Annotated in this window: 53 protein-coding genes, 3 pseudogenes and 1 riboswitch (1 of these 57 running past the window's edge); of the genes and pseudogenes, 15 read left to right on the top strand and 41 right to left on the bottom strand. The window is 37.3% G+C overall.

Features of this window, described 5'->3' with window-relative positions:
• From AA980_RS07590 to AA980_RS07570, 5 genes are all read right to left on the bottom strand, one after another.
• Positions 1 to 1,192, bottom strand: partial view of an ABC transporter substrate-binding protein gene (locus tag AA980_RS07590; RefSeq protein WP_024029065.1) — the 5' portion only. The gene continues 125 nt to the left of window position 1, outside the view; only the first 1,192 of its 1,317 coding nucleotides appear in the window; its start codon is at positions 1,190 to 1,192; its stop codon lies beyond the left edge, outside the window.
• A 98-nt stretch (positions 1,193 to 1,290) separates the two neighbouring features.
• Positions 1,291 to 2,115 carry a carbohydrate ABC transporter permease gene (locus AA980_RS07585; protein WP_024029064.1) on the bottom strand — a complete coding sequence of 275 codons (825 nt, stop codon included), beginning with the start codon at positions 2,113 to 2,115 and terminating at the stop codon, positions 1,291 to 1,293.
• 17 nt (positions 2,116 to 2,132) lie between these two features.
• Positions 2,133 to 3,023 carry a carbohydrate ABC transporter permease gene (locus tag AA980_RS07580; protein ID WP_024029063.1) on the bottom strand — a complete coding sequence of 297 codons (891 nt, stop codon included), beginning with the start codon at positions 3,021 to 3,023 and terminating at the stop codon, positions 2,133 to 2,135.
• A gap of 21 nt (positions 3,024 to 3,044) precedes the next feature.
• A complete protein-coding gene (locus AA980_RS07575; RefSeq protein WP_024029062.1) occupies positions 3,045 to 4,127 on the bottom strand; it encodes an ABC transporter ATP-binding protein in 1,083 nt (360 codons plus the stop codon).
• A gap of 467 nt (positions 4,128 to 4,594) precedes the next feature.
• The gene (locus AA980_RS07570; protein ID WP_024029061.1) at positions 4,595 to 6,538 is read right to left on the bottom strand and encodes an FUSC family protein; all 1,944 of its coding nucleotides are present in this window, start codon (positions 6,536 to 6,538) and stop codon (positions 4,595 to 4,597) included.
• 254 nt (positions 6,539 to 6,792) lie between these two features.
• Here AA980_RS07570 and AA980_RS07565 point away from each other — a divergent pair, with 254 nt between their 5' ends.
• Positions 6,793 to 7,686, top strand: a complete 894-nt coding sequence (locus AA980_RS07565; RefSeq protein ID WP_024029060.1) for a LysR family transcriptional regulator — start codon at positions 6,793 to 6,795, stop codon at positions 7,684 to 7,686.
• A gap of 119 nt (positions 7,687 to 7,805) precedes the next feature.
• Here the strand turns inward: AA980_RS07565 and AA980_RS07560 are convergent, their stop codons facing one another.
• Entirely contained in the window at positions 7,806 to 8,747 is a 942-nt protein-coding gene (locus AA980_RS07560) for an aldo/keto reductase (RefSeq protein ID WP_024029059.1), read from the bottom strand.
• A 153-nt stretch (positions 8,748 to 8,900) separates the two neighbouring features.
• Between AA980_RS07560 and AA980_RS07555 the strand changes: the two genes are divergently transcribed.
• The 3 genes from AA980_RS07555 (at position 8,901) to AA980_RS07545 (ending at position 11,827) form a co-directional block, all read left to right on the top strand.
• Positions 8,901 to 9,656: an IclR family transcriptional regulator gene (locus tag AA980_RS07555; RefSeq protein WP_024029058.1), complete on the top strand. Its 756-nt coding sequence runs from the start codon at positions 8,901 to 8,903 to the stop codon at positions 9,654 to 9,656.
• Positions 9,657 to 9,725: 69 nt separating this feature from the next.
• Positions 9,726 to 10,649: a ketopantoate reductase family protein gene (locus AA980_RS07550; protein ID WP_034724304.1), complete on the top strand. Its 924-nt coding sequence runs from the start codon at positions 9,726 to 9,728 to the stop codon at positions 10,647 to 10,649.
• 47 nt (positions 10,650 to 10,696) lie between these two features.
• Positions 10,697 to 11,827, top strand: coding sequence for an NADH-dependent flavin oxidoreductase (locus tag AA980_RS07545; protein ID WP_024029056.1), 1,131 nt, complete (start codon positions 10,697 to 10,699; stop codon positions 11,825 to 11,827).
• Positions 11,828 to 11,882: 55 nt separating this feature from the next.
• Here the strand turns inward: AA980_RS07545 and pssA are convergent, their stop codons facing one another.
• The 5 genes from pssA to AA980_RS07520 all read right to left on the bottom strand — a co-directional run bounded on the left by pssA (position 11,883) and on the right by AA980_RS07520 (position 18,692).
• Positions 11,883 to 12,374, bottom strand: a complete 492-nt coding sequence (gene pssA, locus AA980_RS07540; protein ID WP_024029055.1) for a CDP-diacylglycerol--serine O-phosphatidyltransferase — start codon at positions 12,372 to 12,374, stop codon at positions 11,883 to 11,885.
• 1,337 nt (positions 12,375 to 13,711) lie between these two features.
• A complete protein-coding gene (locus AA980_RS07535; protein ID WP_024027234.1) occupies positions 13,712 to 14,671 on the bottom strand; it encodes an ABC transporter permease in 960 nt (319 codons plus the stop codon).
• Positions 14,671 to 15,822 (bottom strand): ABC transporter permease, encoded by a 1,152-nt coding sequence (locus tag AA980_RS07530; RefSeq protein WP_024027235.1) that lies wholly within the window; start codon positions 15,820 to 15,822, stop codon positions 14,671 to 14,673. The genes AA980_RS07535 and AA980_RS07530 overlap by 1 nt, the downstream gene beginning before the upstream one ends.
• A complete protein-coding gene (locus tag AA980_RS07525; RefSeq protein WP_235815115.1) occupies positions 15,815 to 17,350 on the bottom strand; it encodes an ABC transporter ATP-binding protein in 1,536 nt (511 codons plus the stop codon). The genes AA980_RS07530 and AA980_RS07525 overlap by 8 nt, the downstream gene beginning before the upstream one ends.
• Before the next feature lie 190 nt (positions 17,351 to 17,540).
• Positions 17,541 to 18,692, bottom strand: coding sequence for a BMP family lipoprotein (locus AA980_RS07520; RefSeq protein WP_024027237.1), 1,152 nt, complete (start codon positions 18,690 to 18,692; stop codon positions 17,541 to 17,543).
• Positions 18,693 to 18,811: 119 nt separating this feature from the next.
• Positions 18,812 to 18,913, bottom strand: a riboswitch (purine riboswitch).
• 262 nt (positions 18,914 to 19,175) lie between these two features.
• Here AA980_RS07520 and AA980_RS07515 point away from each other — a divergent pair.
• A complete protein-coding gene (locus AA980_RS07515; protein WP_024027238.1) occupies positions 19,176 to 19,937 on the top strand; it encodes a DeoR/GlpR family DNA-binding transcription regulator in 762 nt (253 codons plus the stop codon).
• 21 nt (positions 19,938 to 19,958) lie between these two features.
• Positions 19,959 to 21,353, top strand: coding sequence for a M24 family metallopeptidase (locus AA980_RS07510; RefSeq protein ID WP_024027239.1), 1,395 nt, complete (start codon positions 19,959 to 19,961; stop codon positions 21,351 to 21,353).
• 51 nt (positions 21,354 to 21,404) lie between these two features.
• Here the strand turns inward: AA980_RS07510 and AA980_RS07505 are convergent, their stop codons facing one another.
• From AA980_RS07505 to AA980_RS07485, 5 genes are all read right to left on the bottom strand, one after another.
• On the bottom strand, positions 21,405 to 22,421 hold the full coding sequence (locus AA980_RS07505) for an oxidoreductase (protein ID WP_024027240.1): 1,017 nt from the start codon (positions 22,419 to 22,421) through the stop codon (positions 21,405 to 21,407).
• A 141-nt stretch (positions 22,422 to 22,562) separates the two neighbouring features.
• Positions 22,563 to 23,474, bottom strand: a complete 912-nt coding sequence (locus AA980_RS07500; RefSeq protein ID WP_024027241.1) for a PTS system mannose/fructose/sorbose family transporter subunit IID — start codon at positions 23,472 to 23,474, stop codon at positions 22,563 to 22,565.
• Between the two features lie 19 nt (positions 23,475 to 23,493).
• Complete coding sequence (locus AA980_RS07495) at positions 23,494 to 24,300, bottom strand: PTS mannose/fructose/sorbose transporter subunit IIC (protein WP_034723404.1); 807 nt, start codon at positions 24,298 to 24,300, stop codon at positions 23,494 to 23,496.
• A gap of 28 nt (positions 24,301 to 24,328) precedes the next feature.
• Entirely contained in the window at positions 24,329 to 25,303 is a 975-nt protein-coding gene (locus AA980_RS07490) for a mannose/fructose/sorbose PTS transporter subunit IIA (protein WP_024027243.1), read from the bottom strand.
• 489 nt (positions 25,304 to 25,792) lie between these two features.
• Positions 25,793 to 26,164 (bottom strand): DUF956 family protein, encoded by a 372-nt coding sequence (locus tag AA980_RS07485; protein ID WP_024027244.1) that lies wholly within the window; start codon positions 26,162 to 26,164, stop codon positions 25,793 to 25,795.
• Between the two features lie 288 nt (positions 26,165 to 26,452).
• On the opposite strand from AA980_RS07485, the gene AA980_RS07480 reads away from it, so the two are divergent.
• Positions 26,453 to 27,619: an MFS transporter gene (locus AA980_RS07480; RefSeq protein ID WP_024027245.1), complete on the top strand. Its 1,167-nt coding sequence runs from the start codon at positions 26,453 to 26,455 to the stop codon at positions 27,617 to 27,619.
• Positions 27,620 to 27,681: 62 nt separating this feature from the next.
• Here the strand turns inward: AA980_RS07480 and AA980_RS07475 are convergent, their stop codons facing one another.
• The 6 genes from AA980_RS07475 to AA980_RS07450 form a co-directional block, all read right to left on the bottom strand.
• On the bottom strand, positions 27,682 to 28,236 hold the full coding sequence (locus AA980_RS07475; protein ID WP_024027246.1) for an NADPH-dependent FMN reductase: 555 nt from the start codon (positions 28,234 to 28,236) through the stop codon (positions 27,682 to 27,684).
• 24 nt (positions 28,237 to 28,260) lie between these two features.
• Positions 28,261 to 28,632, bottom strand: a complete 372-nt coding sequence (locus AA980_RS07470; RefSeq protein WP_024027247.1) for a winged helix-turn-helix transcriptional regulator — start codon at positions 28,630 to 28,632, stop codon at positions 28,261 to 28,263.
• 81 nt (positions 28,633 to 28,713) lie between these two features.
• Entirely contained in the window at positions 28,714 to 29,556 is an 843-nt protein-coding gene (locus tag AA980_RS07465; RefSeq protein WP_024027248.1) for a pirin family protein, read from the bottom strand.
• Between the two features lie 419 nt (positions 29,557 to 29,975).
• Positions 29,976 to 30,563 carry a 50S ribosomal protein L25 gene (locus AA980_RS07460; RefSeq protein WP_024027249.1) on the bottom strand — a complete coding sequence of 196 codons (588 nt, stop codon included), beginning with the start codon at positions 30,561 to 30,563 and terminating at the stop codon, positions 29,976 to 29,978.
• Positions 30,564 to 30,813: 250 nt separating this feature from the next.
• Entirely contained in the window at positions 30,814 to 32,205 is a 1,392-nt protein-coding gene (locus AA980_RS07455) for a VanZ family protein (protein WP_024027250.1), read from the bottom strand.
• A 156-nt stretch (positions 32,206 to 32,361) separates the two neighbouring features.
• Positions 32,362 to 33,498 carry an SEC-C metal-binding domain-containing protein gene (locus AA980_RS07450; protein ID WP_024027251.1) on the bottom strand — a complete coding sequence of 379 codons (1,137 nt, stop codon included), beginning with the start codon at positions 33,496 to 33,498 and terminating at the stop codon, positions 32,362 to 32,364.
• Between the two features lie 616 nt (positions 33,499 to 34,114).
• Here AA980_RS07450 and AA980_RS07445 point away from each other — a divergent pair.
• From AA980_RS07445 to AA980_RS07435, 4 genes and pseudogenes are all read left to right on the top strand, one after another.
• Entirely contained in the window at positions 34,115 to 35,476 is a 1,362-nt protein-coding gene (locus tag AA980_RS07445; protein ID WP_024027252.1) for a cytochrome ubiquinol oxidase subunit I, read from the top strand.
• A gap of 12 nt (positions 35,477 to 35,488) precedes the next feature.
• A complete protein-coding gene (locus AA980_RS07440; protein ID WP_024027253.1) occupies positions 35,489 to 36,526 on the top strand; it encodes a cytochrome d ubiquinol oxidase subunit II in 1,038 nt (345 codons plus the stop codon).
• A 19-nt stretch (positions 36,527 to 36,545) separates the two neighbouring features.
• Positions 36,546 to 36,655 (top strand): annotated as a pseudogene (locus AA980_RS27750) (spore photoproduct lyase family protein); the annotation flags it as partial.
• A 99-nt stretch (positions 36,656 to 36,754) separates the two neighbouring features.
• Positions 36,755 to 36,994 (top strand): YusG family protein, encoded by a 240-nt coding sequence (locus AA980_RS07435; protein WP_024027254.1) that lies wholly within the window; start codon positions 36,755 to 36,757, stop codon positions 36,992 to 36,994.
• 331 nt (positions 36,995 to 37,325) lie between these two features.
• Here AA980_RS07435 and AA980_RS07430 read toward each other — a convergent pair whose 3' ends face one another.
• Positions 37,326 to 38,597, bottom strand: a complete 1,272-nt coding sequence (locus tag AA980_RS07430) for a RidA family protein (RefSeq protein WP_024027255.1) — start codon at positions 38,595 to 38,597, stop codon at positions 37,326 to 37,328.
• A gap of 633 nt (positions 38,598 to 39,230) precedes the next feature.
• Here AA980_RS07430 and AA980_RS07425 point away from each other — a divergent pair.
• Positions 39,231 to 39,722, top strand: a pseudogene (locus tag AA980_RS07425) (LysR family transcriptional regulator); the annotation flags it as partial.
• Here the strand turns inward: AA980_RS07425 and AA980_RS07420 are convergent.
• The 8 genes and pseudogenes from AA980_RS07420 to AA980_RS07385 form a co-directional block, all read right to left on the bottom strand.
• Positions 39,706 to 40,437: pseudogene (locus AA980_RS07420) on the bottom strand (BCCT family transporter); the annotation flags it as partial. The pseudogenes AA980_RS07425 and AA980_RS07420 overlap by 17 nt on opposite strands.
• A gap of 376 nt (positions 40,438 to 40,813) precedes the next feature.
• Positions 40,814 to 41,173 carry a monovalent cation/H(+) antiporter subunit G gene (mnhG, locus tag AA980_RS07415; RefSeq protein ID WP_024027258.1) on the bottom strand — a complete coding sequence of 120 codons (360 nt, stop codon included), beginning with the start codon at positions 41,171 to 41,173 and terminating at the stop codon, positions 40,814 to 40,816.
• On the bottom strand, positions 41,157 to 41,393 hold the full coding sequence (locus AA980_RS07410) for a Na(+)/H(+) antiporter subunit F1 (protein ID WP_407937456.1): 237 nt from the start codon (positions 41,391 to 41,393) through the stop codon (positions 41,157 to 41,159). Before AA980_RS07410 ends, mnhG begins: the two co-directional genes overlap by 17 nt.
• A gap of 47 nt (positions 41,394 to 41,440) precedes the next feature.
• Positions 41,441 to 41,917, bottom strand: a complete 477-nt coding sequence (locus AA980_RS07405) for a Na+/H+ antiporter subunit E (protein ID WP_024027260.1) — start codon at positions 41,915 to 41,917, stop codon at positions 41,441 to 41,443.
• A 2-nt stretch (positions 41,918 to 41,919) separates the two neighbouring features.
• Positions 41,920 to 43,404, bottom strand: coding sequence for a Na+/H+ antiporter subunit D (locus AA980_RS07400; protein ID WP_024027261.1), 1,485 nt, complete (start codon positions 43,402 to 43,404; stop codon positions 41,920 to 41,922).
• Positions 43,397 to 43,738, bottom strand: coding sequence for a Na(+)/H(+) antiporter subunit C (locus AA980_RS07395; protein ID WP_024027262.1), 342 nt, complete (start codon positions 43,736 to 43,738; stop codon positions 43,397 to 43,399). Before AA980_RS07395 ends, AA980_RS07400 begins: the two co-directional genes overlap by 8 nt.
• Positions 43,738 to 44,160, bottom strand: coding sequence for a Na(+)/H(+) antiporter subunit B (locus AA980_RS07390; RefSeq protein ID WP_024027263.1), 423 nt, complete (start codon positions 44,158 to 44,160; stop codon positions 43,738 to 43,740). Before AA980_RS07390 ends, AA980_RS07395 begins: the two co-directional genes overlap by 1 nt.
• On the bottom strand, positions 44,147 to 46,546 hold the full coding sequence (locus tag AA980_RS07385) for a Na+/H+ antiporter subunit A (protein WP_024027264.1): 2,400 nt from the start codon (positions 46,544 to 46,546) through the stop codon (positions 44,147 to 44,149). Before AA980_RS07385 ends, AA980_RS07390 begins: the two co-directional genes overlap by 14 nt.
• A gap of 203 nt (positions 46,547 to 46,749) precedes the next feature.
• On the opposite strand from AA980_RS07385, the gene AA980_RS27165 reads away from it, so the two are divergent.
• Positions 46,750 to 46,920: a hypothetical protein gene (locus tag AA980_RS27165; protein WP_156351163.1), complete on the top strand. Its 171-nt coding sequence runs from the start codon at positions 46,750 to 46,752 to the stop codon at positions 46,918 to 46,920.
• Positions 46,921 to 47,325: 405 nt separating this feature from the next.
• Here the strand turns inward: AA980_RS27165 and AA980_RS07375 are convergent, their stop codons facing one another.
• The 9 genes from AA980_RS07375 to groES all read right to left on the bottom strand — a co-directional run bounded on the left by AA980_RS07375 (position 47,326) and on the right by groES (position 55,530).
• On the bottom strand, positions 47,326 to 47,580 hold the full coding sequence (locus tag AA980_RS07375; protein WP_024027265.1) for a hypothetical protein: 255 nt from the start codon (positions 47,578 to 47,580) through the stop codon (positions 47,326 to 47,328).
• 246 nt (positions 47,581 to 47,826) lie between these two features.
• Entirely contained in the window at positions 47,827 to 48,654 is an 828-nt protein-coding gene (locus tag AA980_RS07365; RefSeq protein ID WP_024027267.1) for an alpha/beta fold hydrolase, read from the bottom strand.
• Positions 48,655 to 49,010: 356 nt separating this feature from the next.
• Positions 49,011 to 49,859: an ABC transporter permease subunit gene (locus AA980_RS07360; protein ID WP_024027268.1), complete on the bottom strand. Its 849-nt coding sequence runs from the start codon at positions 49,857 to 49,859 to the stop codon at positions 49,011 to 49,013.
• Positions 49,856 to 50,713, bottom strand: a complete 858-nt coding sequence (locus tag AA980_RS07355; RefSeq protein WP_024027269.1) for an ABC transporter permease subunit — start codon at positions 50,711 to 50,713, stop codon at positions 49,856 to 49,858. The genes AA980_RS07360 and AA980_RS07355 overlap by 4 nt, the downstream gene beginning before the upstream one ends.
• Before the next feature lie 136 nt (positions 50,714 to 50,849).
• Positions 50,850 to 51,374 carry a hypothetical protein gene (locus tag AA980_RS07350; protein WP_024027270.1) on the bottom strand — a complete coding sequence of 175 codons (525 nt, stop codon included), beginning with the start codon at positions 51,372 to 51,374 and terminating at the stop codon, positions 50,850 to 50,852.
• 745 nt (positions 51,375 to 52,119) lie between these two features.
• Positions 52,120 to 52,383 (bottom strand): replicative helicase loader/inhibitor, encoded by a 264-nt coding sequence (locus AA980_RS07345; protein WP_051427097.1) that lies wholly within the window; start codon positions 52,381 to 52,383, stop codon positions 52,120 to 52,122.
• Positions 52,373 to 53,089, bottom strand: coding sequence for a conserved phage C-terminal domain-containing protein (locus AA980_RS07340; RefSeq protein ID WP_024027272.1), 717 nt, complete (start codon positions 53,087 to 53,089; stop codon positions 52,373 to 52,375). Before AA980_RS07340 ends, AA980_RS07345 begins: the two co-directional genes overlap by 11 nt.
• Positions 53,090 to 53,556: 467 nt before the next feature.
• Entirely contained in the window at positions 53,557 to 55,191 is a 1,635-nt protein-coding gene (gene groL, locus AA980_RS07335) for a chaperonin GroEL (protein ID WP_024027273.1), read from the bottom strand.
• 51 nt (positions 55,192 to 55,242) lie between these two features.
• Entirely contained in the window at positions 55,243 to 55,530 is a 288-nt protein-coding gene (groES, locus tag AA980_RS07330; RefSeq protein ID WP_024027274.1) for a co-chaperone GroES, read from the bottom strand.
• Between the two features lie 280 nt (positions 55,531 to 55,810).
• Between groES and AA980_RS07325 the strand changes: the two genes are divergently transcribed.
• Entirely contained in the window at positions 55,811 to 56,533 is a 723-nt protein-coding gene (locus AA980_RS07325) for a CPBP family intramembrane glutamic endopeptidase (RefSeq protein ID WP_024027275.1), read from the top strand.
• Complete coding sequence (locus tag AA980_RS07320; protein ID WP_024027276.1) at positions 56,530 to 56,730, top strand: YdiK family protein; 201 nt, start codon at positions 56,530 to 56,532, stop codon at positions 56,728 to 56,730. The genes AA980_RS07325 and AA980_RS07320 overlap by 4 nt, the downstream gene beginning before the upstream one ends.
• Positions 56,731 to 56,787: 57 nt before the next feature.
• Here AA980_RS07320 and AA980_RS07315 read toward each other — a convergent pair.
• Positions 56,788 to 57,671 (bottom strand): MFS transporter (locus AA980_RS07315; protein ID WP_047771426.1); only part of this gene is annotated, 884 nt, incomplete at its 5' end.

Below are 57,671 nucleotides of genomic sequence, written 5' to 3'. Positions count from 1 at the left end.
ATGCACCGTCAAGATGCGGGAAGAAGTAACCAGCATCAAATTGTTTTTCTGCAGCAGCGTATTTTGGATTTTCTTCAATATATTTTAACCAAACAGAATCTTTTAAAGCTGATTCACGAACTGGTACATATCCAGTGTTTTGAGCCCAATAAATTGTCTGGTCTTTACTAGATAGATATTTCATAAACTCCCATGCCGCAAGTTTCTGTTGATCGTCTGCTGAATTGAAAGTTACTAAATTTGTACCTTGGAATTGCGTAGATGCTTTCTCGCCTGCAGGAAGTGGAGCAGTTGCCCAGTTAATTTTATCTTTCGCTGCAGCTTCTACGAAAGAGATACCTGCCGATGACCCGATATACATTGCTACATCACCACGGCTAAATGGATCAGACATATAGTTATCTTCACCAGCTAGTCTTGCAATCTTTTTATTGTTAACCATATCATTTAAGAAAGTAAGTGCCTTTTTACCCTCTTCAGAATCGAAGCTTACCTTTTTGTTGTCAACATCCACAAATTGGCCGCCAGCTTGTTGTACCCAAGTTGGGAAATTGAGACCAATTGCATTTTCAAAGCCCATCCCAATTACATTTCCCTTTGTTAGTGTTTGAGCTGCCATTTCAAGTTCTGCCCAAGTAGTTGGAGCCTTTAAATTATTTTCTTTGAACATATCTGTATTATAGTAAAGAACTTCTGTACTTTTATTAAAAGGAACACCGTAGAATTTATTATTCCAACTATTTTCGTCGCGGAATACTTGTACAATATCGTTAAGTTCGGAATCAGACCAACCTACTGTCTTATTTTGAATATATGGGGTTAAATCCGCGATTAAATCATTATTGATATAATCCTGCATCCAATCTTCATATGCTTGTGCCATTACAGGTGAAGTATGTGATTTAGCTGCAGCCATTAACTTTTTGTTTAAATCATCATATGTCCCTTGATTGACAAGTTTAACATTGATGTTTGATTGTGAATCATTAAATTTCTGTGTCATCGTTTGTAAAGTCTTTTCTAAGTTACCGGTCATGGCATGCCAAAATTCAATGGTTACAGGCTTATCAATTTCCGTTGGGATATCTGCCGTTTTTTGCTCTTCAGTACTAGATGGTTTCGTTGCATTTGAACAGGCAGCAAGACTAATAGCCAACAAACAAACGAATAGAACGTGTACGATTTTTTTCATGGTGTCTAACCTCCAGTTTTTTTATAAAAAATAGGGTAATAACCTTTTATTAAAACAGGATCACTTAGTGACAATCACCCCCTTTGATATTTTTTGAATTAACCCTTAATTCCCGCTCTAGCAACACCTTCCATGATATATTTTTGTAAAACTATATACAGAATTATCATTGGTAAGATAATCATCGATGACGCTGCCATTAATAATTCATATTTCGTACCGGTATCTGTACTAAATGCGATTAATCCAACTGGTAAAGTGCGCATATTTTCCGAACTAGTAACGATTAAAGGCCACATAAAAGCGTTCCAGCTGCCAATAGCCTTAAGTATGGCAATCGTTATTAATGCTGGTTTTGCAAGTGGAACCATGACAGACCAAAGAAAACGAAAATCACTGCAGCCATCGATTTTTGCAGCAAAGGAAAGTTCCTTTGGAATCGAAAGGAAAAATTGCCGTAATAAAAAGATGGAAAAAACACTTGCTAACCAAGGAACGATTAATGCCTGGTAATGGTCAATCCATCCTAAATTCGATAAGGTTACAAAATTTGGAATCAGCAGGACTTCACCAGGGACCATCATAGTTCCTAGCAAAATAGAAAAGATAATATCGCGGCCATAAAAATTAATTCTTGAAAATGCATAGGCAGCGAGTATAGTAGTGATCAACTCACCTATAGTACTTGCGACTAGAACAATCACACTATTAACAGAATACATAGCAAAAGGAGCTGAAAACCACGCTTTTATATAATTGCCCCACTGAATATCAGTAGGAATCCACTTTGGAGGCATAATCATCACTTCGTTTGCTGCTTTTAAGGAGGTACTTATCATCCATATAAAAGGCAAGAGCATCAATAGGCTGCCTAGTATTAACAATAGATAAATAAAACCTTTAGAAAGTGCTTCTTTTTGCAATATTCTCCCCCCTTGTGTTAATAATTTACTTTCTTCTTACCAACATAAAGTTGAATCAGAGTAAAAATAAAAATAATAAATAACAAGACATAGGCCGCTGCTGAGGCAACCCCAAAGTTCCATTCTCCGTAAAACTTATTATAAATATAGTAAACAATCGTTTCTGCACTTCCTGCAGGTCCTGGTTGTCCACCAAAGAGGGCAAAGACTTCATCAAACACTTTAAAGGAGTTGATAATGGAAACAATCGAAATAAAAAATGTTGTCGACGATAGTAATGGGACCGTAATATTCTTAAATCGTTCCCAAGCCCCTGCCCCATCGATTCTAGCGGCTAAATAGTATTGCTTATCAATATTCTGTAATCCTGATAAGAAAATAATGATATTGTAGCCAAGACCTTTCCATATCGCTAAAATAATCAGGGAAGGCATGGCCCAATCAGGATCGGATAACCATTTAATCGGTGATATCCCCAAAAAACCAAGGGCATAATTTAGCACACCGTATTGGCTGTGAAAAATCCAGCGCCAAACAATTGATACTGCTACGACGGATGTAACAAACGGGATGAAGTAAATGGTACGAAACAACCCGCGAAACTTTATTTTTTGATTTAAGAATGTTGCAATGACCAATGAAATGATAATAGAAAGCGGAACAACACCGATGACAAAAATCATCGTATTTTGTATCGATTTCCAAAATTCAGGGTCCTGGAAAATAAATATATAGTTATCCAATCCTCTTGCAAAAACAAGGTCTTTAAAATAGTCATAATCCGTATAAAAACTCATAAAGAAGGACTTTATAATAGGATAAAAACTAAAAGTTCCAATGATTAACAATGCAGGAATAAGATAAAGAATCGCCTTTATTGTTTTTTTCATTGTTGGTTTATCATTCAAAATAAGTACCTCCTACCCTTTTTAATGCAGCAAGTTTTTACCATTGCTTCTATCAAATAAATGAGTACGTCCAGGACGAATAGCTAATTTCACCATATCTCCTCGATTAACCATTACATCTGGTGAAACAATGGCACGCAGGTTTGTTTGTCCCAATCTTGCATACAATAAATTATCTCTTCCAATTCGCTCAACCATCATAACCTCCACTGTGATCCCTGCTTTTGCTAAATCGAATTCAATGTAAAAGTCTTCTGGTCTAACACCAAGCTCCAATTTACTATTACTATCTACATAACTTTTTACAAGTGAGTCTAATTGATAGGTATCCTCAGTATCGGGTAAAACGATCGTTTGCAAATCATTGCGTAGTTTAACCGATAGTAAATTTATCGGAGGATTCCCCAGAAATTGAGCGACAAACTGATTTTCAGGATAATCATACATATCTTGCGGAGGACTAAATTGCTGTCCTTTTCCATCCTTCATTAATAAAACTTTATCTGAAATACTCATGGCTTCTTCTTGATCATGAGTAACAAAAATGGTTGTAATTCCAACTTCTTGCTGAATACGTCTAATTTCTTCTCTCATTTCTAGACGCAATCTAGCATCTAAATTGGACAATGGCTCATCTAACAAGAGTAGTTTCGGTTTTTTAACCAAAGCTCGAGCAATTGCCACACGTTGCTGCTGCCCACCTGATAATTGACTTGGTTTACGATCTAATAAGTGATCGATTTGAACAAGGGCAGCCATTTCTCTAGCTCTTTCTTCTGCTTCCTTTTTTGGTACTTTCGCCATTTTTAACGGAAACATGATATTCTTAAGAACTGTCAAATGTGGATATAAGGCGTAGTTCTGAAACACCATTCCAATTTCGCGATTTTCTGGTTCCACTTTATTTACGAGTCGATCGCCAAAATATAATTCACCCTCGGTTGGTTGATAAAGACCTGCTAACATAAATAAAGTAGTACTTTTTCCGCAGCCGCTTGGCCCTAATAAAGATACAAGCGTACCTTCTTCTATCGTCACATTTAAACGATCAACAGCGGTAACATTATCAAATCTCATGGTGATATCTCTTAGCTGTATTTTCAACAGGATGCCTCCTCGTGTTTAGTTTTGTTCACTCCCTAATAGTAACGAAGATTTATTAAGCATTGGTGAATTTAATGTTCGGATTAATTGAATACTATGGTATAATAAAATCTTGATCGTTTACCTAAAATTAAAAAACATGATAATTCATTGCTCTATTTTTAACATTTAGGTTGTTGTTACCTTGCACAAAGCACCCCTTATGGATCACCCCAACCCGCACAAACACTATTTTTTCCCACCTCTGTGCATTCCTTACGCCATACATATACGTTGCTTCTTGCCGTGACTGGTGTTTCACTTGAACAAATCAAGGCTTCACGTTACGCAAGAAATGAAAAAAAGAGGCTTCTCAAAAGTTCAGTGAACTTATGAGAGGCCTCAAAAAGAAAATAATAATTAATGAAATATTTGCCGCGATATTGTTATGTTCATCGGTGGAATTTCTGGTATCTTCTATACAAAGTTTACATTTTTCTATTATTCATTTGAAGAGATTTTTGCAAGCGAATAATCTCATTCTGTATACTTGGAAACGATTCTATTTCAGGAACGTTTTTAATAGACGGCGACTGTTTTCGTCCGGCAGCATTTGCCATAGTTTCACAAACATAAAGCATTTGGGCAAGCTTTTCCTCTGAAAGAATTGGACGTTTTTCTGCTTTTGAGCAATTTTCTAATAAATACCCTAATCGCTCGACGGAAAATATAACTGGCCAATAATAATCCAATGCCTTTTGATTGACCGGAATCTCACCTGCGGCGGTAGTATATAGTGTTTTTAAAGTAATGATATTTGTTTGCATTTTTTTAATTTCATTGCTTTCCTCGACATTAATTCCTACTCTGTGGTCAGAGAAAAGGAGGAATAAAAATTGAGCTTGACTTCGGATGGTTTTGGTTACTAAATGAGGCAGACGGCTAGAAGCAGACCTTCTCCCTACGAGCCATACTCCAATTAAGCCAATGACACTTCCGATTACTACATCAATCATTCTAGCTGAAGCAAAATAAGAAAAACTGAAGCTTCCTTGACTTGTGCTTTCAGCCATAAGTAACGCATTTGGGGTGAAGAACAGTGCAGCTAACCCGTAATTTTTCACAATAAAAAGCTCTGTAATAAACGTTAATAGCAGAATAAAAATAGCAATGATGTATCCAGATGGATGTGTAGCAAGAATAAAGCTAGCAATTAGAATACCAACAATTGTACCAAGCCCTCTTTGAATCGCACGATGATAGGTAGCAACAATCGTTGATCCTGACATAACAGCAACACAAGATAACGGCACCCAATAGGAGCGCACTAAATTAAATTGATAGGCGATGATTGCTGCGATGATCGTTACTACACAGAATCGTAATGCAGATATAAATACAATTGAATTTTTGTCAAATGCTCCACCAAAAATTGTCTTAAGTGATGGTTTAGAAATTCGTATCTCTTTATTAATTTCTGATGTCGGTTCATTCATGATACCGTCCGCATCATATACTTTTGTGAATAATGCAGCAACATTTTCATTCATTACTTTCGGCTGGAGTATTTTTCCATAAACCTGTTTACTCTTATCCTTTTTATCCAGTGAAATCGTCATTTCCCGGATCGTTTGCCCTAGTTCCGGTGGTAATTTTGAATGATCTACTGAAAAATTTTCGAGTATATACAAAAATAGCTTGTTTGCATGATCATTAAATATATACAGTCGATTAAATAAATCCGTTTTTCTCCAAGGAATATACCCTGCTACAAGTGTTTCTTCTGCTTCTTTCAAAACTGCCATAACTCGATTCTTTGACTCATTAAATTCCTCTGTACCTACTGAATCAACAAATGCAGCAAGTTCTAAATAAACTCTTTTTACTACACCTATTTCAGGCCCATGGGGATTAAATAACCAACCAATCATTGCAATGATCCATGATAATGTCCCACCTAAAAAAACGAGGCCAGCCCGTATTGGGGCAAGTTCTGGATGAGCAGGCATACCTGTTGTCATAGCAAAAACTAAAACAAAAAAAATAGCAGATGGCCCAGTAATTCGTAAAGCTCCAAAAATAAAAATAGCTGCAGCTCCTATAATCCCCATCAAAATTGCTGTTGCGAGCGGGTAAGGTGCAGCAAGTGTCCCAAGTGCTGAAACCAAAGTCATACCAAGTATGACAAAAAATATCTTTTTAGCTCTTTGAGCATATGGAATATTGAAAACGTAAAGGTAGGTGAATCCCCCCATCCCAGCTAACAAACCATATTCAAAATTTCCAAACAATAATCCAATAATGACTGGCAAGGCTGCAGCTAACCCTGCACAAAATGCTTTTACCCAAGGAAACGGCTTTCTATTCAAACTCATTGCCTGTTTAAAAAGAGATAGGGATTTAGCAGAGACAAAATTTTTTGTTTCTCTCATACGATGGCTCCCTTTCTATAAGCATTAAAAATATATGTATAGCAACATACGTATAAACTGTAATATTTTTGGTTCTTAATCACTATATAAAAGTCACCATATTTTTGACTACTCTTAAATATAATAACCACCTGCTTCACTTATAATGAACTGATATTTTCATTATACTTCTTGAACACTATGCGCAACTAATTGTCTTTTTTATAGACTTCATGCATTATTGTAATACCAGATATTTTGGGAGGACTTTTTTTATGGATTTTCAGCAATTAAAATATTTCCAAACATTAGCTGATGTTGAAAACTTTACAAGGGCATCCGTTAAGTTAGACCTTTCTCAGCCAGCATTAAGCCGTTCGATCTCTCGACTTGAAGAAGAAATCGGCGTTCCGCTTTTTGAACGGAAAAGCCATGGAGTCGAATTAAACAGATTCGGTAAAATTTTTCTTCAACATGCAAATCAAGCTTTAGTAGAAATAAATGCAGCAAAACAAGAAATTAATGATTTAACCAATCCTTTAAATGGGACTATTTCATTAGCATTCATTCAAACTCTTGGATCTAGTTTTGTCCCTGAGCTAATTAGTGCCTTTCGAAAAGAAGTGCCGACATTAAATTTTCAATTGTATCAGCACACAACAAGTAAGATTTTGGGTCAATTAGCATCGACTGAAATTGACATCGGCTTCTGTTCTCCACAAGAACCCATTGAAAATTTTAGCTCTATTCCAATTGTGAGGGATGAATTATTTTTAATAGTCCCCATTAACCATAGACTAGCTGGTAGGAAGGAAGTCAATTTAAGTGAGGTAGCCAATGATCCATTTGTGCTTTTTAAGCCTGAAACTGCGATGCATGATGTAATTAGGGAAATTTGCCATAAAGCTGGGTTTCATCCAAAAAAGTCTTTTGAGGGATTAGAAGAGAGAACTGTTGCAGGACTTGTTGGAGCCAAATTTGGAGTTGCTCTCATTCCATTTATTCCTGGACTGAATAAGAAAAAAATTTCAATGATTCGTATCAAGAATCCACAAAGTGAAAGGGTAATCCGAATGGTTTGGAGAACAAATGGATATATGTCACCTGCAGTTGTGAGGTTCAAGACCTTTGTTGAAAAGACGATGCAATTATCTGAATCCGAAGGCTAATAACTGATTTTGGGAATATACACAACAATAAATATTTACGCTCATATAACAGAAAAGGCCTCTCACCAGTTCAGTAAACTGATGAAAGACCTTCTCTATTAAGTAGTAAACATAATACATTACTTGTTACTTAGAATATCGTTTATACTATTTAATTCTTCCTTCGATAAAATAATTTCACTAGCATGAATGTTTTCAAGGATGCGCTCTTTCCTTTTGCCTCCCGGAATAACTGCATCAACACCGTCTTGAGCAAGTAACCAAGCTAGCGCTAAATTAGGAAGAGACGTTTCCTTTTGAGTAGCAATCTCCTTCAATTTGTCCACTACTTCAAGTGTTTGGCGGAATTGCTCACCTTGAAATAAAGGAATAGAATTGCGCCAATCCTGTGAATCTAACTTAGAGTCTTTTGTGAATCCACCACCTAGTAACCCAAATGCTAATGGACCATATGGAATAAAGGAAATATTATTTTCAACACAATATGGTAAAATTTGCGCTTCAGCTGATCGGTCTAACATATTATAAGGTGATTGTAAGACGGAAATATCACCATGAGCGTTCGCCTCTTTTAATTGTTCAATTGAAACATTCGAAATCCCAATTGCACGAATTTTTCCTTCTTCTTTTAAACGGGCTAATTCACCAATTGATTCTGCAAAAGGTGTTTCATTATCTGGGAAGTGTAAATAGTACAAATCCACATATTCTAATTGTAACCTTTGTAAACTCTTTTCAACTGCTTCTCGTAGATATTCAGGACGATTGTCTGTTTTTACAGAACCATCGCGGGACCAATGTTGCGCACCCTTCGTTGCAATCACAAAGTCATCTCGTTTAAATTCTTTTAATACTTCACCTACTAATTCTTCAGAACGTCCAAGACCATAAATATCAGCTGTATCAATAAAGTTTACCCCATTGTTCAATGCTTCTCTTACAAAGTCTTTACCATCCGCTTCATTTAGATTTTGAAACAAATTATGCCCGCCAACTGCATTAGTACCAAGTCCAATCTCTGATACTTTAAGTTCTGTATTTTTTAATGTTGAAAATTTCATGTTTTTCCCTCCTGTCATTAATTAGCCTAATCATAAGGAACAAAAATAATATCCTCAAATTATCGTGTTCAAGTTTCATATTATGAAACCACTTCTACATATTTTGAGTCAAAAAGCATAAGGACTTATACTATTAGAAGATGAGGTGAGCAGATGGCAAATAATGAAGTATCAACACTGAAAAAAGGACTTCTCGTTTTAGAATTAGTCAAACAATATCAAGGGATCACGTTGAGAGAAGTGATGAATCAACTCCACCTAAGTAAATCTACGGCATTTCGATTATTAACAACATTAGAAGAGATGAATTATATCTATAAAATTCAAACTCAATATTTTATTAATCGTAAAACATTTTTTAACAATTTTGAAAAAAGGTCCGAAAAGGATTGGGCCTCATTACAATCCATCCATGAAGCAGCACAAAATTTACAAATGAGTACCTATTTAGGCAAAGTGGATGGTACCGATCTTGTCATGACTCAGGTATTACATGCTCCATTTAAAAAGTCAGCAGACGAAGAAATCGGAAATCGTTCAAAATTACATCAATCGGCTTTAGGAAAAGTCATTTTGGCCCATTTAGATGAAGAACTGTTAGTGCCTTTACTCGGAAAAATGTCACTAGAACCCGCGACGAAAAATACGTTCCAAGACTCTCAACTATTCCATTATCATTTAAAGGCAATTCGTCAAGAAGGCTTTGCATTTGATGATGAGGAACGGATCGTCGGTATCCGTTGTATAGCCGTTCCTGTATTTCGTCATAAAAAAGTAATTGCTGCATTAGCTATTGCTGCGCCTGCAGACCAAATTTCACGCAGCAATATAAAATACATTGCCCAGAAGCTAAATATAGGTAGTAACGACATTACGAAGGAAATTGAAGCTTTAGAAACTATTCATTAATTAAGGAGTCTAAAAGAGGAATCCATTTCTGATCCATATGAAAAATTTCAAATGAAAGCAGGAGAAAAATTGAAAAAAATTGAAACAGTTTCATTAATTGGGCTGGGTGCTGTAGGATCTGCCTATGGGAGTAAACTTCATGATGGTTTGAAAGATTCGTTACAAGTCGTGGCAAGTAAAGAGCGAATACAAAGGTACGAAAACACAGGAATCGTCGTGAATGGGCAGGATTATCACTTTCAATACATAACTCCAGAAATAAAAAGGGAACCAGCAGACCTAGTAATTTTTGCTGTAAAAAATGCCGATCTAGCACAAGCAATTCAAGATGTCCAACATCACATTGGACCCGATACCATCATTTTATCTTTATTGAACGGTATTTCTAGTGAAGGGGAAATAGAATCCGTTTGTGAAAACCAGCATATTCTTTATAGCGTCTGTGTGAAAATTGATGCGGTTAGACAACAGAATGAAACCAATTTTAGCAGTCTTGGATGGATTGAATATGGCGAAAAGGATAACTCTAAATCAGAAAATGTGTTAGCAGTTCAAGAATTATTTGAAAGGGTCGGAATCCCATACAAAATTTCTGAGGATATTTTGCATTCTATGTGGTGGAAATTCATGGTGAATGTTGGTATTAATCAAACTTCTGCGGTATTGAAGGCACCATATAAAGTCTTTCAATCAGTGCCAAGTGCCTATAAATGGGCTGAATCGACGATGCGTGAAGTCGTTGCCCTGTCACAAAAGATAGGAGCTAATTTAACAGAGGAAGATGTCGCAAGTTTTCGGCCAATCTTACATAATATGTCACCCAATGGAAAAACTTCTATGCTACAGGATGTAGAAGCAGGAAGAAAAACAGAAGTTGAATATTTAGCTGGAACGGTAATCAAGTTAGGCGGAGAATACGGGGTACCAACAGCGATTAATGAACAGTTATATAGGATCATTCACATTATGGAAGATATGACAACCCAACATTAGTCAAATCAACAGAACCTTGTATTGCCTACTAGTAAAGGAGAATTTAAGTGCAGAATAACTTTCAAAAATTATTTCAAGATTATACATTTAAAAGTGGTGTCCATGTAAAGAATCGTCTCATGATGGCACCAATGACAACTTTTTCTGCTGACGAGAACGACTATGTATCACAGGAAGAACTTAATTATTACAAAGAACGTGCAAATGGTGTCGGTACAATTATTACGGCATGTGCATATGTTTCGAAAAGTGGGAAAGGTTTCGATGGGCAAATGGGCATTGATCATGATGGCACAATTGAAGGTCTTTCCAAATTAGCCGATGTGATTCACTCTGACGGTGCTAAAGGAGTCGTTCAACTTTATCATGGAGGCCGTTTAGCCGTACCAAGACTTATTCCAAATGAGGAAACCGTAAGCGCTAGTGCCGTTGCCCCACTTGAAGACCGTGGATTTTATAGCATTAAACAAGCACCAAGAGAATTAAAGACTGAAGAGGTATACGATATTATTTCTGAATTTGGCGATGCAACACGTCGAGCGATCGAAGCTGGGTTTGATGGTGTAGAATTACACGGGGCAAGTGGTTACTTAATTCAACAATTTATCTCACCCCATTCAAATAAACGAAAGGATGAATTTGAAAATCCGTTCCTCTTCCCCTTAAAACTTATCGAAGAAGTTAAAAAAGTAATTCAGGAACATGCAAAAAAACCGTTTTTAATTGGCTATCGTTTTTCACCAGAAGAGCCGGAAACACCGGGCATTACAATGAAAGAAACGTTCTCTTTAATTGATGAGTTAATCCAAGCAGATATTGATTATCTTCATATTGCAACAACAGATGCTTGGGCAAAGCCACGTCGAGGTATTGTGAGTGAAAAATCACGTACCGAATTAATTGCTGAATATATTAACGGGCGTGTACCGTTAATTGGTGTTGGTAGTATTCATACGCCTGATGATGCAGAACTCCTATTAGAAAAAGGAAAAACAGATTTTGTAGCGATTGGACGAGCGCTAGTTGTTGATCCGCATTGGGTTGAAAAAGTACAGAATCATAAAGAAGAAGCGATTTCTCAACAGTTAAAACAAAACGAACAGCACCAAGCTGTCATCCCTACTCCGTTATGGAAATTAATTTTAGAGGTTGAAGGTTGGTTTCCTGTTGAACGATAGGTTTATATTTAAAAAAGTAGCTTAATGAGCTACTTTTTTTGTACACTTACTTAAATTAAAATTTTTTAACTCTAATGGGGCTCACCATTAAAACAGCAAGGATTAAGGTAATCCATGCATTGCTATATGAAAAAAATCCCATTGCAGCGAGTGGCAATCCCGCCGCAGGAATAGGCAATCCGCTAAAATACCCTATGGTTGGTTTAACACTAAATTTTGCTAACCTTATCGCCCCCATTATTGGGAAAAGGATAAATGCCAAAGAAGTTAAAATAGACGGAACTGCTATTGTATGAAATAGAAGCGCTGGAGCAACACCAAAACTAACAATATCCGCTATGGAATCCAATTGTACACCTAATTCACTGTTAACTTTTAATCCTCTAGCAATTCTTCCGTCAAGAAGATCAAAAATAGCGGAAAATAAAACTAAAATGGAGGCTAGTTCTAAGAATCCACTCATATTACAGGTAATTGAAAGAACACCGCACAATAAATTTCCCATTGTAAATATATTGGGTACCGCTTTTGCAACTAGACTAAACAAATTAATTCCTCCTGACGTTAACGCTTCCGCTCATTTAATTAGCATTTTTCTATGTATTCTTCCGTTAGTTTTAAACGATATTTTGCATTTTAATGAAATACTTTTTTATTAGGGGGATAAACAGTATTATTTTATATCATTAATTTGCCCAATTTGATTGAAGACTTTTACTTAACCTTTATGTTAGCATGTCACTTTTCTTGTATATTAAGCTTCAATTTTTGTCGATTTCTACTCAAAATTTGTAGATATTTCCCGGGAATTTGTTGAAATTTGAAAAATAGTGATCTCTTTTAACTGATTGAGGTCGAGTGGTAGATTTTCCAAATGTATAAGGAATCGCAATTTCCGTTTCATTGGTTGCTTCTAATCTTTCTTTTTGTTGATGAAGCTGTATCGTCTAAGGTCTTATCCATATTGGGTAACGATATAAGAGTTCCGATGTCGGAATGAATTTAGATTGCGGATTGCCCTATTTTATGAACTCATATCCTTTTCACCCTAAAATGTGGCCATACGTTTAAACAGTGGGTGTTGCATCCCCACTTCCTTGGAAGAGAATGCTCTTTCATCATATATATCGCATATCAGACTTCGTTTTCTAAAAGATGAAGGTTCTGCGGGTTTAATTGCAAGGCATATCGCCCTGCGATACGAAACAAAAAAGGGCTGACTAGCACCCTATCTTGAGGAACACCATAAAGGGTATGATGAATTGGTCGATCTGAGAAACCTTTATTTAAACCGACACATATCGTATATCAGTTGGATATCACTTCCTGTGGCTGCGAGTTCATTGGTTCATTCCAATCTTTCTTTTTGTTAATACACAAGGTCTTTAGCTGTATCGTCTAGGGACTTGTCCATATCGTGTAACGCTATAAGCGCTCCAATGTCGAATCGAACAAGTTACTCTGAGTGCCTTTAAGAGCTCAAATCCTTTTCACGCTAAAATTTAGCTATACCTTGAACAGTGGGTGTTGCATCCCCACTTCCTTGGAAGAGAATGCTCTTTCATCATATATATCGCATATCAGACTTCCTTTTCTAAAGGATGAAGGTTCTGGGGGTTTTATTGCAGGGTATATCGCCCTGCGATACGAACAAAAAAAGAACCTATTATCTCCCTTCTTGAAATTTTATCCCGCATTAACGGGCAGTGGACCGCCACCTCAAGAATTCAAGTATAAACGAGAGAGATAGGTGGGGGATTCTGCACGTAAAAGCCCGATAGGCTCTTTATCAAAACGAAAGCTTTGATATTAGAGACAGTAGAACGGGACTAACAATCAGTGGGGGATGGAGGAAAACCCCTACTGATTGAAGTTTCACCATATCTATCTCTTCCCTTTGTCATAAATTTCACCTAATGCTCTCGGAGCGCGATTTGATTTAGAGAAAAAGATTAATAACAATAACGTTAATACATACGGTAAAATCATGAATAAATCGGTGAAACTACTTGGTAATGCCATGGACTGAGCAATAAACGCTCCGCCGGATTTTGCAAAACCAAATAAAAGACATGCGGCTAAAGTAGGGAGAATCCTCCAATTGCCAAAAATTAAGGCAGCAATAGCTAAGAATCCATACCCCATATAAATATTTGAAGAAAAGTTAGCGGAAATGGAATAGGCAAAACACATACCGCCTAGACCTGATAATAGACCCGATATGAGAACCGCAGAAAATCTAATTTTCGATACATTTACACCTGCCGCATCAACCGAGTGAGGATTTTCCCCGCTCGCTCTTAAGCGCATACCAAATTTTGTTTTATATAATAGATACCAAGCAAAAAAGGCAATCACGATGATAATCACTTCGAACGGATAGACATTCGTAAAGACCGCACCAATCACTGGTATATTGGCTACACCTTCAATCGTAAACCGCTCCGATACACCCAAGCGAAACTTGTCCGAAGCCGCTCCAAATACGAGAGCGTTTATTTGTGTCGTTAAAAAAGTCGTCAGGGCTAACGCTAAAATATTGATCACAACACCACTGATCACTTGATCTGCCTTAAACTTAATACTTAGGACAGCATGAATAATGGAAAAACCCATCCCGCCAATCATTGCAAATAGTAACGCAACGTAAAATAGATTTTGAATATCTGTCCCAAAAGCATTTGCGATTAAAACAGCTGACATTGCTCCGATGAATGCACCAAACCCTTGAAAGCCTTCAAGTGCTAGATTGGTAATACCACTTTTTTCACTATATATTCCGCCTATTGCGATAATAAAAAGAGGCAAAGCAAAGGATAATCCATCAATAATTATTGTATCCATTATGATTCACTCTCCTTTTGATCCACTTCTTTTTCCTTCAAGCGGCTGACTTTATGTTTCAAGTATGCACCACATGCACTAAACAATAGGATTAACCCGATAATAACAGAGGAAATTTCTTGTCTAATTCCCGCCTGTGAACTCATATACGTGCTTCCCTGATCAATAATCGATACTAAAAATGATGAAAAAATAACACCAATTGGATGAGAGTTTCCTAATAGTGATACAGCAATGGAATCAAAACCGATACTTGATAATACTTTTGGCTGGATGGAAGAAAAATAACCTAAATAATAAGTGACACCTGCAAGACCAGCCAAACCTCCTGAAATAACCATGGCTAAGACTGTATTTCTTCCGACTTTAATTCCTGCATATTTTGCTGCATTGCGGTTGTTCCCTACCGCTTTAATTTCAAAACCAACTACTGTTTTATCCATGACAAACTTAATTAAAATAGCGGTAATGATGGCTAAAATAAAGCCCAATGGAATATCCATTTTCAAGTTGGCTATTTCGACATTTACTAAAGTTAATCTTGCTGCTTCTGAAATATATTTTGATTGTCTTGAAACTGGATCAATATAATACATTTGAATAAAAAAACTTATGACATATTGAGCAATATAATTTAACATAATCGTAGTTACTACTTCATTAATATTAAATTTATACTTTAGCCATCCTACTAATCCTCCCATTAATCCTCCAGCGACCATTCCGATTAACAACACAAGCGGCTTTGCGATTATCGCATCTAATCCACTGTAACCAACGATAATCGTCGCTAAAAAACCAGAGACAAGCATTTGACCGGAAACCCCAATATTAAATAAACCCGCTCTAAAAGCAACAGCCACTGCCAAGCTGGCAAACACAAGTGGCGTCATGGCGTTTAGCAAACTCAAAAAATCAGTCAGCATGCTCTTATAGCCAGCATAAGAAGGCTTGGGCAAAATCCCTGCACCTTGGAATAAGTTGTAAAATGCCTGTAAGGGATTTTTGCCAATTAAAAGAATAACAATAGCCGCAGCAATAAAGCTAATTATTATGGAGACGAATGGAATGGAGATAGGCTGCCATTTCTCATTACTTATTGGTCGAATAAGACTGTAACGTAAGCTTTTTTTCTTTTTATCTTTACTCATGCTTTGCCCCCATCATATATTCGCCGACTTCATTCGTCGTTAATGATTCACTACTAGCAATTTTTTGAAGTTGGCCATTATAGATCACGCCAATGGTATCCGCTACATTCATAATTTCATCTAACTCCAATGAAACAAGTAAGATCGCTTTTCCTTGATCTCGTTGTTGGATCATCATTTTATGAATATTTTCAATCGCACCAATATCTACCCCTCGTGTAGGCTGAACGAAAATCATCAGCGGCGATTGTAATTCGATTTCGCGCGCAATAATTGCTTTTTGCTGATTACCGCCACTCATCGAACGAACTTGCGTCTTAATACCTTGTCCACTTCTAATATCATATTTATCTATCAACTTACTGCCAAATTGCTCAAATTCCTCTTTACTTAAGATTCCCTTACTAGCAAAGGGCTCCCTATAGTACTGCTTCAATGCTAAATTAGTGGATAAATCAAAATCCAATACTAGTCCAAAGCTTTGTCTATCTTCAGGTATATAAGATATTCCCATTTCTGTTCTGTTTCTGATACTTTCATTCGTAATGTCCTTACCTTGGAGAAGTACTTTCCCACCACTAACCTTTGTTAATCCAGCAATGGCATCCGCTATTTCAACTTGGCCATTATCTGCGACTCCAGCGATAGCAAATATTTCGCCGCTATGAATGGTAAATGATACATCTTTAACTACTTCAAAGCCATCTTCATTTTTAACGGTTAGATGGTCTACCTTCAAGACTTCCTCTTTCATGACAGCAGGGGCTTTAGCAGATTCGAAGTTTACTTCCCTGCCGACCATGAGTTGGGCCATTTGCTTAGTAGATGTTTCCTTTACATCCAACACATCAACTAAATTACCTTTGTTCAATACAGCACATCGATCGGCCACTTTCTTAATTTCTTCCAGCTTATGTGTAATTAAGATGATTGTTTTACCTCCGTTTCGCAGACCCTCGATAATCCCAAGCAAGAATTCAATTTCCTGTGGCGTTAAGACTGCCGTTGGTTCATCAAAAATAAGGATTTCCGCTTCACGATAAAGTACCTTTAATATTTCCACCCGTTGCTGCATGGAAACAGTAAGATCAGCTATTTTTTTCGTAGGATCCACTTCTAAGCCAAAGTTTTTAGACAGTTCTTCAATTTTACGATTGGCATTTCGAATATCTACGTATGGAAAGAGACCTGCGAATTTTTTCATAGGCTCTACACCTAAGATAATATTTTCTGTAATCGTATAATCAGAGACTAACTTAAAATGCTGATGGACCATCCCTATATTAAGCTTTGCCGCATGATTGGGTGAGCTAATTTGAACTTTCTCACCCCGAATATAAATTTCTCCTTCATCCGGTTCGTACATGCCGCCTAGAATACTCATTAGAGTTGATTTACCTGCACCATTTTCTCCAAGCAAGGCAAAAATTTCACCTTTTTTTATGCCAATGGATACATCATCATTTGCCACTATTCCAGGAAATCGTTTGGTTATATGCTTCATTTCTACAATATAATCAGACATCATTCGTCTCCTCTATCAGGAAAAATAAGTTAAAAGAAGTTCATCATTCCCTGTTTTTTCTTACGTTAGGAATGATAAACTTCTAATGGTTCATTTCATGATTGGCTGGTAAGAAAGTATAAGTGCAACTGCGCCTCTGTCTTCGCCTAAAGGCTAGCCAATCGGCGAGTTTTCTAATGCTTCTATCAAAATATTATAATCCTGGAAACTTTTCTGGAGTATGACCATTAAAATTAGATGCAGGTACGATTGTACCATCTTTAACTAACTCGTAAGCTTCATTCAATTTACTAAGTGTATCCTCTGATAATTGCTGACGTCCTTCTTCTTTTATAAAACCAGTTGAATCTGTATCTGCATAAAGAACGACATTTCCACCTTTAAAGGTTCCATCAACAACAGCGTTTAATGCCTTTTCAATATTCATACTCATGAATTTTACTCCAGATGTTAATACGATATTTTTAGAACCATTTACACCGTCATCATATTGGTCAACATCCACACCAATTACTTTTACGTCGCCTTTAGCTTCTTTAACTGCTGTGAATACACCATTGCCAGTACCGCCTGCTGCAACAAAGATGATATCTACATCCTGTTTAATTAAGGCATTTCCGATCACTTTTCCAGTTGCTTCATCTGCAAAGGATCCTGCATAATTACCACCTACATCTGTACCATTTACATCATTACCTGCATAACCGGATAATTCAACAAGTTTAACATTTTTTCCAAAAACCTTATTAGCATAATGTACACCAGACTCAAAGCCAAATTGATAATTTACATTTGAAGGATACGCGATACCATTTACAACCGCTACTTTATTTGATTTTGTTTCCAATGCTGCAGCCATTCCTGCAAAAAAGCCGCTTTCTTGTTCAGCGAAATTCATCGCATAGATATTTTCGAATTTTTTCTGGTCACCTACAGGTGCGGGCTCAGAGTCATTTAAAATAAATATTTTATCAGGATTTTCTACAGCAATACTAGAAACTCCAGCAAATTGAAATCCAGGTGTTACAATCACATCGTAATCTGCCACAATATCAGCAACAGCTTGCACAGCCGCAGCAGGATCACCAGTTTCTTCTTTAACAGCTTTTACTGTTGCTGTTGGATGATTTTCAATAAATTTTAATATACCGTTATAGTTATCTTCATTAAAGCTGCCATCATCTACGCCTGAAGGGCTTGTTACAATGGCAATTTTTAATCCGTCTTTACCTGCTTCAGCCTTAGCTTTCTTGTCATTAGCTGAGTCATTTCCGCATGCTGCCATAACAACCGTCATTAAAGCCATGAATACGATCATTGCAATTTTTTTAGTACTTTTTTTCATTGAAAGAATCCTCCCTGTGTATCATGTTGAATTGTTTTGTAAAAATAAAAAAGCACCGAATTACACCGGTGCTTGACTTCAGGAAGGTATAATGGAAATAAGGAATACGTTTATCTCCATGGGTATATACACAACCTCGTAGTCAAGCTATTTATGGTAGCTTGGTAGAAACTTTCGGGCCATATCCCCAATATTATACGAGAATAATATTTAATTTTTACAAATTCATCGTAACATCAGAAATTCCAACTGTCAACAAAACACGAATATTTTTTAAAAAAGAATAATTAATATTCGTTATTTTTGTGATTACGACTTATTCGTGAGCAGATGATGAATAAAGAAAGAATTTGAAAACAAAATCTACGCTAAATATAAATCACCCTGCAATCATTTGCAATATTTCTTTTAATCACAAATAAAAGTTGCAAAAGATTGCATTTTATTGCAACTCAGCTTAAGCTATATACGAGGTGGTGTTTTATGCTAATCGAAGAAAGACTTGAAAAAGAAATGAAGATCATTGAAGAAAATAAGAGCGTGACAATAGAAAGCCTTGCTGAAGCACTACGAGTTTCAAAAGATACGATACGAAGAGACTTAATTAAATTAGAAAAAAAGAATGTTATCAGAAGAATACATGGGGGCGCAGCGTTAGCTAGTAAAGAGGCTCTTATTTTTAATTACTCAGAAAGAGCAAATCAGGAAAACACTATTAAGGAAAAAATTGCAGAAAAGACTGCTAAATTAGTCAAAGATTATTCATCGGTTATTTTTGATTCGTCTACAACCGTGGAGGCTGTTATTCCTAAATTAAACGGGCAAAGTTTGAAAGGGATTACCAATTCTCTTACTCATGCTATTCTTCTTGCTAAAAATGAAAGGACAAGTGTTTCAGTTCTTCCTGGCAAACTTAATAATGAACAGTTGTTTTTATATGGGGCAGATACGGTGGATAAAATTAGACAATACAGTGCTGACTATACATTATTAGGGGTTTTTGCAATTTCCGAAAAGGGCTTGTTTATTCATACCGAGGAGGAAGGGCTGGTTAAACGGGCAATGGTTCAAAGAGGGAACAAGGTAATTGCTTTAGCAGATCATACAAAAATTGATACAACGGGGTATTTCAAAATATGTTCCCTCGATGAAATTGATATATTGGTTACTGATAAGATGCCGGAGCTTAAGTTTGTGGAGTCTTTAGCTCAAAATAATGTAGATCTTGTAGTTACCGAAGAATGAAAAGAATAGGAGAATACGTTTATGAACATTAAGAAACAAGTACTATTGAAGGAAATAGAACAGCCTGAAATTTATGAAAATGTTTCTCCAGTTTACTTAACGGACGAGACGATCAACGAAAGAAAAGAAAAACTTCTTCAATTAATGAAAAAAGAAGAGTTTGATGTGCTGGTGATTTACGCTGATAAAGAACATGGAAGTAATTTTGAATACTTGACGGGTTTTATTCCAAGATTTGAAGAAGCTGTTTTTGTAATGAAAAACAATGGAGAATGTTCATATATTTTGGGGAATGAAAATCTAAAAATGGCAAAACATGCTCGTACAATGGGTACTGTTTATCCTTTTTCACTTTTTTCTTTGCCTAATCAACCAATGAACGATGATCATCCATTAGAAATGATATTGGATCAAATTAATTTCTCAACGAGTAAAAAGATTGGTCTTGTTGGATGGAAAATGTTTACTACAAAAGCACAAGATAACGATACTTTATTTGAAATTCCTCATTTTATTGTTGAGGCAGTACGAAATGCAAAGCATGATTCTGCAAAGATTGCCAATGCATCTTACATATTTATAGGAGGAGATATTGGGATTAGGACAACAAATAATTCTAATGAAATTGCTCATTATGAATATGGGGCAAACCTTGCTTCATCTTGTATGCTAAAAGCTTTGAATGCGATTGATATAGATGTTAAAGAAACCTTTCTAGGGAACATTCTGAATGCAGATGGGCAAACAAATAATGTGGTTACGATTGCGGCTACTGGCAAGCGTTTTGAATATGCAAACGTTTATCCTACTAATAAAAGGACCAAATTAGGAGATCCTCTATCATTAACAACTGGCTATAAGGGCGGTCTGACTAGCAGAACTGGGTTTATTGTTGAAAATAATGAACAACTCCCTTCTACTCAAAAGGATTATTTAGATAAAGTCGCAATTCCTTATTATCAGACTGTTGTCTATTGGTTAGAGAACATTAAAATAGGGATGTCTGGTGGAACCTTTTACGAGTTAATTGAAGGAGTCTATCCGAAAGAAAAGTACAATTGGCAGTTAAACCCCGGTCATCTTGTTTCCGACGAAGAATGGATGTCTTCACCGATATACCCAGATTCAATTGAAGAACTGAAAAGCGGCATGATTTTTCAAATTGACATTATCCCTTCCATTGAAGGCTATGCTGGTGTTAGTGCAGAAGATACCATTGCTCTTGCAAATGAAGAATTAAGAAATAAGCTTAAAGACGAATACCCACATTTATGGAAGAGAATTCAAAACCGAAGAAATTACATTCAAGAACAGCTAAACATCAATCTATCGGAAGAAGTACTTCCTCTATCAAACACTGTTGGTTATTATAGACCATATTTACTAACGAAAAATAAGGCATTAGCCTCTGAATAAGGCAAAATAAAAGGTCTTCATCCATTCGGGATGAAAGACCTTTCTTTCATTTTACTTTAAATTTTTTACTCCAGTTTCTAATATTTCCATTTGCCGTAGTGTCTGTTCATCTGTAATAGTTTTATCATTACCATTTATGATGGATTCATATATATCATCATATACTCTTCCATAATCACCATTTACGGATTTCACTGTTTCTTCGTGGATTGTTCCTTCTTCATCAATATATGTGAGTACACCATAATGTTTTATTGTATCTATCCCAAAGTCTTTGTTATCAGGCATATAAAATAACTTTAAATGTTCTTCCTGACGATCTTTGGTTTCTTTCACAAAGCATCCCTTTTTGCCATGAACGACGAAGCTAGGCCTTTCTTTCAGTCGAAAATAACTGGATTTTACAGATACTTTTAACTTACCGTAATATAAATCCAAATCAAAATAATCATTCATTCTTCCTTGGCCCAATAATTGTCTTACATCATAATGGATATGATCTGGCTGGCCAAAGTAGCTGATAACCTGATCTAGTGTATGACAGCCATGTCCGTATAAAAATGACTCTGCGGGATTAAAGGAATGAGCAGACTCAGGTACTTCGGGACGATAATAGTCATAATGCATTTCCACTTCCAGCAAGTCCCCTAATTTCCCTTCTTCGATGACTTTTTGAACGGTTAAAAAGTCACTATCAAAACGCCTATTTTGATAAGCCTGGACAATTAATCCTTTCTCACTTGCCATTGCAAATATTTCTTTTGCCTGTTCTGAGGTTTCCATAAAAGGCTTTTCAATCAAACAGTGCTTATTATGCTTTAATACTAATTTTGCGTATTCGTAATGACTGTCAGTTCTTGTGCAAACTACTATGAGTTGAATGTCTTTGTCATTTAATAGTTCATCTAAATCAGAAGTATAATTAACCCCTGCAATCCTTTCCCAACTTTCATGCTTAGGATTTCTTTGATAAATAGTTTTTACCTTTATATTCTCTCTTTGCAGTACGAACGGCAGATGATATCTGTTCGTGCTTTTTCCATTTCCAATATAACCAATAGTAAGCATAATAGCCCCCTAAGATTTATTTATAGAAAAGCACCTCCATAAATTGATAGGTTTATCAAAACTAGGAGGTGCTGCTCAATTTGTATGAGTTGATAATACAGGCCTGATCTTTAAAAAAAGCCTAGGCAAGAGTCAATATTATTACATTAAGTGTACTAAGTGGAAGACAATACCTACTACGAACAATCCAAGAATCATAACGATTGGAGAAACTTTCTTCTTAAGGAGCCACATACAAAGGAATGTGATCAACAATCCAGCTAAACCAGGAATTAAGCTGTCCAAGTTGGCTTGTAACGTAGTTACTTTAACAGGTTCTAATGAAAGACCACTAGCTTGTTGTTGTAAAGCAGTTTTAATCCCTTCTGCTCCAGCAGGTAATTTATCCCAGTCAATATAAGCGCCTTTGGATAGTTTAACTTCGGATACCACTGGCGCAAATTGTACAGATACCCAACGGTTAACTAATGAACCGAGGATGAACATACCCAGAATGGATGCACCCTTCGTAATATCTTGAAGTATTCCGCCAGATAAGTCGTCAGTAATTTTAGAACCAGCTTTGTAACCAAATTCTTGCGTATACCACGTGAATCCCATACGAATGAGATTCCATAAAACGAAGAAAATAATCGGCCCAAGGATGTTACCGGTCAAAGCAAGAGAAGCGCCTAACGCACCAAGGATTGGTCTAACCGTGAACCAGAAAACCGGATCACCGATACCTGCTAAAGGTCCCATCATACCGACTTTAACCCCTTGAATGGCTGTGTCGTCAACCGGCGCACCATTTGCACGTTCTTCTTCAAGCGCTAAAGTTACACCAATAATAGGTGAAGCTACATATGGGTGAGTATTAAAGAATTCTAAATGACGTTTTAGTGCAGCAGAACGATCTTCTTTCGTTTTATATAATCGTTTGATTGCGGGAATCATCGTATATGCCCAACCACCGTTTTGCATACGTTCATAGTTCCAAGAACCTTGAATGAATGTAGAACGCCACCAAACAGAAATACGATCTTTTTTTGATAATCTCAATTCATTTGCCATTTTTCTGTCCTCCTCCTTCTTAGTAATTATCAATAATATCGCCTAGCGGATCACCAGTGTTTCCATTTCCGCCCTTACCTGAACCGCCTTGTTTAGAAAGCGCTATATAGATAAGTGCAAGAGCCACACCGATAGCACCTAAACCGATAAGTGTGATTTGTGAAACAGTCGCTAATACGAAACCAATTGCGAAGAATGGCCATACTTCTTTTGTAGCCATCATGTTAATAACCATTGCATAACCAACGGCTACGACCATTCCCCCACCGATTGCTAAACCGTCTGTCAACCATATTGGCATAGATGTGAGTAATTCTCTAACCGGACCTGCACCAATAGCTATAATTAATGCAGCCGGAATGGCAATACGTAACCCCTGCATGCAGATAGCAACGATTTGCCAAAATTCAACTTTTCTTATGTTTCCTTCTTGAGCTGCAGCATCCATAAAGTGTACGATTGCTGTTGCAAGTGTACGCACGATAATTGTTAATAAAAGGCCAGCAACTGCAAGCGGAACAGCAATTGCAATTGCAGAAGCTACACCAGCTTTACCTTGTCCACCTAAAACTAAAATAATTGCGGATGCAACTGAGGCTAACGCAGCATCAGGTGCTACGGCAGCTCCGATGTTTGCCCAACCTAAAGCGATCAATTGAAGAGTACCACCTAAGATAAGACATGGTACTAAGTTTCCTGTAACTAAGCCAATTAACGTACAAGCAACGAGTGGTTGGTGGAATTGGAATTCATCCAAAATTCCTTCCATACCAGCTAAAAATGCTACGATAAAGACTAATATTATTTGAATCATATTCAAATCCATGTTTATTAATCCTCCGTTTTCTCTGGATTTATTTTTGTTTGTTTAACTCTTCTTGAGCCTTCTTGATAATTTCGCCCATATCGCCTTTTGAATCGTTCGGAACTTTCCGTACATCGAAGTTCAACCCAAGTTCTTTTAATTTAGCGAAAGCATTAATGTCATCTTGGTTAAAGGCCAACACCTTATTCGGTTGAACCTTGCCAGGTGAGTGTGCCATAGAACCAACGTTGATTGTCTTCAATGGAACGCCACCTTCAACCGCTCTAAGCGCATCTTGCGGGTTTTCGAAAAGAAGTAACGCGCGCTGACCGCCGAAGTGTTGTTCATCTTTTGCAAGTTCGATCATTTTTTTGACAGGAACAACGTGTGCCTTTACACCCGGAGGAGCAGCCTGTTGGATCAATTTCTTACGAAGGTCATCCTTAGCTACTGCATCAGATACAACGATGATACGTGTAGGCTGTGTTGTTTTTGTCCAAGAAGTCGCTACCTGTCCATGAAGTAAACGAGAGTCGATACGTGCTAACACGTATTCAAATTTACCAGGGGCTCCTGCATTAGATGGTTTAGCAGCAGCTTTAGTAGTTGCTGTTGGTGCTGGTTCTAATTCCTCAGGTTTTACTTTTACCCCTTCTTTAGCTGTGCCTAAAATATGCGCGGCAATTTCATGCGCGGTGTTCATTGAGAAGCGTGATGCAAAAGCTTCAATCAACATTGGCAAGTTCATACCAGCAACGATTGCCCATTTGTCTTTGTGGTCTTCAAGCATGCTGTTAGCTTGGTTGAAAGGAGTTCCACCCCAAAGATCGACTAAGAATAATACTTCGTCTTGGTTGTCGAAAGAGGCGATTGCTTCTTTCATTTTTGCCTTTACATCTTCAGGTCCTTCGCTCGGCATTAATGTAACAGCTTTTACATTTTCTTGTACTCCAAAGATCATCTCTCCAGATTGCAAGATGCCATTGGCAAATTCACCATGAGTAGCAATGATAATTCCTACCATCCTTTTCCCTCCTATAAGTTTTTTTAGCTCATCTAAAGCGATTACAGTTTCACAAAAACAACAAAAAAGGCATGAGCGAAAAAGTCGATTAAATGAAGATATGGGTATAGAATACCCCCTTATACTTCATTTGAATCAATACTTTTCACTCATGCCTGATCGAATCAGTAACACGTAAAAATAATAACGTTAGCTATTTAATTTTATTTTGCAAACACTGTAATTGAAGGGATTGCTGCATCACTTCAATGAGCTCCCATCTAAGATTATAGCACACCGAATATTTCTTTCAAGAGGTAAATTGTTTTTTCTGGTTCTTCCGCCTTAGGTCAATCTCCCCCCCAAAGGGATTTTCCGGTCTTTTTCTTCATTTAGACCTTTTTTGCAAAGGTAAAAAAATTTACTTTAATTTGTAAACGGTCAATTGGTTAACAATTATGGATTTGTCCCAACAAAAAAAGACAAGTTCCAACCTGTCTTGTAAAGCTATTACTTTTTATTTTTACTCTTCAAGCCGCGTTTGATAACATCAAGGAAACTTAACGATTGGACCATTTGATTCGGATCAACGTATTCACGAATTGTTCGCAAAACCTTTTTTGGGTCTTTAGAAGAAAATGTATACATCCCATTTCGCTTAGTTTGAATCGTATAACGTGGAATCCATTTCCCTTTGAACATGACTGAAGCGATCACACGATCTACTTCTTCCCAAGGAATTTGAATAAACTTGCGAACATCACGATTATTGAAGAATTCAAATCCTTTGTCTCCGACCATAATTTTACCATATTCCGCAATTCCCATTTGGGAGGTTGCATCAATAACTAAATCGACTTTTGCATTGATTGATTGGACCATTTGATTGACTCCATTTCTTTCTTTTACTAATAAGTATAAACAATTTTTCACTTTAAGCAAAAAATACTTGGGACAAGTTCGAGCAAAATTCTCTATGTGAGCAAAATGTTCACACTTTTTTTAAAAATTCGAGTGGTGACAGGCCCAATTTGAAGGAATTCCTATTTTGCGATTCAATCAGATTTAATAAAATAGCATCTGTTATTGTGACATTATTATCTAATTCTTGAGTAATCTTTCATCAAAAGATAGTATATAGTTTGAGATATAATTAGGAAGGAAGACAACATGGATAAGCGTATTTATTTTTTAATGATCATATCCTTTATAATAGGTCTGGTTGAACTGATCATTAGCGGGATTTTAGATTTGATTGCAGAGGATTTACATGTAAGCATCGGCCAAGCTGGTTTACTGATTACTGTTTTTGCTGTCATTTTTGCAGTTGCATCGCCAATTTTACTTGTCATGACAGCTAAAATAGAAAGAAAACGGCTATCATTAGTTTGCTTGTACATCTTTTTAATTGGTTGTATCGTTACAGTATTTGCACCTACTTTTTCTATTTTGTTTATTGGAAGAATTATTTTAGCGTTAAGTGGAGCGCTATTAATCATATTGTGTTTAGTTATGGCTCCTAGCTTAGTAGGAGAACAATATAAAGGTAGAGCCATTGGGATTGTCTCTATGGGAGTAAGTGCTTCGTTAGTTTTAGGAGTGCCTATTGGGATTATTATTGGAAGTAATTTTGGCTGGAGAGCACCATTCATCCTTATAACTGTATTGACGGCATTGTCAATTATTGGCGTTCATGTATTAATGGGACGTATAGAACCAAAACCTCAAATTCCGTTGAGGCAGCAGCTTGTGGCATTTAAAAATCACAAAATTACATTAGGACTGACAACGACATTCCTCTACATGACCGGCCATACGATTATGTATGCCTATTTTAAGCCTTATTTAGAAGCAACCACTGATTTTAATGCTAATTGGGTTAGTGTCATCTATTTAATTTTTGGTTTTGCTGCTGTATGCGGTGGAGGGATTGGCGGTGTAATGGCAGATTTTCTGGGCTCAAGAAAAACAATGGTTATTGCTCTAGTAGTATTTAGTACTTTATTCTTTGTATTTCCATATACAACAGATTTCTATCCAGGATTTTTCATCATCATTATCGTATGGGGGATTCTTAGTTGGGCAATTTCACCGGCAATGCAATCATATTTGATTGAAACAGCGCCTGAATCATCGGAAATTCAGCAAAGCTTGAATAATTCAGCTCTTCATTTAGGTGTTGCTGTTGGTTCAGTGATTGGTGCTGGAATTGTAGATACACTTTCAGTCGAAGTAAATCCATTTGCAGGTGGAATATTCATCATCTTATCATTCATTACTGTCGTCATTTCTATAAGCAGTAAAATGCCTTCTTATAAAACAAAGAGCGCAACCTGAGTTTTATGAAAAGAACACGATCAAATCGTGTTCTTTCCAATTCGAAATCGAACATTTAAGTCTTAATGTGCTTCAGACTTTACGAAATCAATAAAAGCCTCTACTTTACTATCTAAGAAACTAAGTGTCCCTTCATCCACCAATTGCCCTGCTTGTTCATCAAACTTCTGATGAGCAAAACCAATCAGTACCTCATTTCCTCCTGGAGGAAGGATCTTTGCCTGAATACCAGGAGCTGCTAGAATTTCACGCAAATGCATTTGAGCACGAACGGTTCCGAGCATTCCAGGAGTCGCACCAAGAGCCATGACTGCTTTACCAATAAATACCTTATCCACTCTAGAAGCCCAATCTAGAGCGTTCTTTATAACGCCAGGAATGGACCAATTGTATTCTGGGGTAATGATGATAACCCCATCTGCACTTGCGACTGACTCTTTGAATTTTTTTACTGCCTGCGGTGGGTTGTTTTCCTCATCTTGGTCAAAATGAGGCAGGGAACGAATGTCTGCTATTTCAATCTCTATTTTATCCTTGTAACGGTCTTGCATTGTTTTTGCTAGGTGCATGTTATAAGATTCTTTTCTTAAACTTCCTACGATTGTGAAAATCTTCATGATTGAATACCTCCGATAATATTGTTAATCATCTTTGTCATTTTGATTGTCAGTACCTTGACTGAACAGCGTTTGTGTTTTCCTTTGAAGATGGGCTTCTCCCCATTCATGCATCATTTCTAAAATGGTTTGAAGGGACTTTCCGTATTCTGTCATGGAATATTCCACTTTTGGCGGAACTTGAGGATACACTACCCTTTCAACAATGCCTTCCTGTTCAAGATCTCTAAGATGAGAAGTCAACACTTTCTGGGTAACACCAGGCATAACATGTTTCAGTTCGCTAAACCGCATCGTCCCATAATGAATCAAATTTAGCATGATGGCAATTTTCCATTTCCCAATTATCATGTCCATCGTAGTTGCTACTCTGCAATGATCGGGTTTATTGTCCATTGTTTTGCCTCCATTAAAAAGCATGATTATCAATGCTTGAGATGATTACTTTTAGATTAAATTTTGTCTTTACTCACTAATCTAGTCCAAGAAAGTCCCGTTTCTATAATCAATGTAGGCTTGAAGAATTTCTTCTTCCGTATTCATCACAAATGGACCCTTTGCAACAACAGGTTCTCCAATCGGCTCTCCAGCATACAGCATCACATGCATGTCTTCTTCAGCTTTTATTTTAATATCACTTTTTTCAGCATGATTCCCTGAACCAAGCCACAATACCTCACCAGCTTTACCGGATGTATGCTCGGAGCCAAAAGTGCCTGAACCTTTTAGAACATATAAGAATCCATTATAGGAGCCTGGGATTTCTGGGGTAATTTCACTTCCTGATTCCATTTTGAATTCAACCATCGTTACTGGAGTTATATTCAATGTTGGTGCAGTTAAACCATTTACTGAACCTGAGAATACCTTAGTAGAGACACCATTTTCCACTTTATGTTGCATGCCGTCTGTTCGAAGATCCTGATAACGTGCTGCCGTCATTTTTTGTTTGGCTGGAATGTTGACCCAAAGTTGAAGCAGGTTAACCAGCTCTCCACCAGCAGCATCTTCAACGTGCTCAACGCCTCTGCCAGCTGTCATCCATTGTGCATCCCCAGGGTGAAGAACGCCTCGCCCATGTTTGCTATCAAAATGATTTAGGTTGCCGTCAATCATATAGGTTACCGTTTCAATTCCACGGTGAGGGTGGACTCCAAAGACACCGCTTCGCATGTGGTCATGTGCCATTAACAAAAAGGGATCATGTTTTTCCCAGTGTCCTGGTTCAATTACCCAAGCCATTGTATGAATATTACTATTACGTTGGAATTCAGGAGTGTATTTATGACTAATTGTTCTATTGTAAACGTGGCTACTCATCATTGATTCCTCCTTTGAACTTGTTTAAAGTCGATACAATGTGCTGTTCTCTACAGAATCTATTATCTAACCTAAGTATCAGAATGTTAAGTAGGCACTTTAATGTGGGGTAGTTTCTTTGAAGAAACTATGGTTTTAGGTCATACTGACGATCAAATTACGAAAAATGTGTATCTCCACGTAACCAAAGAAATCAAAAAAAAAAGCCTCTCAAAAGTTCGCTGAACTCATGAGAAGCCTAAAGTATTGCTGCTTTGATTTTTTTATTGGAAAAACAATTCATTTTAAATGCTTAAAAAAAGTATTGACATAGTTTTCCGGTTTATTTATAATTCTAAACGGTAATTTTAAATATGCTAAGCTTGGCAGAGCATTAGCATAGAGGGATATTTGTTGCAGAAAGTATTAAGACGAACTCTTTAAACCTCAACTGCACTTATATCCTCTTCTTCCTCTGTGTTTTTCACATAGTCAATCATTATTATAGTTTCTTCATTCTCATTATTGATCGTAAAGTTATTATAATCCTTTTTAAGATCTGCTACTCGTACAGTCCGGCCGATTTCAAAATCAGTGATATCAATTTCAATATTATCAGGGATATCATTAGCTTTAGCAGTTATATTCAATTCGTGAAGAAGTTGTTTCACTATTCCCCCGGCTTTCTCGCCATTCGATGTTCCCTTTAGAATTACACTCACTTTAGTGTCGATTTCAGTGTGCTGATTAACTTGAAGGAAGTCTATATGAAGAATCTCCTTTTTGACTGGGTCATTTTGGTAGTCTCTTAAAATAACATTTGTTGATTTTCCATCAAGATTAAGAGTCATTATGCCATTTCTACCAACAGCTTTTATCACTTTTAGTAAATCTGCGTTTTTAATAGAAATAGATTTTGTATTAATCTCCCTACCATAAACAACTGCAGGAATCTCTCCACTATTTTTCAATTTCCTCAAAGAACCTTTTTTAAAGTCTTTTCTTTCTTGAGCTACTAACGTATTCACTTTACTTCCACCTTTCTTTTTATTTGAATCTTAGACTTTCATTTTTATAGGTATGTCTAAGAATTACCTTACAATTCAAGTATAGCTTATCAATTCTTTTATTTCATGGAAAAGGCCTATTCAAGAGATCTATCCACAAAATGGCAGGAAATATCTTAAACTCGGGACAGGAGGACAGGGGAACTATCCTAAATAATGGAAAAACAAGGACGAGGGGCCAATCCCCTCGTCCCGTCAGCAATAAAGTCTTTTAAATTCCCGGAATTAAGATAGTCATATCGTTTCCATCTACTGTACTATGGAAAGCATAAACAGGTTGATAATAGCCTTTGGAATCTAAATAGTAGCTTATTTCCACTTTATCGATATGTATGGTTTCTATCATTTTATTTTTAGAGTAATATTGAAATTTACCATCTAAAATTTCTTTATATGCTTCTTTTTCGCTCTTTATTTGAATATCCCTTACCTTGTCATAGGTTATTAATTGATTTGCAATATCCTTCACTGTATCGTCGTTATAATAACTTACCGTTAAAGAACCATCTATTAGCTGATTTTCTATTACCTTTTTATCTACCTTCCACTCATAAGTACCAGTCTCGACTTTTCGAAAATGCGAGTCTTGTGGAATATCTATGCCGAATTTTGTTAAGTTTTCTTCTAAGGTTTCCTCTTCTACATCTTTTGGCTCTTTATCCTCGTCAAAGCTGGAAAAATCCGTATAACGATAACTTCCATCTAAGAATTGAAACCAGATATTATGAGATCTATCACTTCCAATCCAATAAACACCTTCATCCGGATAGGAAATGACCTCCATATTCGTGGAGTCCAGATGGATTCTTTCGGAAAAATTTGTAACAAAATTATCAGCAGCAGCCTTTGTATAGCTCGGTGCTCTATAAACTGGAACTGTTATTCTATTATCGTTGAACTGTACATCAATGGTGGTTGTTGCTTGTGTCATATCAGCTCTATGAATTGGCACAATCGAGAGATTCCCAAACTCCTTAAAATGGTAATACGTAAAAATGCTTCCGAATGAGAGGACTACTAGAAATAAAGGTGAAAGATAGAAAAATGATTGCCTTTTCCCCTTTGCTTTTATTGGGAAGAAGCACATAATGATACCGTATCCAATGATTGCACCCAATAGATTATTAAAAAGATCATCCACTTCAAAAATCCCAGTTCCCGTCATTAATTGGAAACTTTCAATGGAAAGAGTAAATAACAATGCCGCTCCGATTGTCCAAATAGCTCTTTGAAAACGTGGACGTAATAATGGCAAAAGGATACCAAACGGTACAAACATGAGTATATTTAAACACACAAACTGCCAATGCCTTACACTAAAACTATACCAAGCTTCTCTATATGAACTAAGAAAAGATAAATTCATCTCGCCCTGATAGTTTGAACCTCTGTTCAAAAAGGTCACTCCAATTACCATGATGATATATCCAGTAAACATTCCCCCAAACAGTATTTTCTTCTTGGTAAGTTCTTTCTTCCCTCCAAAAAGTTTTCTATATACAATGAAATACCCTATAAAAAAAATAAGCCCTAAAACAATTACTGCTATTAATGCTAGAAAAAAATATTCCCTAACTATCCCCATGATTTCTTGTAATCTCATTTTCCTTCTCCCTAATACAAAGCCATAAAATTGTCTTAATTGTCTCTTATCTAGTTGCACCAGATACTTTAGCTACTGCAAAAATTTGTATATTTCTGGAAATGCCGCCCAGTTAACATTTGACATGATTGGTCTTTTTTATCGCCGTCTAGATTTTCAATTTCCACAACATTTCTTAAATTTCTTCCCGCTCCCACATGGACATGGATCGTTTCTGCCAATCTTTTGACGGGTTTGGAGACTAATGACCTCTCCTTTTTTATTAGGCGAAGGTAGTAATGCCTTCTTCTCATGCGCAGATAGCTCTACTGATGTATATCCCTTTAAATACCATTTCCTCGTATTATTCATAAGAAGAACAAGGTCATCCATCAATCTTTGTATAGCTTCTAAGCTTTCGAATGTCAGTTTCGTCTGTATATATTGAAGAAGCTGACTTGGTGGATGGCCTAATTTCACATGGATAATACAGTCCTCTACGAACTCTATCGCCTCTTGTTTTGGCATCCGATACTCCTTCGTAAATAGCGTTAAAAGTTGAGAATAACCCTTTGGACGCTCCACATAGTCCGTTTCACCAGCTTCAAGCAGCTGTTTCTTCGAGAATGGATAGTAGTCTATATTCTTTCTAGATGCTTGCTCCTCTAAAACATCTAAAGGGTCTAGCACTTCCCAGTAAGAATAGCCGTATCTGTCAATGTGAATTTCCTGGTAGTATTCTATCGCATCATAAATAACATAATTGAAGGCAAGGTAATCTGGGCGAATAGGCGTATATTTCTCAACTAAATTCAATAGCTTGTCATGCGGCACTGTTCCATAATAGTAGAGTAAACCGCGGGTTATCTTAATCCATTCCGTATTCCGCTTGACTTCTGCAAGTATCGCTTCGTCTTGAACGATCTCTCCTAGAGAAGGCAATAATTCCAAAGGGATCATGATGATTGGATCGCCATTCTGAACACCAGTAAACATAAAACCAGTTTTAGGAAAATACTCCATCTCTTCTATTTCTACATTTTTTGCGCTAATGACTCCATTACTAGAAATAATATTTTTTATTAAAAATAATTGTCGCTCATCGAACTGGCTGATAATATTTCTTAGAAGAAAAGGGATTGCCTCTGCCAAATATTGAATTAATTCCGCCTTTTTCAAGGAACTTATATTTTTGATTTGCAGCTTTTTCCGAATGTCCTGAAGATCTGTCAACTTTAATACGGATAGCCCTTCCTTTAATGAAGCTATTCCAGTGACTTTATTCTTTTGATTCTTGTTTTTATTTACTTCCATTTTATCCTCCCTTTACATCAGCTCTCTTAATATGGCTTTTATTTTTACTTTTACCAAAAAGGCCCATTGCCGGACTGATTTTACGGCATTATTATTTTTAACCTTTTATACCGCTTTATTTTCAACGTGGACATATACTTACGCAATACTTTTATTAATTGTTCTAGTGTTTTTAATCCATTTTCTTTCGTTATCTTGCTTATTATATCTTCTATAGATTGCTATTTCCAATGTTGTCTAGCATTAGGCTGAGATATTGGTTATGGAGCTAATGATAAGTTCAACTAAAATGATGACTTCTGTTAGCAATAAAAACACCTGCATGTAAACCAAAATATAAAAGAGGCATCTCGAAGTTTGGACAACTAATGAAAAGCCTCTTTTTAATTTACATTATGTTAGCGACATTGGGGTAAGTCCCCAACTGAACTAAAGCTTTAATGCGCCGGGGGACTGACCCCATACGCCAGAAGTTGTTTCACTAAAGCCGACGAGTTCAACAAAAGGTAGCTATTATAGCTTCAAGTAAAATCGTCTTTCGGTACAACATTACATATTATCCAATAAATTGGGAATGATTATTTAAGACGATTAACCCTGGGAGGACGAATTGATTATGGACGATCTATTAGTAGCCCGTTCTTTATTTGGTACGACAATGGCATTTCATATTATATTTGCAACTATAGGAGTAGGGTTGCCATTTATGATTTTGACTGCTGAGCTGCTTTACCAAAAAACGAAAGATCAAGATTATGTTGTAATGGCTAAGCGTTGGACAAAGGCATTTGCCGTCTTACTTGGAGTTGGTATACCGACTGGAACTATAGCCGGAGTCCAACTCTCGTTACTTTGGCCTGGTTTTATGGAAGTGATAGGCCGGGTAATGCCGCTTCCTTTTCAAATTGAAATATATGCTTTTTTTATAGAGGCTCTTTTTATGTCTATCTATGTATATGCTGCAGAAAGAATTGCTCCTTGGATGAGAATAGTAAGCTTAATACTAGTCGCTATGGGTGCACTAGCTTCAGCTGTATTGATTACAAATGTCCATGCCTTTCAGGGTACTCCTGCAGGATTCCGATATGAAAATGGTGAATTTTTAGACATTAATCCTTGGGCTGCTTTTTTTAACCCCAGCTTCTTTGTAACTGCTGGGCACGTTGCGTTGTCTGCCTACGTTGTGGGAGCTTTTGTTGTCTGTTCTGTTGCCGCTTTTAAAATGATGAAACATGAATCTGGATCAAGAGTTTACTTGTTTCACCAAAAGGCACTTAGGCTGAGTTTAGTAGTAGGGGGTATTTTTGCTTTCTTAACTGCGATAAATGGACATTCTGCTGCTCAATATTTACATGAATACCAACCAGAAAAGCTAGCTGCTGCAGAGGGATTATTTGAAACACAATCACATGCCCCACTTGCCATCGGTGGTTTTACCGATCGAGAAACACAAGAAATAAAATGGGCAATTGAAATTCCTTGGGCGCTAAGCTTTCTTGCTGGAAATAGCTTTGATACGGTCGTTGTTGGTTTGAATGATTTTCCAGAGGAGCTTTGGCCGCCATTATTTATACATACTCTTTTTAACGCAATGGTTGGAATTGGTTCATTGCTTATACTAATCCCTATCTTCATGTATGCCTGGAGGAAACTATTAAAAAAGAAGCATTACCCGAAAATCATGCTTTGGACACTAGTTACTACAGGTCCATTGGCCGTACTTGCGATTGAATTTGGATGGGTTTTTGCGTGTACGGGCCGCCAGCCATGGGTGATATACAGGATCTTATCAACAGCTGAGTCAGCCACAACTGCGACGAACTTAAGTACATTATTCATATTGTTTATTTTTGTTTACATGATTTTGGCGCTTGCGGTTGTGTTTGTATTGTTATACTTCTTTAGAAAAAACACAGAATTGGATGATATAGAGCGTGCAGAAAAGAAAACGGTCCCTTTGTTCAGTTCAAATTCATAGGAGGATATGCAAATGGCTAATGCTCTGATTGCGATTACCGTGCTATGGGGGTTTGTCTTTATTTATGCTGTCATGGCAACAATGGACTTCGGTGCTGGCTTTTGGTCAATGATTTACATTAATCGAAAAAAAACGAAAGCAACCGATATTGCCAATAGATATCTATCACCCACTTGGGAAGTGACTAATACATTTATTGTTGCATTAGTTGTAGCTGTCTATAGTCTTTTTCCAAATGCAGCCTATACTCTAGGCACTATACTGATCATTCCCGGAAGTATAATCCTGCTTTTACTTGCTTTGCGAAGCGCATTTTTAGTATTTTCAAATATCGCAATCGAGTATAAAAAGCCATTGACGTACATATCAGGTATTGCAGGAATACTAATTCCTGGTCTTTTAATTAGTGTATTGCCAATAACGCATGGGGAATTTGTTGATTACATGAATGGTACAGCGAATTTAAATTTATTTAGGCTTTTTACAAGCCCCAATGTTTATGCATTTATTGGCTTTGCAATCAGTAGTACTCTTTTTCTCTCGTCTTTATTGTTAGCGGATTACTCGAAAGCATCTAATGAAATGGAGGCATATCGAGTATACCTTCGCGATGGGAAAATTTTAGGACCCATTTCCTTACTCATGGCCTTTCTCATTATGCTTACCTTACCAAATGATGCTGAGTGGCTATACAATAGAATGATGGACGACCTTCCACTTTTACTTATTTCTGTTGGCTTCTTTTTGATTATAGGGATCGGATTGTATGCCCCATTTTCTTTTCAGAGAGGGGTCAAGGGGATGCCAAGACTCTCTGTTATTGCAGTGACGCTCCAATACCTAATTGCAAGTTATGTATATGGGAAAGCACATTTGCCTTATATCATCTATCCTAATGTGACAATTCAGTCGGCTTTTACAGATCCTAATTCATTTAGAGCTGTATTTATTACCTACATTATAGGGTTCGCAATTCTCTTTCCTGGCTTTATTTATTTTTGGAGTTTATTTATGAATGATAAACGATATTTACGGCAAAAGGTTAAATAGTATATAGAGCAATATTAAATATGTTTGTACATATGTGAATATTGACGAGATTCTTGATCCAGAGGATAAATATATGGAAGAACGCTCTCTCGATTTGACTAGGTTGAGGCATCCTGTACATTCGATCTCGGACTAGAGGCTTCCTTTTCTTTTTCCGTAAAAGCCCTAATAATAATCTGGCTAATCAGGGAATACTATCTCCAGAGACTCTTTGAAAGGATGAATCATGTGGTTTTAAAACAACAGAAAATAGACGTTACGGACCGTGTAGTAGGAAAATTAAAAAATGGCGAGATTGAACTTTATTTAGAAAATGAGAAAATCGGAAACATTCAATTGCCTAATGGGTATTCAATCCAAATGGACCATCATTTCGAAACAGACGAACAAAAAATATTTCAGCATGTGACAACTACCGAACATCCACAAGCTAGATACACCGATTGTGATGAAAGCGGTTGGTGTTAAGAGAACAGCGGGACCTTTCCGCTGTTTTTTTGCTGACTTTTAATAAAGATAATTCCAAAGTTTAGGTATCACCGTCTTTAAAAACTCAATCGCATAGATTCGCAAGCTAACCCAGTTTTTTTGTTATGCCCGGAAACTAAAAAAGCATCAAGCTTTCTGCCATAATCGGCTAAAATCTCGATGCTTTTTCATCTATGCTGTTAAAAGAAGGAAGCTGTCTCAATTTTCATTTGAGACAGCTTCTTTTAATGACTTGAATATGCGATTTCGCATTCAACCTCGGCATTAACAAATAACGTTGATCGTTCCTGTATTTACAAACAAATGCCTGTTATGCTTTTGGAGGTGTTCCTTCAGCATTTCCTACAACTACATCGATTTGGATTAACGCATCTTCAGGTAATGCTGATACGCCAACTGTTCTTCGTGCAGGAACTCCACCTGGGAAGAATGTTTTGTAAACTTCGTCTACAGCATCCATATCCGCGATATTTTTAACGAAGATATTTACTTTAACGACATCGTCCATAACGTGGTCGATACTTTCAACAATTGCCTTAACATTTTTCAAGCACTGTTCAGCTTGCTCTTTTACGCCGCCATCTACCAATTGGCCAGTTTTTGGATCCAAAGGTAATTGAGCTGAAAGGTGATTGTAATGAGAGAACGCTACAGTTTGTGTAGACAGAGAACTCTTTGGTGCATTTTCAGTGTTGCGTGCCCAGATAACGATTCCATGTCTGTCTTCAACAGCTTGTGGAGGTGTACCATCTCCGTGTGACACCACTGCTTCCATTTGTACCAAAGCATCCATAGGTAGAGCTGAAGCTGCAACTACTGTCCGTGCAGGAACATATGCTACGGCCCTAGCGATAGCGGAGTCTGGGAAAAATGTTGAATAAACTTCGTTTACCGCTTCAATATCCGAAAGGTCTTTAAGGAAGATCGTCATTTTAACGATATCGTCAAAAGGAACGTCGATACTTTCTAAAATTGCCTTAATATTTTTCAAGCATTGTGCAGCCTGCTCTTGTACACCGCCAGTTACGAATCTGCCAGTTTTTGGATCGATCGGCAATTGAGCTGAAAGATAATTGTAATGAGAGAACGCTACAGTTTGTGTAGAAAGAGAACATGTTGGTGCATTTGCCGTGTTATTTGTAAGCTTAATGAGGTCGCCTGCTTGTGGAGCATTTGGAATTGTACCTTCACCGTGTGAAAGAAGTGCTTCAACTTGTACCATAGCATCCATAGGCAAAGCTGCAACTGCAACTGTTGTCCGTGCAGGAACATAAGTTGGGAAGAATGTTTTATAAACTTCGTCTACAGCGTCAACATCTTTAATATTCTTAACGAATACCGTGATTCTAACAATATCGCTCATAACATGATCGATGCTGTCTACAATTGCCTTGATATTTTTAAAGCACTGTTCAGTCTGCTCTTTTATACCACCAGCTACCAATTTACCAGTTGTGGGTTCGATAGGTAATTGCGCTGAAAGATTATTGTAATGAGAGAAAGCTACAGTTTGTGAATATAAACCGTTACCGTTTGGAGCATTTTCCGTATTTTTTGCTGATACTGCGTTATAGCCGCTCATGATGTATTCTCCTTTTAGATGTTTAATATTTATAACTCAAGTATGCACCGAAAAAACCGGTTTAATCCGTTTTTAAGCAAGTGATGTTTAGGTTTAGCCCGCAGCCTATGTATATCAAGACTTTAATGCCTAATTTCTGCTGCGAAACTTGAGTTAGTAACCACTCGAGTGGTAAGGTTGCAATTATAGCAGGCTTTCTTCATTACCACAAGGCGTACTTCCTTTAACCGTATATCCTTTATAAAGGGTACTTTGAAAAGTATCTACATTTTTTCTTCAATAACATAAGGAATTAACACCACATTCACTTAGGCATACACATAGTCACTGCTTGCCGAGGCAGATGTCTTACTTGAGCAGATTATGGACAGGCTTGATCATACCGATGATCAGAGCTCTGATATTTGAATAGAGGAATTTTTTCATTGTCTTTTTTGTTATCTGCGGTATGCACTCATCGTGGCTTGTGTGGTGGTCGCAGAGAATTATAGATGTAATAGTGTTTACCTTAACCTAGTTTTTCTCTTGTAATTTAAATTTTGGTCCCATTAAGTTAACATCCCCTAATAGTATAGGTAAAATGAATGTAAGGAATATGATATATATTTTTTTCATAGATTGGAGATTGCATTCATGGACATACGTCACCTCACCTACTTTATTGAAGTAGCCAAATACAAAAGTTTTACTAAAGCTTCGCATTCCCTCCATTTGTCACAGTCTACAATAAGTAAAGTAGTCAAAAGTTTGGAAGAAGAATTAAATGTAGAACTGATTGATCGTTCCGCGAAGAACATTCAATTAACGGAAGCAGGCGAAATCGTTTTAGCGGAAGGAGAAATGATAATGGAATCGCTAAATGATTTATCTATTCACCTATATGATTTAATGAACTTAAAAACAGGAAAAATAAAAATCGGCATACCGCCAATAATTGGTTTTTTATTTTTCCCAAAAATCATTAAAGGATTCCATGATCTTTACCCTGATATCAAAATAAAACTTTCTAAAGATGACTCCAAAAAGGTTAAACAAGAAGTTAGAGACGGAATATTAGATCTTGGTGTGGTTATGCTGCCGGTGGATGAAAAGGAGTTTGATGTAGTTCCAATCCAGTTGATGCTGAGACGATAAATAGAACGGTAACAACAATAACAATGAACAATTGAACGGTGTAATTATTTGGTATTCCAAATAAATAAGAAAGTCCCCCATTAATTTGTGTTGCACCAAACCCTAGAGTTGTCGCAACTCCAGCAACTGTGGCAACAACAGCTAATACATCAACAACTATTCCAAGATTCCCTTCCATTGCTTTTTTCCCCAAGACTGGTTTTAATGTAGCGGATATGAGACCGGGTTCTCCCTTGCGAAAATTGAAGTATGCTAGTGCTAATGCTACGATGGCGTATATTCCCCATGCATGAATGCCCCAATGAAAAAATGTGTATCTAATTGCCTCTTTATTGGCAGCGGCTGTACCTGCTTCAGCTAATGGAGGATTCATGAAGTGTGAAAGTGGTTCTGCTGCTCCCCAAAATACAAGGCCAATTCCCATGCCTGCGCTAAATAACATCGCAAACCAAGATGCTTTCGAAAACTCAGGTTTCTCATCAGCTTTTCCTAATTTTATTGCCCCAACAGGGCTGAAAATGAGGAAAATACAAAAGACCACAATGATTGTAACCAAAATTAAATAATACCATCCAAAGGTCGATGTAAGAAATGCTTGTAGATTTCCTGTTGCTTCTTCAAAACTATCTGGTGCAGCAACACCAAATATGATTGCTGCAAAAACAATCGCAATCGAAATCCAAAAAACGTTTGAAATTTTTTTCATCAAAACTTCCTTTCTTATAAAAGTTTTCACATATGAGTTTTTTGCTAATAAGTAAAAAGGAAAACCAACCTTTTAAGCCTATCAAATTTTCTCATCCTATATCTAAATATAGATTTCTGTCAAAAATTACAGGTAAATTAAATTTTTTTGAAGTATATGTAGTAATTTGCGTAAAAACATATTAAAATACTCCTTTTCACAGAAAAGAGTATTTTTCTCTTCATCATTTATGAAGCATCTACATAAATCTGGGTTAAATTCATTCTCCCAATTTTTCCAACACGATACGTTATCCTTTATTTTAACCTTTGGTTTCATCTGTACCAGGCTGACAGCATTTATTTAAGGCTTTCGTATAATTCAATAAATGAACTAGCTATTCGCGAATTTCAGTGTTGTTCTTACTCCTTTTTAAGTCATCCTGCACGCTTTTGTCCCATAGTTTGACTCCTGAATTGTATGATGCCCTGCCAATAAGATGACCTGCAACAGGCGTAGTCAAGAAAAAGAAAGCAATTCCTAGTAATATTCTTGAATTAAAATGGTGATTGATAAAATAAAAATATAGAAACGTTCCAAGCAAAATGGACATGATACCAAGCGCTGATGCTTTAGATGCTGCATGGTTCCTGGTATAAACATCTGGAAGCCTGATGACTCCCAAAGCAGCAACAAGGTTTAGAAATGCTCCAACCATAATTAAAAAAAGTACAATTAGTTTAACGATCTCGATCATTTTCGATCACTTCTCCCTTCTCTAAGAATTTAGAAAAGGCGACAGTTCCAATGAAGGCGATAATGCCAATCAGTAAAATAACCTCAAGAAATGCATTTGTATCAAGTACAATGGATATTAGTGCCGTCAGGGCCACTAAATTAATCCCGAGTGCATCAAGTGCAATCACTCGATCAGGAATTGTTGGACCCTTGATCGCTCTATAAATAAACCCTAACATCGCAAGTGCGATAAATAATATCGCAATCAAGATCGCTGTATGAAACATTATCGTCCCACCTCCATGATTGCTTTTTCAAAAGTATTTTTTATCGAATCAATTGATTCCTTTTTAGTATTAATATCCATCGCATGAACATACAGGATTTTGTTATCAGGTGATAAGTCAATGACTAATGTTCCAGGTGTTAGGGTGATTAGATTGGCAAGAATTGTAATTTCCCAATCTTTTTCCAGAACAGTAGGATATGCAAATATACCTGGATTTATATCAAGCTTAGGTTTTAATACAGTTTTTACTACGGCAATATTTGATAGTATCAGTTCTCTTACAAAAATATAAATAAGCTTAAACACGGCAATCACATTTAAAAGATAAAAACGTGAATGGAAAAATCTCCTGAAAGCAAAGATAATGAGAAGGCCGAAAAGGTATCCTTTCAGAAAGGCAACAGGTTCAAATGTTACCGTTAGTAACATCCACATAAAACCTAGGAACACGTTTAATAATAATTGAAATGCCATTCTTATCTCTCCTTTAAGACTGCTTCAATGTATATTTCTGGGTTTAGCAATGTTTCAGTAGCTTGTGAGACATAAGGAAAAATCACTTCAGAGCCTACTCCGTAAAAGACAGAAATCATAACAAGAACCACTGGAGCAATCATTAATGTTCTTACTGGCACCTTCTCTTCTCCTTCATATGCACGAGGTGTGCCCCAAAATCCATTTATAAAGATTTTCATAATCGAAAATAGAATCAGAAGACTAGACATTAATACAATGGCTGCTCCCCAATATTGCTCTGCTTCAAATCCACCCTTAATAATTAAAAGCTTGCCGACAAATCCACTTAGAGGGGGAATCCCCGCAAGCGCCAGTGCACTTACGAAAAAGGTCCAAGCTAATCCTGGATAGCGTTTAATCAGACCGCTAATATCCTTTAAGTTACTTGTGCCAGTAATGGCTATCATTACGCCTGCCAAAAGAAATAACGCTGCCTTAATTAGCATATCGTGGATTAAATAAAACACCGATCCTGTAAGAGCATCGGGTGTCATCGCAGAAACACCGAAAAGAATGGCTCCCACCGCAATAATGATGTTGTAAATAACGATTTTTTTGATATCCCAATAGGCAATTGCACCAATTACACCAAATATAATGCTCAAAATAGCTAAAATGGCGAGAATCTGGTGGGTATAGCCAGTATCATGATAAAAGAATAAAGTGTACGTTCTCATGATGGAGTAGACCCCCACCTTTGTCAGCAATGCACCGAAAAGAGCCATTACAGGAACAGGCGGTGCATAATAAGAACCTGGCAGCCAGAAGAATAAAGGGAAAATTGCACCTTTTAATCCAAAGACAATTAAAAATAGAATCGCGATGACTGTAATTATTCCTGGCTGTCCCACTTTACTAATTCGCTCAGATATATGCGCCATATTAAGTGTTCCAACCACTGAGTAAAGGTAAGCGACTGTTATCACAAATAAAGCGGATGAAATCACATTCACAAGGAGATATTTGATCGTTTCACGCAGTTGTATTTTTGTTCCTCCAAGCACAATTAGTGCGTAGGAAGCCATTAACATCACTTCAAAAAAGACAAAGAGGTTGAAAATATCACCTGTTGTAAACGCACCATTTACTCCAACTATTAAGAAGCTACAGCAAGGGTAATAGTAAAATTTTTCTCGTTCTTCTCCAATGCCTCGAAATGAAAAAAGGAGACAGGTAAATGCAACAATGCTTGTTGTTAATACTAGCAAGGCAGATAGCATATCAGATACAAGTGTGATTCCAAAAGGAGCATCCCAGCTAGAAACATTAAGTGTTTGAATACCATCCGTTTTAACCTTTTGCACCAACATCATAGAAACTATAATCGTTATAAACGACAGGATCCCAGCAATCCATCTTTGCCATTTGATATGTTTTGGAAAGAAGATGAGAAGAACTCCGGTCATTAATGGAATCAGTATCGGTAATAGTAAAAAGTTAATCATTTCCTTTATTTCCTCTCATTTTATCCATATTATCTGTACCAAGTTCCTGATAAGCACGATAGGCTAAAACAAGGAAAAAGGCTGTAACACCAAAACTAATAACAATGGCAGTTAAAATTAATGCTTGGGGAATTGGATCCGTATAAGAGCTGGCATTTTCTCCGAGCAGCGGAACGGCTCCCCTTTTTAAACTGCCCATTGTTAGAATGAGTAAATGTGCACCATGACTTAATAATCCGGTTCCAACAATAATGCGGAGTAAGCTCTTTGAAAGCATTAAATATGTTGCACACATAAATAAAATTCCTATTACAAAGGCCATTAATATTTCCATTATTCATCTCCCCCAATCGTTTGAATAATGGTCATCGTTACACCAACAACGACTAAGAAAACTCCAAGATCAAATAATGTAGCTGTGTGGAGCGATAGGTCGCCAAAAATCGGTAAATCGATATGAGTAAAAGCATGTGTAAGAAAAGGAACATTAAAAAGTAGCGATCCTGCTCCTGTTCCAATTGAAAAAAGCAGTCCGATAGCAATCATATAGATATAATTGAATGGTAAAAAATTTTGCAATGTTTTTAGGTCAAATGCTAATAACAGTAAAACAATCGCTCCAGATGTCATTAATCCGCCTACAAATCCTCCGCCTGGTGTATAATGACCCGCAAAGAATATATAAACAGCGAAAAGAAGAATGATAAACACCACAACTTTCGTCGTTGTTTGTAAAATAAGGTCATTGGTTTTCATTTTTCTTTCCTCCTTCCAGACGTAACTTGATCATTCCGAAAATTCCAAGTGCTGCGATTGCAAGAACAGTAATTTCAAACATCGTATCAAAACCACGGAAATCAACAAGGATGACATTCACCATGTTTTTTCCAGCGGCTTTTTCATAGGTGTTATCAACATAGTATTGGGCGATAGAATCAAATAGCTTATTACTATGTGCTGACAAAGCAATCATTGTTACAATAGCTCCCACTCCAACGGAAATAACCGCATTTGTGATTCTAAATCTCATCCGTTCTTCTCTCTTTTTTAATTTTGGCAAGTGATAGAAGCAAAGCAGGAATAAGGCAACAGAGATCGTTTCAATAGCCAGCTGTGTTAATGCTAGATCGGGCGCCCTGAATAAAACAAAGAATATTGAAACAGTGTATCCTACAGCACCCAATAAGATGATCGAGGTTAATCTTGATTTTGCAAAAATAATACTAATAGCACCAATCGATATAACAAGAGCAAGGATGGCCTCAGATATATGAATGCTTGATACATTATTTGTTTTAATGATAAAGGCATCTTTGACAAATAAAGTAGTTGATAAAATGATGATAAAAAATGCAAATAAATAAAGGAGATAGGTCCTTGAAAAGCCTGTCAAGTATCTGTTGGTAATCGTACGAGAAGCTCGTTGCGAAACATCTAGAATACTATTATACAGACGGTTTAACGAGAACTTCTCTGGGAAAAGCTTGTACACCTTTCTCCATTTTGGAAAAGTTTTATAAAGTAAAACACCTAGTACAATGACTCCCAATGTCATAAATAATTCAGTTGTAAAACCATGCCAGAATGATATATGTACATCAACTTTAAAATTAGGCATGATAGCAGCCACAGCTGGTGCAATAATCGTATTTGATAGAAGGTTAGGGAAAAAACCGATAATAATGACGAGACAAGCCAAAATAATAGGGGAAATTAACATTCCTATTGGAGCCTCATGTGGTTTTTTCGCTAATTTCTCTGGCTGAAACTTTCCTGTGAATGTTTTAAAGACGAGGATCATGCTATAGACAAACGTAAATATACTTGCTACCCAAGCAATAACAGGGAACAGAACTCCCCATGTTTCCAGATTAAAAAAACCGATTTCCAGTACACGCACCATGGCGGTAAAGAACATTTCTTTACTTAAAAAGCCGTTAAAAGGGGGAAGACCAGCCATTGAAAAGGTTCCGATAATTGCAATGGTAAAGGTAATAGGCATAAAGTGCATTAACCCGCCGAGCTTGCGAATATCCCGAGTCCCCGTTTCATGATCGACAATCCCAGCTACCATGAAAAGGCTGCCTTTAAAAGTTGCGTGATTGATTAGATGGAATACTGCGGCTACTGTAGCAACACTGAAGTAACTATCATTAATTGAATCAAAATGTAAGGCCGCTCCACCAATACCGAGTAGAGACATAATCATTCCGAGCTGACTGACAGTAGAAAAGGCAAGAATACCTTTCAAGTCTGTTTGTTTAACGGCTGAGAATGATCCCCAAAATAACGTCACAATACCAAAACCGGCAACTAGCCATACCCATAGGCCATTTTCAGCAAATATCGGACTCATTCTAGCTACTAAATAGAGCCCAGCTTTAACCATCGTCGCTGAGTGAAGGTAAGCACTTACTGGAGTCGGCGCTTCCATCGCATCAGGTAACCAAATATGAAATGGAAATTGAGCCGATTTTGTAAATGCTCCGAGTAAGATGCACAGCATAGCTGGTATAAACAATGGATTTGTCAGAATTCCATTCGATTGTTGAATGATCTCAGATATACTGAAGGTACCAGTCATTAAATAGAGGAGAATGATTCCTCCAAGCATCGAAAGCCCGCCAAAAACCGTAATAAGCATCGATTTTTGTGCCCCGTATCGGGACTTTTCTCTGTCATACCAATATCCAATTAGCAGGAAAGAGGAAAAACTAGTTAGTTCCCAAAATGTATACAGGACAATCAAATTATCAGAAAGAACAACACCAAGCATGGCCCCCATAAAAAGGAGCAAGTATACATAAAAGGTGTTTAATTGTTCTTTATCCTTTGATAAATAATAGATGGAATAGAGCACTACTAATGAACCGATACCTGTAATTAAAAGAGCAAATAACAGCCCTAGCCCATCGACTTTAACAGTAAAATCAATACCAAGGGTAGGAATCCAAGCGATGGATTTAATCACAGTCTGTTGATTAGAGGTAATAGGAATATAGGATAGAAAATAAATGAATAAAAAGATTGGCAAAGGAAGAACAAACCAACCCGCATGTATTCGCCTGAGAAGCTTATACATAATTGGTACCAAGATGCCCAGTAAGAATGGTGAAATTATTGCTAGATGAAGCAAAGACAAAACAAGCCCCCCTTTAATAAATGTTATCAGTGTAATTTAATACAGATCGTAAAGTAATTAGATATTTCTTAATTAAAGTTTCCCTGACCTTATTAAATAATGTAGAAACATTGAAAAGATCAAATAAAAGCCCCTTTTTGTTAAACCATCTTGTATAAAAATTTGTTGATTACACAAATTATTTATAGGATGGTGTTGTGTTAATGAAAGTGAAGATTTATGTAACCATTTCAATTTTCATCTTACTATTTTCCTGTGGTTGGCTATTAAATCAAAAAGAAAAACGAGAATTTTATCAACCAGTACTTGATCAAGAAACATTAGAAATACTTCAGATTAATAATGAGCTAGAAGCAGAGATAACCAGAAAATAAGGGCATTTCAGCCTAGAGAATATGTCAAAGTTGAAAGAAATTTTAAAAAAGATTAATTATGTATCCAGGATTAAACCAATGTATTTATACCTCCTCGATTTTTATCATTTGTTTAAATGAAAAAAAACAAAAAGAGCCTATCACCAAGGGCATAGTTATCCCTTGGTGACAGACTCCTCCAAGTACAATCAATATTTTATTATTTATATAATAACATATCTATAGGTTTAAATGAAATTATCTTTGTACTTTGACCATTATGGTCTTTAATTTACCTGCTTTTTTAGTTTAAGCGGAAAGCTGCAAAATTAGATTATCATAATTGAATAAATTTCTTGGATATGAAGGTTGCACTCTTAATCTTAGGTTCTCTGATTAACATAACCAAACAATTTTTGTCGATTTCTATTCATAATTTGTAGATATTTCCCGGGAATTTGTTGAAATTTGAAAAATAGTGATTTCTTTTAACTGTTTGGGGTCGAATGGTAAAATCTCAAAGGTATAAGGTACCGCAATTTCCGTTTCATTGGTTGCTTCCAATCTTTCTTTTTGTTGATACACAAGGTCTTTAGCTGTATCGCCTAGGGGCTTGTCCGTATCGGGTGACGCTATACACGGTCCGATGCCGGAATGAACAAGAGAATGCTCGTTCATCATATATATATATCACATATCAAAATCCTTTTCTAAAAGTTGACGGTTCTGGGGTTTTAATTGCAAGGTATATCGCCCTGCGATACGAATCAACACTTAGCCAAGAGAATGGTTCTTCTGGTGGCCCTCCCGGCAATCGGTTTTGTGGGATACCACCAGAACCAAAACCAAAACCAAAACCAGAACCGACCGTCCAATCCCCTGAAATAGTGCCCTTTTTTAATAGTATGAAAGTATCGGTCACACCGACTACCTAAAAAAACCACGTACAATCTCGATAAATTCCCCCGGCTTTTCGACCACCGTCCAGTGGCCGCACTCCTTGATTACGGTTAATTTTGCATTCGGTAAATATTGCATCAGCAATTCGTTTATTTTTTCAGGAGTAAGCATGTCGCTTTCTCCCTGAACAACGAGAACCGGAATGTCCGCAAGTCTGTGAAGTTTCGACTTCAAATTGTAATGTTCCGTGATGTCTTTACCCATAATCGTGTTTATTTCAGCATTACTCTTGGTTTTGGTTTTACGCGCTAAAGCATCTACCGAATGGACATAGTAGGGGTCAAGAATCCGGAAAAGTTCCTTAGTACCAGCCTCTTCCGTTTCCATTTTTTCCATAACCAGATCCAGCATATCTCTGTCTTCACCCGAGAGTCTTGCAAGCAGCTCATTTTTAAATTCCTCGAACCCCTCAGCTGTGGCCCCCACAGCCGCAGTCAATAGAAGTTTTTCTACATGATCCGGGTACTTAACGGCATATAAAAGGGCTAGCATCGAACCCCATGACTCCCCAATCAGTTTAAGTTTATCAATTCCTAATTGTTTCCGGAGTTCTTCCAGAGTTTCCACCTCTTCCGCCATCGTATAGTCTGCAGAAGATGCAGGCTCAGACAGGCCGCAGCCTCTCTGGTCATAAAGAACCAACTGAAAATCCTGCGCCAGCGGTTCCAAGTGCGGCAGAAAGAATCGGTGTTCACCCCCTGGTCCTCCATGAAGGCAAATCACGGGATCCCCTGCCCCGATTTTTTTGACAAAAATGTTCAGTCCCCTGAGTTTTAGAAATTGCTTCACTTTCATTTGATTACCCCCTAATTAGTAATAATCACAACTAACACTATAAATCGGGATGCTAACCCAGCCGTTTTTGAAAATCTCCTTTTCTGTGAAAAAGGGGCGGAGCGCTGCATAAACGATCGGTATAACCAGTCGGATGTAAAAATATACAATTCGTACTTTGAATAAGTTCAGCCGAGCTCTGCTCACACCGCCTTTATTATACTGGTGTATTACTCATATAAAATACATTTCAATGCATGGGTTGAGAGTTGAAACTCATGTTAGTTTTTTTGAGTGCTTCCTTTTTGAAAAAGGAGCAATCTGAAAATCTTGAAAACTAGCAGTTAATTCCCGCTTCATGACATTCATGATAATAATCAGAAAGAAAATCCAAATACCGGACATAATTCGACCCATGGGTAATGCAGTAAGAACCGAAAATTTTGCCCAATGAGTCCTGACCATTCATTCGATAATGAGGCCAATGGCGGATTATCCGATCCGTCGTTGATGCCGCCAATTTGCGGGCCGCCAATAAAAACCGAAAATATCCCCAAGTGCATCATGAGGACCAGCGTATTCATGTACTGTTGGACCCCCATTAGCAGACCGTATGACCTTACATATGGAAACAAGTGCTTTCTAACGATATGCCGGTGAGTTGCCCCCATTAGATAGGAACTCTTGATAAATGTTTGTTTTTTCAACTCATCTACCATATCCGTTGTGGTTAATACGACAGCAGGGAAGGCAACAATCACTAAAATAAATATTTGGTAAGTGATAATAGTCCAGATTCCAATGCCGGTATACCGCACCGTTACCGGCGTCATTAGCAGCAGCGCAATAATGATACTCGGTATATACCTAAAGCCAATAAAAAAATCTTTAAAGTAGGTTTTTATCTTTGGGTGGGAAAAGGACAGAATGGTCCCTATCACCACTCCGAGCAGCAACCGAAGAATAGTGACGATAAAAGCCGTTATGATCGTGTATTTAGCGCCATCCAAAACAATGAGGAACATATCCTCTCCATTTGGGTTGGTGCCAAAAATTTGGTTTAAAGAAGGCGGAAACGGGGCCCTGCCGATCAGTCCACCCTGCCCGTCATATTTTAACACCTCTTTATCATAATCTGACGGCCCATACAAGGGATAGAGGCAGCTGGCGATAAAGATTCCCAGAATAATCATAGAACCTGCAATCGTAATTTTATTTTTTCTCATAAACGAACCTCTTCATGTCCCCTTGCTTTATAGGCGACGTATCTTATTAATAAATCGATGAGAATAATCGGTACGGCAAAAAGGAAAAAGTTGAACATCACTTGTGGGGCTGGTTGAAACAATATCCTTCCCAGATCAATCGTAAATCCCTTGATTTTAAACATATATTCAATTAATACAATGTTAGACAGGACAAACCAAACAATTGTCCGCAGCTGGATAATATACATCGGTAATGTATTCCTAAGCATATGGAACACATAAATTCGAAAGAGACCCATTCCTTTCGCTTTTGCATAGATCACATACTCCTTTTGCGCTTCTTCCTCCAATACCTTTGCTAAAAATTGCGCCAAAAATAGTGTAGGTAAAAACGAGGTGACGACGATGGGAATAAAATACGGATAAGCGTTAAATCCATACAATTGGAGCAGCTTCAGGCCTGTGCTCTTATAGATTGATATGACGATAATCTGAAACAGAAAAACGACAAGAAGATCAGGGATTGCCTCGACCATATCCAATACCCGTTTAAAAAATTGTCTGAACTTATATGGCCCGATGAGCGTGATTGCTGCCAATATCATTCCTTGCACCGTTATCAATGCTAATGACAGAATCAAAACCCCCATGGTGTATGCATACCTCTCCGTTATATTCTTATCCAGCCACATTTCAATTGGGTAATTTTTGAAAAACTGTACTAACGTATCCCACAGTTTTTCTTTGAAATTCTCAAAACTGGCATCGATTGTCCCAGTATTAATATTAAAAAGTCTTGGGATAGACAAAAAGAGGGTAAAGCCGGTAATCAAACAACTAAATCGGATTAAAACATGCACCATTGTTTTCATTTCTTCCCCTTCATCCAAAACCTTTTTTTATTGGGATGTTCACAAACTTTAACCAGATGAAAGCCCGCCTTTTTTTAAAATTTGTACATCTCCTTCAATAGTTGATCGATTCAATCGTTTCGTTCTCCTTTGACATTTAACTTACATGCATAGTTAGTTGCCGCTTCAAAAGAATATAAGATTCCGCATTTTCTTCGGTGATGAAGGTATCATTCTCCACTAACCCGGCCTGTAATAGTTCCGCTTTTATTGTTTTAATTAACAGGTTTTTGAATAAAACAGAACGGTTGTGTGCGATTTTTCCAGCAATATCACATAACCACTTTTCCAAATGAATCCCCATTATTTTGCTTCTTAACTCGTCTTGTGCAGCCACTCTTATTTTACTCCGCACCAGCTTCCTCTCGGCAAGGGCAGCTTTTAATTTGCTTTTATATATGTTCATGCTAAGATAAACTTCCCCTAAAAGCTCCGTTATCTCACCGTTCTCTGCCATTACTTTTTGGGCAACCAGTTCTTCTTTCATTTCATCCAGTAACAACTCACGAAAGAATTTCGAACGATTATCCGCTACCTGATCGACCACATTCCATAACCACCCTTCCAAGTGCAGGCTGACGGTAATTTTTCTACTCGAAGGACATGATTGGTTTCTCTTCATCCTTTTTACCTCCAAAAAAACAAAACGACTAGTCGGTTTATTATATAATATCAATAAATGACTAATCAGTCTATTAAAAAAACACATTTTCCCCCAATTTGGTTTGGAAAATTACAAGCTAGCTGTGCTTTTTACTTCTGCGATTAATTTGGATATTTTCCAAAACGGATAACAATTGGGGGAAATCAATAACAAACTGAGCTTTTTCTATTTGATATAAAAAGCCTCTCAAAAGTCGAATGACTAATGGAAGTTTCTTTTATTTTAGGGCGTGATTTTACTATTTTTACTAGAACCTCTTTACGACAATATTCTTGATTCTACAGAGGGGTAAACACAGGCTTGACAGCAATTAAAGCTTTTCTAATCAAACGATTAATTAAAAGTGATTTACCCAATTAATCGTTTGATTAAATACCACCTTAGCCCTTTAAAAAACTGAACTTTGGGTTGTTTTCATGAGAAATAATTGTCGTTAATTAGTTGTGGATGTCAGGAATTATCTGCAAATGTGACAAAAGAAACTAACAAAATGTATATTCCCACAACATCAAACAAGTTTTTTTACTAACTAATCGTTTGATTAAAAGGGCAGTAAACCCTTTTATAAAGCACCTTTACCTATTTTGCAGAAAAATTTATTGTCGAAGTACAAATCAAATATTTCTAGATAAGTGGTACGATTGCGAAACAAAATCTATGATACAAAATATTCAGGGAGTGACAGGGATTCGCATACTCTCTATCAATTCCCTTCCCCTTTGGCTAAATCGAGTACAAACTCACCTGGGATAAAGCGTCCACCTGATGAATTCTGGACTACATCACTAATCTTTGGTGGATGCGGCGAATCTACAACAAATTTCAATAGATTCTTATGTACTTTATCATATGAATATTTTTGCAAGACCAAATGCCAAGCATCCAGCTTATGTTGATCAAACTGAAACCTTTCATAATAGACTTGTATAAGGTCCATTAACTTATAAATCTCTTTCTTAGTCATCAAGGTTAAAATCCCCCTCCGCCAGTCTCTTCTTACCTTCTTGCTGATTGAGGTAAGATTCAAATTTTGTCCCAAACAATGTCTCTGGTCGCAAGAACTTATTCCAAACAGGATCAAACTGCCAATCAGATGACTTTAAATCGATGACTCTAGTAAAATCCTCAAGCGTAAATCCTTCTCTATATCTGGCATGAATCAGTTCCCTCGTTTTGATAGAACTTAGTTTAAAGTTTTTTCCCGTCTTCTCATTCAAATAGCCAATAATCTCATCATATGGAATCACCTTTTTGCTGGATGAATCGCATGCGAATTCCTTCGTTTTATCCGAATTTTCGTCAGGTGCTAGTTCCTTTATAGGAGCAGATTGGCTTTCGGGCAGGCTATCTTCAAACTCCTGTAATTTTTCATAGGCAATGCTGTACCATTTTGTCTTATCCATTTTCATCTGATTCCAATTTTCAGAGAGAAGTAATCCTAGCATCTCTAACGATCGAATCGCTCGCTTAATTGTACTTACTGACCAAAATGGCAGCTGCTTCTGCCACTCTTCATATGTATTATAAACCCAAGTTCTCCCCTCAATTTTATGCTTGCTGATCCCAAGCCAATAATGAATTTGCTGCAATACAACTGCCTCATTTAAACCAATTTTCGCTGCCAAACTAGGAATAATCATGACCGGACTTTCATTGATTAATAACCTACTCAACTGAACCTCTCCTTTAATCGTTATTTTAAAAAGGAACCTCGGCTCGACCATAAGACACGAGCAGCCCACCGATTGGTTTATGTTCCTTCACATTCTATTTAGAAATAAAATCGGAAAAAGGACAGGTTCTAATAAAAAATATTTATTCTTGATAAAATCGAAATGGAGGAGGACATTTTATTTGAAGTAATCTTTGAAGTACTCTAATGAAGTAATCTATGGTATTGCTTGTGTCAACAAGAGTATCTCTACATGTCACTCTGAACCTATCCGAACGTCAGGATGATTGCATCATCTTGGTCATTTTGTGCTGATGAACGTACCGTTCAGCCTGAGCATAGAAAGGTGCCCCCGATTTTTCTTGTATCACCATCAAATACCACAAAAGACCTATTAATAAGGACAAAAAAAGAAGCCTCTCAAAAGTCGAATGACTAATGGAAGCTTCTTTTATTATTAGGGCGTTATTACATCATGCCGCCCATTCCACCCATACCGCCCATGTCAGGCATACCCATGCCTTGACCAGCTGGTTCTGGTTTGTCAGCAACTACAGCTTCAGTTGTTAAGAACATTGCTGCAACAGATGCTGCATTTTGAAGTGCTGAACGTGTAACCTTAGTTGGGTCAACGATACCAGCATCGATCATGTTTACCCATTCTCCAGTAGCTGCGTTGAAGCCTGTGCCTACTGCTTCGCGTTTTAAGCGGTCAACGATGACAGATCCTTCAAGACCAGCGTTTTGAGCGATTGTGCGAACTGGCTCTTCCATCGCACGTAATACGATGTTGATACCTGTTGCTACATCGCCTTCAGCTTGAACTTCAGCTACTTTGCTGTATACGTTAAGAAGGGCTACACCACCACCGGATACAATACCTTCTTCAACTGCTGCACGAGTTGCGTTTAATGCGTCTTCGATGCGAAGTTTGCGTTCTTTTAATTCAGTTTCAGTTGCAGCACCAACTTTGATTACTGCCACACCGCCAGCTAATTTCGCTAGGCGCTCTTGTAATTTTTCGCGATCAAATTCAGAAGTAGTTTCTTCTAATTGAACGCGGATTTGGTTAACACGTGCTTGAATTTCAGCAGTCTCACCAGCACCTTCAACGATTGTTGTGTTTTCTTTTGTCACAACAACTTTAGAAGCGCGGCCTAAAGATTCAATGGTAGCTGTTTTTAGTTCACGGCCAAGCTCTTCAGTGATCACTTCACCGCCAGTTAGAGCAGCGATATCTTCAAGCATTGCTTTACGACGGTCACCGAATCCTGGAGCTTTAACTGCTACAGCATTGAATGTTCCGCGAAGTTTGTTCACTACTAATGTAGAAAGTGCTTCACCTTCAACATCTTCAGCAATCAACAATAATGGCTTGCTTTGTTGTACGACTTGCTCAAGAACAGGAAGGATTTCTTGAATGCTAGAAATCTTCTTGTCAGTGATTAAGATATATGGATTTTCTAATACAGCTTCCATTTTGTCTGTGTTAGTTACCATGTAAGCAGAAGTGTAGCCGCGGTCAAATTGCATACCTTCAACTACATCTAATTCAGTTGTGAAGCCTTTAGATTCTTCAATTGTGATTACACCGTCGTTGCCAACGCGCTCCATTGCTTCAGCGATTAATTGGCCAACTTCTTGATCGTCAGAAGAAATAGCAGCAACCTGTGCAATTGACTCTTTGCCTTCAATTTGTTTTGAAATTGTTTTTAATTCTTCAACAGCAGCTGCAACTGCTTTTTCAATCCCTTTACGGATACCCATTGGGTTTGCACCAGCTGTAACGTTCTTTAAGCCTTCGCGGATCATCGCTTGAGCAAGAACCGTTGCAGTTGTTGTACCGTCACCGGCAACATCGTTTGTTTTGCTTGCTACTTCAGCAACAAGCTTAGCACCCATGTTTTCGAATGCATCTTCTAATTCAATTTCTTTCGCGATTGTTACACCATCATTTGTGATAAGCGGTGAACCAAATTTTTTCTCAAGAACCACGTTGCGTCCTTTAGGTCCAAGAGTAACTTTTACTGTATCTGCTAGAGTATCAACACCACGTAACATTGCGCGGCGTGCATCTTCACTAAACTTAATATCTTTAGCCATCGTACAAAAACCTCCTCATATTTTTTAAACGTTTATTTTTTAAAAAATCGCTTACTCGCCAATTACAGCAAGGATATCGTTTTCACGTAGTAGTAAATATTCTGTACCCTGGTATTTCACTTCTGTACCAGCGTATTTTGAGAAGATAATGCGGTCGCCTACAGCAACTTCAAGTGCTACGCGTTCTCCGCTTTCAAGGACGCGGCCAGTACCAACGGCAACTACTTTTCCTTCCTGAGGCTTTTCCTTCGCTGAATCCGGTAATACGATACCGCTTGCAGTTTTTTCTTCTGATTCAACAAGCTCAATGACAATGCGATCACCTAATGGTCTTAACAAATCAAACAACCTCCTCAAAAATATATGTAATTTTGACTTATTAGCACTCTCTATCCTTGAGTGCTAACACAATTATTATAATAAAGAATCTGAAAATCTTTTGCAAGTCTGAAGCATAAATTTTTTTCGTTTTTTGCAACTTTAAAAGTATGTGAAATACAAAAATTTCTATACCTCTTTTTAGCTATAATGGTGCTCAAAATTGAAACTTTCCTGTATTTATGAGTACAATAAAAAGATAATATGGACATGACGGATGGAATTAAAGGAGATATATAATTTGAAGAGGGAATATTGGATTATCATCATTGTTTACATCGGTATGCAGCTTTCGAGCTTAATCGGACTACCTGTATTGATGTTTAGTTTTAATTTTTTGGGAATCAACCAAACTCTTGCTGTTCCTATTTGGCTTATTGCCAGTTTTATGCTTGCCTTGATCATTATTCTTTTTTTATTGCGAAAGGAAATAAAGGGACATAGCTTTAACGAAAGAGGAAGTTCTTTCGGAATCTCAGTCATGTGGGCGTTTTTGGGCATCTTTTTAGCCTATTTTGCCCAAGCTATTGCCATCATGATTGAGAATCGCTTAGGCGTCAAAACGGGCTCTGAAAACACTGAGAATATACTTCGGATCATCGAGTTTTTCCCGTTGGCCATCATTGTAACGAGCATTATTGGTCCGATTTTAGAAGAAATCGTCTTTAGAAAAATTATATTTGGCGCCCTTCATAAACGGTTTAACTTCTTTATTTCAGCTTTGATCAGTTCAGTAATCTTTGCCTTGGCGCATCAAGACCCTGCGCATATTTTAATTTATTCAGCAATGGGCTTTGCATTTGCTTTTCTATATGTCAGAACGAATCGCATCATCGTGCCGATTTTCGCCCATGTCACGATGAACACACTTGTTGTCTTGGTTCAAACCGTTTATAAAGACGATATTGACCGGCTACGACGTGAGGCTGAGGCGGTTCAAAACTTTATCGGAGGCTTCCTATGAGACGTTCACCCTTGTTTTCCGGATTGATTTACTTCCTGCTAGGCGGATTATTTACTTACTTTGCCATCGATGATGTGCAAAAAAACGGCTGGGGCTTCTTTAGCTACCTGCTGATCCTCTTAGCCACATTCGACTTTGGCTCAGGCCTAAAAATGATCACATTTCACTTTAGATACAAGGATAAACTTAAAAAATAATCTAAGGTGTCAGGCACCATGTGAAAATTTCACATGGTGCCTGACACCTTTTCAATATTATTCCGAACCTTCTCCCCGATGGATCACCATTCGTTCTTTCCCCAGGATAAAGATGAACAGGAGGGCCAAGCCTGCGGGGATGAGGGCCCAGGTAAAGGTGTGGACGATTGAACTTGATAAGGCGTCGGTTATTTTCGTTAAGATTTGCGCAGGGATATGGCTTCTTGCTTCTTCCGACAATAAAGCGCGAGGATCTCCGAAAGATTGCCCCTTCGGCATTGGCCCCATCCCTGAGAATGCCTCTTCCAATTTCGCGGTAAAATTACTTCTTTGAATCGTCCCAAAGACGGTAATCCCCACTGTCATTCCAAGCGAACGAATAAAGTTACTCGTTGAAGTCGCCGAACCCCTTTGCTCCATTCCAAATGGATGAATGGCAGCCATACTTAAGACTGAAAAAGAAAATCCAACTCCCAGGCCAATAACAATCATGTAAAGTGTTAAGAGCAGCCTGCTTGTATCCGGGGTGATAGTGCTTAATAACAAGAATCCAATAATCAAAATCACACCAGATATAAACATGATGTTCCGGTAACTCATTTTTGTCGTCAAAAATCCGCCGACTTGTGCCGTAACAACCGAGCCGAGCATCATTGGTAATAAAATCAGCCCCGAATTGGTGGCACTGCCGCCATATACCCCCTGAACAAATATCGGAATATAAACCGCTGCGCCCATAAACGCTGCCCCGTAAAACAAACCAACAATTGTACTTCCGGCAAAGAGTTGATTCTTAAACATCGAAAACGAAATAATCGGGTCCTTTGCTTTTGTCTCAACCAATAAGAAGATGAGAAAAAGAACCGCAAATCTGTACTGCACCCCAAAAGTTAGAGTGAACTCTAACCTTTGGGGTGTATTTTTATGGCAAAATATAGTGA

It is taken from the genome of Neobacillus vireti, from assembly GCF_001026695.1.
Classification (GTDB): Bacteria; Bacillota; Bacilli; order Bacillales; family Cytobacillaceae; genus Neobacillus; species Neobacillus vireti.
Note: the sequence above shows the minus strand (reverse complement) of the source record. Positions and strands in the feature narration are given on the sequence as shown.

Excerpts from the sequence above, each read along its gene's own strand:
- AA980_RS07570 (WP_024029061.1), bottom strand. The coding sequence starts at position 6,538 with ATGAGAGAAACAAAAAATTTTGTCTCTGCTAAATCCCTATCTCTTTTT.
- AA980_RS07565 (WP_024029060.1), top strand. The coding sequence starts at position 6,793 with ATGGATTTTCAGCAATTAAAATATTTCCAAACATTAGCTGATGTTGAA.
- AA980_RS07560 (WP_024029059.1), bottom strand. The coding sequence starts at position 8,747 with ATGAAATTTTCAACATTAAAAAATACAGAACTTAAAGTATCAGAGATT.
- AA980_RS07555 (WP_024029058.1), top strand. The coding sequence starts at position 8,901 with ATGGCAAATAATGAAGTATCAACACTGAAAAAAGGACTTCTCGTTTTA.
- AA980_RS07535 (WP_024027234.1), bottom strand. The coding sequence starts at position 14,671 with ATGGATACAATAATTATTGATGGATTATCCTTTGCTTTGCCTCTTTTT.
- AA980_RS07530 (WP_024027235.1), bottom strand. The coding sequence starts at position 15,822 with ATGAGTAAAGATAAAAAGAAAAAAAGCTTACGTTACAGTCTTATTCGA.
- AA980_RS07525 (WP_235815115.1), bottom strand. The coding sequence starts at position 17,350 with ATGATGTCTGATTATATTGTAGAAATGAAGCATATAACCAAACGATTT.
- AA980_RS07520 (WP_024027237.1), bottom strand. The coding sequence starts at position 18,692 with ATGAAAAAAAGTACTAAAAAAATTGCAATGATCGTATTCATGGCTTTA.
- AA980_RS07515 (WP_024027238.1), top strand. The coding sequence starts at position 19,176 with ATGCTAATCGAAGAAAGACTTGAAAAAGAAATGAAGATCATTGAAGAA.
- AA980_RS07510 (WP_024027239.1), top strand. The coding sequence starts at position 19,959 with ATGAACATTAAGAAACAAGTACTATTGAAGGAAATAGAACAGCCTGAA.
- AA980_RS07505 (WP_024027240.1), bottom strand. The coding sequence starts at position 22,421 with ATGCTTACTATTGGTTATATTGGAAATGGAAAAAGCACGAACAGATAT.
- AA980_RS07500 (WP_024027241.1), bottom strand. The coding sequence starts at position 23,474 with ATGGCAAATGAATTGAGATTATCAAAAAAAGATCGTATTTCTGTTTGG.
- AA980_RS07495 (WP_034723404.1), bottom strand. The coding sequence starts at position 24,300 with ATGGATTTGAATATGATTCAAATAATATTAGTCTTTATCGTAGCATTT.
- AA980_RS07490 (WP_024027243.1), bottom strand. The coding sequence starts at position 25,303 with ATGGTAGGAATTATCATTGCTACTCATGGTGAATTTGCCAATGGCATC.
- AA980_RS07485 (WP_024027244.1), bottom strand. The coding sequence starts at position 26,164 with ATGGTCCAATCAATCAATGCAAAAGTCGATTTAGTTATTGATGCAACC.
- AA980_RS07480 (WP_024027245.1), top strand. The coding sequence starts at position 26,453 with ATGGATAAGCGTATTTATTTTTTAATGATCATATCCTTTATAATAGGT.
- AA980_RS07475 (WP_024027246.1), bottom strand. The coding sequence starts at position 28,236 with ATGAAGATTTTCACAATCGTAGGAAGTTTAAGAAAAGAATCTTATAAC.
- AA980_RS07470 (WP_024027247.1), bottom strand. The coding sequence starts at position 28,632 with ATGGACAATAAACCCGATCATTGCAGAGTAGCAACTACGATGGACATG.
- AA980_RS07465 (WP_024027248.1), bottom strand. The coding sequence starts at position 29,556 with ATGAGTAGCCACGTTTACAATAGAACAATTAGTCATAAATACACTCCT.
- AA980_RS07455 (WP_024027250.1), bottom strand. The coding sequence starts at position 32,205 with ATGAGATTACAAGAAATCATGGGGATAGTTAGGGAATATTTTTTTCTA.
- AA980_RS07450 (WP_024027251.1), bottom strand. The coding sequence starts at position 33,498 with ATGGAAGTAAATAAAAACAAGAATCAAAAGAATAAAGTCACTGGAATA.
- AA980_RS07445 (WP_024027252.1), top strand. The coding sequence starts at position 34,115 with ATGGACGATCTATTAGTAGCCCGTTCTTTATTTGGTACGACAATGGCA.
- AA980_RS07440 (WP_024027253.1), top strand. The coding sequence starts at position 35,489 with ATGGCTAATGCTCTGATTGCGATTACCGTGCTATGGGGGTTTGTCTTT.
- AA980_RS07430 (WP_024027255.1), bottom strand. The coding sequence starts at position 38,597 with ATGAGCGGCTATAACGCAGTATCAGCAAAAAATACGGAAAATGCTCCA.
- mnhG (WP_024027258.1), bottom strand. The coding sequence starts at position 41,173 with ATGATCGAGATCGTTAAACTAATTGTACTTTTTTTAATTATGGTTGGA.
- AA980_RS07410 (WP_407937456.1), bottom strand. The coding sequence starts at position 41,393 with ATGTTAGGGTTTATTTATAGAGCGATCAAGGGTCCAACAATTCCTGAT.
- AA980_RS07405 (WP_024027260.1), bottom strand. The coding sequence starts at position 41,917 with ATGGCATTTCAATTATTATTAAACGTGTTCCTAGGTTTTATGTGGATG.
- AA980_RS07400 (WP_024027261.1), bottom strand. The coding sequence starts at position 43,404 with ATGATTAACTTTTTACTATTACCGATACTGATTCCATTAATGACCGGA.
- AA980_RS07395 (WP_024027262.1), bottom strand. The coding sequence starts at position 43,738 with ATGGAAATATTAATGGCCTTTGTAATAGGAATTTTATTTATGTGTGCA.
- AA980_RS07390 (WP_024027263.1), bottom strand. The coding sequence starts at position 44,160 with ATGAAAACCAATGACCTTATTTTACAAACAACGACGAAAGTTGTGGTG.
- AA980_RS27165 (WP_156351163.1), top strand. The coding sequence starts at position 46,750 with ATGAAAGTGAAGATTTATGTAACCATTTCAATTTTCATCTTACTATTT.
- AA980_RS07375 (WP_024027265.1), bottom strand. The coding sequence starts at position 47,580 with ATGATGAACGAGCATTCTCTTGTTCATTCCGGCATCGGACCGTGTATA.
- AA980_RS07365 (WP_024027267.1), bottom strand. The coding sequence starts at position 48,654 with ATGAAAGTGAAGCAATTTCTAAAACTCAGGGGACTGAACATTTTTGTC.
- AA980_RS07360 (WP_024027268.1), bottom strand. The coding sequence starts at position 49,859 with ATGAGAAAAAATAAAATTACGATTGCAGGTTCTATGATTATTCTGGGA.
- AA980_RS07355 (WP_024027269.1), bottom strand. The coding sequence starts at position 50,713 with ATGAAAACAATGGTGCATGTTTTAATCCGATTTAGTTGTTTGATTACC.
- AA980_RS07350 (WP_024027270.1), bottom strand. The coding sequence starts at position 51,374 with ATGAAGAGAAACCAATCATGTCCTTCGAGTAGAAAAATTACCGTCAGC.
- groL (WP_024027273.1), bottom strand. The coding sequence starts at position 55,191 with ATGGCTAAAGATATTAAGTTTAGTGAAGATGCACGCCGCGCAATGTTA.
- AA980_RS07320 (WP_024027276.1), top strand. The coding sequence starts at position 56,530 with ATGAGACGTTCACCCTTGTTTTCCGGATTGATTTACTTCCTGCTAGGC.